This is a genomic window from Microbispora sp. GKU 823 (assembly GCF_002027145.1).
Lineage (GTDB): Bacteria > Actinomycetota > Actinomycetes > Streptosporangiales > Streptosporangiaceae > Microbispora > Microbispora siamensis.
The window spans coordinates 1-47,198 of sequence record NZ_MWJN01000070.1 but is presented as its reverse complement, the minus strand read 5'-3'; the positions used below and the strand labels follow the sequence as shown (position 1 = coordinate 47,198).

Sequence of the window (47,198 nt, the reverse complement as noted above, 5' to 3'; positions counted from 1 at the left end):
TCGCCCGCCGTCGCGGCGGTCCGGCCGGGCACGCGGGGCGGCGCGGCCGTGCGCCCGGCCGCCCTCCTGGTCTCCTGCTCTGTCCTCATCCCTCGCGGATCCTCTCTGCCGCCCGCAAGCGGGCCGAGGCCGCCCGCGGGTTGCGGGCCACCTCCTCGTCGTCCGGGAGCTCCGCTCCCCTCGTCAGAAGGCGGAACCGGGGCTGGTGAGCCTCCAGGGGGACCGGCAGCCCGGGAGGGCTGGTGTCCCTGGTTCGCGCCGCGAGGACCTGCTTGGTGAGCCGGTCCTCCAGGGAGTGGTAGGCGAGCACGACCACGCGCCCGCCCAGCGCCAGCGCGTCGAGCGCGGCCGGGAGCGCGCGCTCGAGCGCCGACAGCTCTCCGTTCACCTCGATACGCAGCGCCTGGAACGTCCTCTTCGCCGGGTTGCCCCCGGTCCGTCTCGTGGCGGCGGGTATCGCCGCGCGGACCAGGTCGGCAAGCCGTTTCGTGCTGGTGATGGGGTCCTTGGCGCGCTCCTTGACGATGAGGTTCGCGACGCGTGCCGCGAAGCGCTCCTCGCCGTAGTCGCGCAGGATGCGGGTGAGGTCCGCGGCGGAGTAGGTGTTCACCACGCGCTCGGCGGTGAGCTCCTGCTCGCGGTCCATCCGCATGTCGAGGGGGGCGTCGTAGGAATAGGCGAAACCGCGCTCGGCCTCGTCGAGCTGAGGGGAGGACACGCCGAGGTCGAACAGCGCGGCGTTCACGCGGGGCCGTCCGGCGTCACGGAGCACGTCGGCCAGTTCGTCGGAGACGGCGCGCACCAGAGTGATCCGGTCCGCGTACGGCGCGAGCCGGGCGGTGGAGCGCTCGATGGCGGTGGGGTCGCGGTCGATGCCGACGAGGTGGAGGGAGGGGTGGGCGGCGAGAAGCGCCTCGGCGTGCCCGCCGAGACCGAGGTTGGCGTCCACGGCCACCGGCTCCGGTCCGGACAGTGCCGGAGCGAGCAACTCCAGCACGCGATCGAGCATGACCGGAACGTGACCACCCGGCTGACCGGGCTCGTACGACAACGCTTCCAACCCCCATTTACGCCGCAGTACTCGCGGATTCGCGGCTGTGCCGCCGGTGACTACCCAACGGACCCCCACCCATGCCGGTTCCCGGAGAATCGGAGAACCGACCCGTCCGGCCAGGTCCCCATCCGCGTCGCCGGCCGTGGCGTCTGACACCGGGGAAGGTGCATCAGCTGCCACATGGGAGCGGGTGGAGACCTCGCCGAACGTCACCGACGGGTCAATTGATCAAAAAGGAAAAGGACCGATCTACAGAATCCCGGGCAGCACCTCCTCCGACAGGTCGGAGAATGCCTGCTCCTGGGCCTCCAGGTAGGTGTCCCATGCCTGGGCGTCCCAGATCTCCAGTCGCGTGTTGGCGCCGATCACGACGCAGTCACGTTCCAGCCCGGCGTAACGCCGCAGCGTCTGGGGAATCGTGATGCGTCCCTGCTTGTCCGGCACCTCGTCGGACGCACTGGCGAAGAAGACACGGCTGTAGTCGCGGACCGCCTTCGCCGTCACCGGAGCGGTACGCAGGGCCTCGGTGATGCGCTGGAACTCCTCTACGGGGAAGACGTAGAGGCAGCGCTCCTGGCCTTTGGTGATCACCAGACCCTCCGCCAGCTCCTCGCGATACTTCGCCGGCAGGAACAGCCGTCCTTTGTCGTCGAGGCGCGGGTGGTGGGTGCCGAGGAACACCGGACCCACCTCCTGTGCCTTGTGGAGCGCTCAGCGCTATAGCCCCTGCCCTCCACTGCGCACCACCATACTCCACTTCTCCCCACCGTCAACTGATTCTGAACGTGTCGGCATTCAAAATCGGCGGCGTTTCCGCAGGTGAAATGGGGTGGGTCGGAGTGGGGCGCCGCGCCGCCCCCCGGCCCGCGCACGGGCGTGTCGGCGCGCGGAAACCCCGGCCCGTACGGGGTTCCCGGGAGCCCGGTGGAGGGAAGTGGAGCGCGCCGGGGGCGCCGCGGCTTCACGTGTCACGGGATTCGGACGAACGCGCCACGCGACCGTGAAGAGACGCCACAACACTGTGGGCAGTTCACCCCGGATTTCTGGACAAAGTCGCCCTGGAACCACAGGGGACATAGGGTCGGTACACAGAATGGAAAAGGAACGTTTAATGCCCCATTCTCGGGGACGCACCCTCATGGAGGCCTGGTGGCAGTAACTCCCGACGTCACCGATGCTTCAGCCCGGCTCGAGGATCTGATCGACACCGCCCACCGGATCCGCAACTCGATCGAATCGGTGATCGAGGGCAAGAGCGACGTCGTCCGCCTTACTCTCACCGTGCTCCTGGCGGAGGGCCACCTGCTGATCGAGGACGTGCCCGGCGTGGGCAAGACGATGCTCGCCAAGGCCCTGGCGCGCTCGATCGACTGCCCCGTCAAGCGCGTCCAGTTCACCCCCGACCTGCTGCCCAGCGACATCACCGGCGTCAGCGCGTACAACCAGCAGACGCGGGAGTTCGAGTTCAAGCCGGGACCGGTCTTCGCCAACATCGTCGTCGGCGACGAGATCAACCGCGCCTCCCCCAAGACGCAGTCCGCCCTCCTGGAGTGCATGGAGGAGCACCAGGTCACGGTCGACGGCGTGACCTACGCGCTGGAGTCGCCGTTCATGGTCATCGCGACGCAGAACCCGATCGAGATGGAGGGCACCTATCCCCTCCCCGAGGCGCAGCGCGACCGCTTCACCGCCAAGATCGCGATGGGGTATCCGGAGCAGGCCGCCGAGCTGGAGATGCTCGACGTGCACGGCGCCTCACAGCCGCTGGACAAGATGGAGCCGGTCGCGACCACGGCCGAGGTCGTCGCGCTGATCCAGGCCGTCCGCGCGGTCTACGTCTCCCAGCCGGTCAAGCGCTACGCCGTCGACATGGTGGCGGCCACCAGGCACTCCCCCGACCTGCGGCTGGGCGCCTCCCCCCGGGCGACGCTGCATCTGGTGCGCAGCGCGCGGGCCCACGCCGCGCTGTCCGGCCGCGACTACGTGATCCCGGACGACCTGCAGGACCTGGCCGTCCCCGTGCTGGCGCACCGGCTGCTGCCGAGCCTGGAGGCGCAGGGGCAGCGCCGCCTCCCCGAACAGCTCGTCGGCGAGCTGGTGCGGCGCGTCCCCGTCCCCGACGCCAAGTAGCGGACGCGAGCGAGCCGGGCGCACGCCCGGCGATGTGACTGTTAGCAAGTGACGGAGGGCCCATGAGCGGGCTGAAGGCTCTGACCCCGCGGGGACGCTCGTTCCTCGCCTCCGGCGTGGCGGCCCTGCTGTGCGCCCTCGTCCTCGGGGAGCAGGACCTGCTGCGCGTCGCCGTGCTGATCACCGCGATGCCGTTGCTCGCGTCGCTGGTCGTGGCGCGCACGCGTTACCGGCTGGCCTGCGCCAGGCGGCTGAGCCCGGCGCGGGTGCAGGCCGGCGAGGACAGCACGGTCACCCTGCGGCTGGAGAACGTCACCCGGCTGCCCACCGGGCTGCTGCTGGTGGAGGACACCCTGCAGTACGCGCTGGGCACGCGGCCGAGGTTCGTCCTCGACCGGATGGAGTCGCGCGGCGTCCGGGAGATCGACTACAAGGTGAGCTCGGACCTGCGCGGGCGTTTCCCGATCGGGCCGCTCTCGGTGCGGATCGCCGATCCGTTCGGGCTGGTCGAGCTGACCCGCTCGTTCACCATCACCGACACGCTCGTGGTCACTCCCGAGGTGGTGCCGCTGCCGCCGGTGCGCCTGTCGGGCGAGTACAGCGGCGGCGGCGACAGCCGTACGCGGTCGGTCGCGGCGGCGGGCGACGATGACGTGGCGCCCCGCGAGTACCGCCAGGGCGACGACCTGCGCCGGGTCCACTGGCGCTCGACCGCGCGGCGCGGCGAGCTGATGGTCAGGCGCGAGGAGCAGGAGCGGCAGAGCCGGGGCGCGCTGCTGCTCGACACCCGCAGGCACGCGCACCGGGGCGAGGGGCCGCGCTCGTCGTTCGAGGTCGCGGTCTCCGCCGCCGCGTCCATCGGCGTGCACCTGTCCGCGGAGGGGCTCGCGCTGCGCCTGGTCACCGACCAGGGCGCGCGGCACGTGGTGGACACCGGCCAGTCGTGGTCGCTGCTCGACACGCTCGCCGTCATCCGGCAGAGCACGGCGCGCTCGCTGGAGCACGGCGTCGGCGCGCTGCGCCAGGGCGGCGGGGAGGGGCTGATCATCGCGGTCCTCGGGGCGCTCGACCCGGAGGAGGCCCGGGCCCTCGCCCAGCTCAGGCACTCGGGCGTGACCGCCGTCGCGGTCCTGCTCGACCTCGCCTCCTGGGACGGCGCCTCCTGGGACGCCGTCGCCGCGGAGAACGCGCGGGCCGCGCGGTCGGTGCTGACCGGCGGCGGGTGGCGGGTGCTCGACCTGCCCGCCGGCGCCTCGCTCGCCGGCGTGTGGCCGGAGGCCGGAAACAACAGGAGCGCGGCCTGAGCCGGCCGCTCCGGCGTGACGGAAGGTAGGAAGCGATGAAACTGCCGGTAGCGGCGGGGCTGGCCACGGCGGCCGTCACGATCACGCTCTACCCGCTCTTCGAGGGCGGCACCTGGTTCTGGTCCTGCATGGGCGCGATCCTCGTCACCACCGTGGCCGGGGCGGTGGCCTCCCGCATGGGCGCCCGTCCGTGGGTGGCGCCCGCCGTGACGCCCGTGACGGTCCTGCTCTACCTGACGCTCGTCTTCACGCCGGACGAGGCGTGGCTGCGCATCGTCCCGACCAAGGACTCGCTCGTCCGGCTCGCCGAGCTGGTCGGCGCCGGGTTCGACGACATCCAGCGGTACGCCGCCCCGGTGCCGGACAACCCCGGCATCACGCTGCTCGCCACGGCGGGCGTGGCGCTGATCGCCCTGCTCGTGGACGTCTTCGCGGTGCGGCTGCGCCGGGCGGCACTGGCCGGGCTGCCGCTGCTCGCCCTGTTCACCGTGCCCGCGGCGGTGATCACGGAGCCGATCGGGTGGATCGCGTTCGTCATCGCGGCGTTCGGCTACATCGGCCTGCTCGTCACCGACGGGCGGGAGCGGCTGAGCCGCTGGGGCCGGGCCGTGGTGGTGCGCCGCTCCTCCGGCTCCGGGCGCGGCGCCGCCCCCGACACCGAGCGGCTCGCCCTGTCCGGCAAGCGCATCGGCGTGACGGCGATCGCGCTGGCGGTCCTGGTGCCCGCGTTCCTGCCGGCGCTCTCCCCCGATCCGCTGTTCGGCTTCGGCGTGGGCAACGGCCTCGGCGGGGGCGGCGGCAACATCGGCATCCCCGACGCCATCGCCAAACTCGGCGGCCAGCTCAGGCAGCAGAGCAACGCGACCGTGCTCACCTACACCAGCAGCGACGACGTGCCGCGCTACCTGCGGATCTACTCGCTCGACATCTTCGACGGGACGAAGTGGACGCTGTCCCCGCTGCGGGGGCTCCAGGAGGACCGGGTGTCGGAGGGGCCGCTGCCGCCCACTCCGGGGCTCCGCCCCGAGGTGTCGGTGAAGCGGGCCGAGATGCGGGTCACGATGAGCGAGGACATCGACAAGCTCAACTTCCTGCCGCTGCCCTACCCGGCACGGCAGGTGGACGCGGACGGCGACTGGCGTGCCGACCGGGCCTCGCTCATGGTCTTCTCCGCGCACGACGAGGCGGCCGGGCTCGAATACCGGGTGGTGACCGAGGAGCCCGAGCCCACCACGACCGAGCTGCGCACGGCGGTGACCCTCCCGGAGAGCGAGCGCTACCTGCAGCTGCCCGACGGGCTCGACCCCCGGGTGGCCGCCCTCGCGCGCCGGGTGACCGCCGACGCCGCCACGCCGTACGAGGCCGCGGTCGCGCTTCAGGAGTGGTTCACCCGGGCAGGCCGGTTCACCTACGACGTGCGCGCGTCCGGATCGGGCGCGCAGGCGCTGTCCCGCTTCCTGCTGCGTGACCGCACCGGCTACTGCGAGCAGTTCGCGGGCGCGATGGCCGTGATGGCGCGGCTGCTCAACATCCCGGCGCGGGTGTCGATCGGCTACACGGGCGGCACCAAGATCGGTGACGTGTGGACGGTGCGCACCCACGACGCCCACGCGTGGCCGGAGCTGTTCTTCGACGGAATCGGCTGGCTGCGGTTCGAGCCCACCCCCGCCGGGGCCGGCGGGCAGGGCACGGCCCAGGTGCCGCTGTACTCGCTGCCCATCACACCGACGGCCGATCCCACGACGGGCCCGTCCGACGGGCCGTCGTCGAACGAGGAGGACGACAGCGGCCAGAGCGCCGGGCCGGCCCGGCCCAACCCGCGCCAGCTCGACCGCGACCTCGACGGCACGGCCATCGCGGCCGACCCGGGCACGCCCGTCGCCGTCAAGATCGGGATCGGCGCCGCCGCGGCGCTCGCGCTGCTGTTGCTGCCCGCCGCCGCGCGGCTCATGGTGCGCCGCCGGCGCCTTCGCCGGATGACGCGGTCGGCGTCGGGAGGCCACGCGGCCTGGGCCGAGCTGCGCGACGTGCTCACGACCTGGGAATGGCCGGGGAGCCGAGCGAGACGCCGCGCGCGCTCGGCCGCCGGATCGCCGAGCGGTACGCGCTCGGCCCGCAGGCCGCCGAGTCGCTCACCCGCGTCGTCACCTCGGAGGAGCGGCTCAGGTACGCTCCCACGCCTTCGGCGTCGGGGCCCGTTCCCGCGGACCTGCGCGGGATCAGGCGCGATCTGGCGCCGAGGGCCTCACGGTGGCGGCGCCTGGGGGCCGTGCTCGCCCCGATGTCCGTCCTGCTGCGGGTGCGGGCGGCCGGTGAGGGCGCGCTCGACGTGTTCGACCGGCTGGAGGGACTGCGGCCCCGGCTTTGGCGGGCACGGCCCGGCGGGACTCAGGGGACGGCCACGACTCCGGAGCGTCCCGGCGCCACAGGGGCCGGAGCCGGCGATGCCGCGAGGGAGCAGACCCTGACCGGCGCCCGTCGCTGATCCGCCGCTGATTCGCGGCCCGTCGCCGCAGACGACTCGGTGGGCCCGCTGAGCGGGCCCACCGGCGTTGCCTCGGATGGGGAGCGGTGACTCGGAGGGGATCAGTGCTCGTCGTGGCGGCGGCGCCAGCGCTCTTCCATGCGCTCCATGAAGCTCTGGCGCTGGGGGCGGCGGCCGCGGTTGCGGGACGGCGGGGAGTCACCGAACCCGTTCATGCGCTTCCAGCTCGACAGACCCCACAGGCAGGTGGCCAGCATGACCACGAAGCCAGCGGCACCGAGCCAGATCTGGGCCGCGACGACGCCGACCATCAGCAGGACCACGCCGAGTGCGAAGCCTATGGAGGCCTTCACCAGGCGGCGCTTGTAGTGGCTGCGCGGATCGCTGATCCGTACGGTGTTCGCCCACTTCGGGTCCTCGGCATAGAGGGCCTGCTCGATCTGGTCGAGCAAGCGCTGCTCGTGCTCAGACAGCGGCACGGCGCCTCCCAAGGACGGCCCCATTCAGGGGAAGACGGCAACGGACGACACGGGGTGTCCGAACCTCGCGGTCGGTTATCCCCAGAATACGAGGCCTCAGACGTAGGCGAAAGAAAACGTCCAACGCGGTCCAAACCGGAGGTGACGTCATGGACCTATTGGACCAAACGGACGCCGAACAAGCGATGCCGGCTTCACCGCGTCCGGACCGAAACGGCGGGCCGCCCGGTCCATGGCCTGTTCGGCCTCCCGCCAGCCCGTCTCCCGCTCCCCCAGGCCCAGCTGACGCGTCGCCGCGGCGGCCGGGAACAGGTTCTCCACCCGCACGCCGACGAGCCGCAACCGCACCCGCTCCAGCCCGGCGGCCTCGTAGAGCTCGCATGATGTGTCGAAAATCTCCTTCGCGACGTCGGTCGCCTCGCGCAGCGTACGCGACCGGGTGATGGTCGTGAAGTCGGATCGGCGGAGTTTGACGCTGACCGTGCGGCCGACGTGCCCGCCGGCCCGCAGGCGCGCGGCGACCCGCTCCGACAGTCGCAGCAGCTCACGCCTGATCGTCTCCGGGTCGTCGACGTCGTGCGGGAACGTCTCCTCGTTGCCGATGCTCTTGTCGGGAGCGTGCGGCACCACCCGGCGCTCGTCGCGCCCCCAGGCCAGGGCCGCCAGGTGCGCGCCGACGGCGCCGAACTCGCGCTGGAGCGTCGCCACCGGCACCTGGGCCAGATCCCCCACGGTGCGGATGCCGAGCCGTACGAGGGCCTGCTCGGTGCGCTCTCCCACCCCCCACAGGGCGGCGACGGGCAGCGGGTGCAGGAACTCCACAACCCGGTCGGCCGGGACCACGAGCAGGCCGTCCGGCTTGCACTGGCGCGAGGCGAGCTTGGCCACGAACTTCGTGCTCGCCACCCCCACCGAGCAGGTGATGCCGAAACGCTCGGAGACCTGGGCGCGGATCATCCGGGCGATGGCCGCGGGGCTGCCGAGCCTGCGGCGGGCGCCGCCGACGTCGAGGAACGCCTCGTCGGAGGCGATCGGCTCCACTTCGGGGGTGATCGCCTGGAAGATCTCCATGACGCCTCGGGACACCTCGGCGTACTTGCCGTGGCGCGGCGGGATGACCGTGGCCTGCGGGCAGATGCGCCGGGCCCGTGTCATCGGCATCGCCGAGTGGACCCCGAACCTGCGGGCCTCGTAGGTGGCGCTGAGCACGACGCCGCGCGCGCCGGTGGCGCCGACGATGACCGGGGTGCCCCGCAGCTCCGGGCGGTCGAGCAGCTCGACGCTGGCGTAGAAGGCGTCCATGTCCACGTGCAGGATGGGACAGCCGCTGTCGTCGACCGGGCCGTCCGGCGGTGGCGACGGATCCCGAGGCAGCAGCTGGTTCCGGGACATGAGGTCACCCTACCCGACCGCCGCGCTATCCGAACATTGTTTCTACTGGCGGTAGCCGATGACGTGGATCTGGGTGGCGACGTCGCGGAGCACGGGATGGGTCGCCGCCGCCCGCTCCAGCGCGACGAGTCCCTCGGGGTCGCTCTCGGCCAGCATGCCGGGGACGAGGTCGGCGAAGATCCGCACGCCGTGCGCCTCGCCGACGGTGAACCCGGCACCGGCCAGCAGCGCGCCCAGCGTCTCCCGGGAGAAGCGGCGCGGCGTGGGGTCGCGGTCGCCCCAGCGGCCCGCCGGGTCGGAAAGCACCCGGCGCGCCTCGTCGAAGTGGCCGGCCAGCGAGCGGTGGACGGCCGCGGCGACCGAGTTGGCGGCCAGCACGCTCACCACGCCGCCCGGCCGCAGGATGCCGCCGACCGCGCCCAGCGCGCCCGCCGGGTCCTCGACGTACTCCAGCACGCTGTGGCACAGCACCAGGTCGGCGCTGCCGGGCTCCAGCAGGTCGCCGAGGTCGGCGGCGTCGCCCTGCAGGCCCTTCACGCCGACGCCCGTCTCGGCGGCGCGCCGCTCGAGCGCGGCCAGCGAGTCGGGGGTCGGGTCGACCACGGTCACGGCGTGCCCGAGCGTGGCCAGCGGCACGGCGAAACCGCCCGTGCCGCCTCCGGCGTCCACGATGTCGAGCGTGTCGCGCCCTGTGGCGGCCGTCCGCTCGGCGAGGAGCGCGCGCAGCGCCTCCCAGACGACGGCGCGGCGTGTGGCGTCACGCACTTACGGCCTCCCTGTCGGGCCTCTCGGAGCTGTCGGCCATTCGGAGCTGTCGGCCTCTCGGAGAGCCGCCGGAGCCGCAGGAGCTGTCGGAGCTCCCGGGGCCGTCGGACCGAGGGGCCGTGGGGTCAGAGCGAAAGCGAGGGCTTGAGCTGCTTGAAACGGGCCAGCAGTCCGTTGACGAACTGCGGCGACTCGTCGGTGGACAGCTCCGCGGCCAGGTGCACCCACTCGCTGATGACCACGCCCTCCGGAACCTCCTCCGACCACAGCATCTCGTAGGTCCCGCCGCGCAGGACGTTGCGGTCCACGGCCGGCATGCGCTCCAGGGTCCAGCCCTCGGCGTACGTCGAGATCAGCTCGTCGATGCGGTCCAGGTGCCGGACCACGCCCTCGACGAGGAAGGAGGTGTACTCGTTGACCGGCGGGTCCGCCCGCTCCACCCGCTCGGCGAGCACGTTGAGCGGGCTCACCTGCCGGGCCTCGGCCTCGAAGAGAACGTCCAGCGCGCGGCGGCGGGCCTTCCCCCGAGCCGACACGTCAGGCCCGACCGAGGTACTCGCCGGTGCGAGTGTCGACCTTGACCTTCTCGCCGGTCGTGATGAAGAGCGGGACCTTGATCTCGGCGCCGGTCTCCAGGGTGGCGGGCTTGGTGCCGCCGGTGGAGCGGTCGCCCTGCAGGCCCGGGTCGGTGTGCGAGATCGTCAGCTCCACGGCCGCCGGGAGGTCGACGTACAGCGGGTTGCCCTCGTTGAAGGCGACGGTCGCGGTCGTGTTCTCCAGCATGTAGTTGGCGGCGGTGCCCACCACGTCGCGCGGGACGTTGACCATGTCGTAGGTCTCGGTGTCCATGAACACGAAGTCGTCACCGTCGAGGTAGGAGTACTGCATGTCGCGCTTGTCGACGTTCGCCACGTCGACCTTCACGCCGGCGTTGAAGGTCTTGTCGACGACCTTCCCGGACAGGATGTTCTTGAGCTTGGTGCGGACGAACGCGCCGCCCTTACCCGGCTTGACGTGCTGGAACTCGACAACGGTCCACAGCTCCCCACCGTCGAGCTTGAGCACGAGTCCGTTCTTCAGGTCGTTCGTCGTCGCCACGTAGCGTCTCCCGCGTGCGGCTGCCCTACAGGACGAGCAGCTCCTTGGTCGTCAGTGTGAGAAGCTCCGGCCCGTCACCACGCGTCACAAGCGTGTCCTCGATGCGCACACCGCCCCTGCCCGGGAGATAGACCCCCGGCTCGACGGTGATCGGAACTCGATCCTCTAGTCTACCGGTCCTGCCAGGGCCCAGGAACGGCAGCTCGTGGATCTCCAGGCCGACTCCGTGGCCCAGCCCGTGGCCGAACCGCTCGGCGTGACCCGCCTCCGCGATCACGTCACGCGCCGCGGCGTCCACCTCGTGCGCCGTCGCCCCCGGCCGTACGGCGTGGCGGCCCGCGCGCTGGGCCTGCCGTACGAGGTCGTAGAGGTCGCGCTGCCACGCGGCGAGCGGGCCCACCGCGACCGTGCGGGTCATGTCGGCGTGGTAGCCGTCGTAGCGGGCGCCGAAGTCCATGGTCACCAGGTCGCCCCGCTCGACCGGCCGGTCCGAGGGCGAGTGGTGCGGGATCGAGCCGTTGGGGCCGCTCGCCACGATGGAGTCGAAGGCCGGCTTGTCGGCCCCGAGCTCGACCATGGCGGCCTCCAGCCACCGGGCGATCTCCCGTTCGGTGACGCCGGGGGTGATGCGCTCCACGACCAGGGAGAACGCCTCGTCGGTGATCGCGCAGGCACGGCGCAGCGCCGCGATCTCCCCCTCGTCCTTCACGGCCCTGACGGCCTCCACGAGGCCGCCGACCGGGCGGAGGCCCGCGTGCTCGGCCGACAGCCGCTGGAACAGCCCCACCGGCATGTGGTCGGCCTCCACCGCGATCCGCGCCGCGCCCGGGCCCCGCTTGAGCAGGGCCCCCCGCGACGTCGCGGTCCTCGATCACCTCGACGCCCCGAGCACACCGCCTGGGCCGTCTCCAGGTAGCGCGAGTCGGTGGCGAGCGCGGCCTCGCCCGTCGCGGTGACGAGCACGGCGGCGTTGGAGCTGCCGAGACCGGTCAGGTAGCGGACGTTGACCGGCCAGGTGACGAGGGCCGCCGCGGCCTCGTGCTCGCGCAGCGCCCCGGCCAGCCGCGCGCGGCGCGCGGCATGGATCGCCGCGGCCCCGGCGCCGGTGGTCCCTGCGGCGTGAGTTTCTGCGGCGTGAGTCCCTGCGGCATCGGTCACGGACGGACTCTACCGCCGCCTCCCCGCGCGTCCCACCGCCCGGCGGGGGACGCGGGGCCTCGGACGGCGGCGGTCAGGAGGCCAGGTCGCGGATCTTCTCGATCAGCCGGACCCGCTCCTCGTGGGTGCGGGCCATGGGGGCGACGTTGAGCGTGGTGACCCCGGCCTCGCGCAGCGCGGCCAGCCGCTCCCTGATGTGCCCCTCGGGGCCGACCAAGGACATGCGCTCCAGCAGTTCCCTGGGCACCAGCGCCTCGGCCTCCTTCTTCTTGCCCTCCAGGTAGAGGTCCTGGATCTGCTCGGCCTCCTTCTCGTAGCCGTAGCGGCGGGCCAGGTCGTTGTAGAAGTTCCTGCCCTTGGCGCCCATGCCGCCGATGTAGAGGGCGGCCATGGAACGGCCCAGCTCCAGCATCTCGCCGACGTCGTCGCCGATCGCCAGCATGGCCTGGGCGATCACGTCCAGCTCGCCGAGGGTGGGGTCCCTGCGCTCCCGCCCGGCGGCGAGCGACGCGCCCCACACGTCGCCGGCCTTCTCCGGCACGAAGAAGATGGGCTCCCAGCCCTCCGCCAGCTCCGCGGCCAGCTGCACGTTCTTCGGCCCGATGGCCGCGATCACGATCGGGACGCGCTCGCGCACCGGGTGGTTGATCAGCTTGAGCGGCTTGCCGAGGCCGGTGCCGCCCTCCAGCGGCAGCGTGTAGTGCTTGCCCGCGTACTGCAGCCGCTCGCGCCGCCACACCTTGCGGCAGATCTCGATGACCTCGCGGGTGCGGCCCAGCGGCGCGGTGTACGGCACGCCGTGGAACCCCTCGATGACCTGCGGGCCCGACGTGCCGATGCCGAGCGTGAACCGCCCGTCGGAGACGTAGTCGAGGCCGGCGGCCGTCATGGCCAGCAGGGCCGGCGTACGGGAGTAGATCGGCAGGATGCCCGAGGCGATCTGCAGCCGCTCGGTCCTCGCCGCGATGTAACCGAGCTGGCTGACGGCGTCGAAGCTGTACGCCTCGGCCACGAACACGATGTCGAGCCCGGCCTTCTCGTAGTCGGCCAGCTCGGCGACGGTCTCCTTGAAGCCCCCCGAGTAGTTGAGGGCCATTCCGATCCGCATCCGCTTCGTCCTTCCGCGCGTGAACCCATCGGTAACCGAATGATGTTCCGTAGTCGGATCCCAAGGCTAGTGATGCGGACCGGCCGTGACCACCGTCAGGGTCGGCGGCCGACGCCTCCGAGCACCGGCAGGAAGCCGCCGCGCGGCGGCAGCGGGTCGTCTCCGGGCCGCCACTCGTTCAACGGGACCAGCCCCGGCTCGACCAGCTCGAAGCCGTCGAAGAACCGGGCGATCTGCGCACCGGGCCTGGCCTCACTCGCCGGGTGCCTGCTCCGACATGACGCGCTCCCGCTCGGCCGGACTCTCCTTCGCGATCATTGTGACGGAGCCCACCAAGGGCAGCGAATCGGGCGAATCACTCCTTACGGAGTCGCTGTAGGTCATCGGGGGTGTCGACGTCCACGGGGTCGCCCGCGTCGTCGCAGGGCACGGCCGTGACCAGGTCGGGGTGCGCGCGCAGGAAGGGCCGCGCGCCCACGTCGCCCTCGGCGAGCGCGGCCACCTCCGCCAGGTGCTCGCGCGCGATGAGCACCGGGTTGCGCGGCGCCCCGCCGTACGCCGCGACGGCGACGCGGGCGCCGGACTCGAACGCCGCGATCAGCCGGCGCACCACCTCGGGCCGCACCAGCGGCTGGTCGGCCAGCGCGATCACCACCGCGGGGACGGCCGGCGGGAGCGCGCGCAGCCCGGCCCGCAGCGACGACCCCATGCCGGCCGCCCAGCCGGGATTGCGCACGACGACCGCTCCGGCGACCGGCACGTCGGCGGCCCCGAGGACGATCAGCACCGGCCGGCACCCGCCCTCGGCGAGCAGCCGCACCCCGCGGTCGGCCAGCCGCTCCCCCTCGAACTCCACCAGCGCCTTCGGCCCGCCGAACCGGCTGCCGCCTCCGGCGGCCAGCAGCAGCCCGGCGACCGCCGCGCCGCTCACCGCGACTCGCCGTGGATGCGTCCCGACGTCTCGGTGAGCGGCCTGCCGCTGCCGCCCCAGCGCAGCTGGATCAGCTCGGCCGCGATCGACACGGCCGTCTCCTCCGGCGTGCGCGCCCCGAGGTCGAGCCCGATAGGCGACCTCAGCCGGGCGAGTTCGTCCTCGGTCAGGCCCGCCTCGCGCAGCCGCGCCAGCCGGTCAGCGTGCGTGCGCCGCGACCCCATGGCCCCGACGTACGCCGCGGGGGTGCGCAGGGCCACCTCCAGCAGCGGCACGTCGAACTTCGGGTCGTGGGTGAGCACGCAGATCGCGGTGCGCTCGTCGACCTCGGCGGCGGCCAGGTAGTCGTGCGGCCAGGCCACCACGACCTCGTCGGCCTCGGGGAACCGCTTGGCCGTGGCGAAGACCGGCCGCGCGTCGCACACCACCACGTGGTAGCCGAGGAAGCGGCCGATCCGCGCGACGGCCGCGGCGAAGTCGATCGCACCGAAGACCAGCATGCGCGGCGGCGGCGCGAACGACTGCACGAACACCCGCAGGTCGTCCAGCCGCCGCTCGCCCTCCGGGCCGTAGCGCCGCACGCCGGTCAGGCCCTGCGCGAGCATGCCGCGCACGTCGTCGTCCACCGCGTCGTCGAGCCGGGCAGAGCCGAGCGAGCCCGCCGCCCGGTCCGGCCAGACCACGCGGCGCGCCCCCACGCGGCCGGGGCCCGCGACGATCGTGGCCACGGCGACAGGACGCCGCGCGGCGACGTCCGCGGCGACCTCCCCCAGCTGCGGATAGTCCTGTTTGGAAACCGGCTCGACGAACACGTCGATGATCCCGCCGCAGGTCAGGCCGACCGCGAAGGCGTCGTCGTCGCTCACGCCGTACCGTTCGAGCACCGGCGTCCCGGTGGCGACGACCTGCGCGGCCAGCTCGTAGACCGCGCCCTCGACGCAGCCGCCCGACACGCTGCCGGCCGCCTCGCCGTCGAGGACGGCCATGGCCGCGCCGGGCGGGCGCGGCGCGCTGCGGAAGGTGCCCACGACGGTGGCGAGCCCGAACCGCCGCCCCTGCTCCCACCACCGCAGCACCTGGTCCAGCACGTCCACGCACCGGCCCTCCCCTCCCGACAGCCCCGGACGGGCCGCACGGGCCGCACGGGCCGGTCGCCGGCCAGCAGCGCGGCCAGTTCCTCGTACGCGGCCAGGCTGTGCCCGGCGACGAAATCCGTGACGTACGGCAGCGCCGCGCGGATGCCCGCCGTCAGCGGCCGGTACGCCGGGTCGCCCTTGTGCGGGTTGACCCACACCACGCGGCGGGCGAGCCGGGACAGCCGGGCCATCTGCGCGCCCAGCAGGTCGGCCCGGCCCCGCTCCCATCCGTCGGAGGCGATCACGACGATCGCGCCCCGGGGGTCGGGCAGGCGCAGCAGCGCCCGCACCTCCTCCCCCAGCCGGGTGCCGCCGCTCCAGTCGGGGATGGCCGCCGAGCACTCGTCCATGGCGAGGCCGGGGTCGCGGTGGCGGAGCGCGGCGGTGATCCTGGTGAGCCGGGTTCCCATGCTGAACACCTCGGTCGCCCCCGGCTCCGCGCGCACCAGCGCGTGGGCGAGGCGCAGCAGCGTGTCGGCGTAGGCGGCCATCGAGCCGCTGACGTCCACGAGCATGACGACCCGGCGCGGCCGGTCCCTGCGCACGCGGCGGCGCAGCCGGGCCGGTTCCCCGCCGTGCCGCAGGATCTCCCTGACCGTGCGCCGCGCGTCCGTCGCGCCGCCGTGGGGCGACGGCCGGTAGCGCCGCGACCTGCGCGGCTGCCGCGCGCCGCGCAGCAGCGCGAGCAGGCGGTGCACCTCCCGCCGCTCGGCCTCGCTCATCCGCGCCACGTCCCGGTGCCGCAGCACCTCGATCTCGCTCACCGTGGCCGGGGGCGCTCCGGGCTCGCCCGCCGGTTCCCGCTCCCCGCCGCCGTACGGCGCCGCCACCGGGGCGGGTCACGGACACGGTCGTCGCCCGGACGCGGCGCGGCGCGGGGAAGGCGGCGGAGAAGTAGGCCGCGAAGCAGCGGTCGTAGCGGGGCAGGTCGTCGGGCCCGGAGCACAGGGTGAGACGGCCCGCCCAGTAGACGTTCCGCCCGTCGGCCGCGTCGAGGTGGCCGAGCGCCGCGAGGAAGCTCTGGGTGCGATGGTGGTCGGCCGCGACCCCGGCCGCCCGGAGCGTCCGGGCGAACCCGGTCAGCACCGCGACCGGTCCGGGACCGGACGAAGCGAGCGGGTCCTGGCGGTGGCCGTCCCCGCCCCGGCCGGTCACGCCGGCGCCGTCAGCCACGGCCGCCGTCCCGCGTGAGCAGCCCCAGGGCCCGGACGGTCTCCTGGTCCTCCCGGTGCTTGAGCACCGCGCCCAGCGTGGCGGCCGCCAGGGCGGGATCGAGCTCCACCGCGCCGAGCGTGAGCAGCGCCTCGGTCCAGTCGAGGGTCTCGGCGATGCCGGGCGGCTTGACCAGTCCGGCCTCGCGCATCCGGCCCGCCGTCCGCGCCACGTCGGCCGCGAGCCGCTCGGCGCATCCGGGCAGGCGCCGCCGCAGGATCGCCACCTCCCGGTCGAACCCCGGGTGCTCCAGCCAGTGGTAGAGGCAGCGCCGTTTGAGCGCGTCGTGCACCTCGCGGGTCCTGTTGGAGGTCAGGACGACGACCGGCGGGGTCGCGGCGCTGATCGTCCCGATCTCCGGCACCGAGATCGTGAAGTCCGACAGCACCTCGAGCAGGAACGCCTCGAACTCGTCGTCGGCCCGGTCGATCTCGTCCACGAGCAGCACGCTGGGCTGCGTCTCCAGGGCCCGCAGCAGCGGCCTGGCGATGAGGAACCGCCGGTCGTAGATCTCGCCCTCCAGCGCGGCGACGTCGGCCACTCCGGCCGCTTCGGCCGCCTTTAGATGCAGGAGCTGGCGCGGGAAGTCCCAGTCGTACATGGCCTGCGCCGCGTCGAGCCCCTCGTGGCACTGCAGCCTGATCAGCGGCGCGTCCAGGATCGCCGCCAGCGTCTTGGCCAGCTCGGTCTTGCCGACGCCCGCCTCGCCTTCCAGGAACAGCGGCCGGCCCATCTTCAGGGCGAGGTAGGCCGCGGTCGTCACGCCCTCGTCGGCCAGGTAGTCGTGGTGGTCGAGCAGCTCCGCCAGCCTCGCCGGCGCGTCGATGTCCGAGATCGTGGTCGTCCGCCGCAGCACACGGACAGGCTACGTGGCGGCGTTCCGCGAGGCTCTGGCCGAATCCGCCAAAGCCGGGCGTGTCACACGGCCCCGTGTCGCCACGATCGCACAGATCCGCCCGGGTTCTACTCCGGCGTCGCGCCGAGCACGGCGTCCAGCAGGCCGGGGAAGCGGTCGTCCAGGTCCTGCCTGCGCAGGCTCACGTACCGCTGCCGTCCCTCCGGGACGTTGCGGATCACACCGGCCTCGCGGAGGGTCTTCAGGTGGTGCGACAGCGTCGACTTCGGCACCTCTCCCCCGGTGGGCTGGCAGGCCGCCACCTCCAGCGGGCCCTGCGCGAGCCGCCGTACGAGCGCCAGCCGCGAGGGGTCGCTGAGCGCGAACAGCACGTCGGTCAGCACCAGGCTCGCGGCGTCGGGGTGCGGCAGGTCCCGGGTTCCAGGCATGGTTCGATAATAGTTGAACTATCGGGCACTCCGTCGTACGGTATGACGGTTCGAAAATTCTGGAACCGTTGAACGATGGGAGTGCCGAGATGACGAACTCGGGGGGCTGCGCTCCGTCCGCGAACACCCTGGAGGCGGATCCGCGGGCGCCGGGCCGCACACCCGGACCGCGGGACGACGCGGCCGGAGCGGCGACAGCGACGGCGGGGACAGGGACGGCGGCGGCCGGAACGGTGACGGAGACGGCGGCGCGCGGCCGGATCTCCCGCAGGGCCGGGTTCTGGCTGCTCGCCGGGACCCTGGTGGCGTTCATGGCCGCCGCGAGCACCCCCTCCCCGCTGTACGTGCTCTACCAGCAGCGCTGGGGGTTCTCGGCCGCGACGCTGACCGCCGTGTTCGCGGTCTACGCCCTCGCGCTGCTGATCGCGCTGCTCACCGTCGGCGGGCTGTCCGACCACGTCGGCCGGCGGCCCGTGCTGATCGCGGCCCTGCTGGCCGAGGCGGGCGCCATGGTCGCGTTCCTGACGGCGGACGGCGTCGGCTCGCTGCTGCTGGCCAGGGCGGTGCAGGGCCTGGCCACCGGTGCGGCGACGGGCGCGATCAGCGCCGGCCTGGTGGACCTGCAGCCCGCGTCGCGCCGCGTCCGCCAACTGGGCGCGCTGGTCAACAGCGTCGCGCCGACCGGCGGCCTGGCCGCGGGAGCGCTCGGCGCCGGCCTGTTCGTGCGTTACACGGCCACCCCGACGACCTCGGTCTTCGTCCTGCTCACGGCCGTCTTCGTCCTGCTGGCGGCCGCGATGGCGCTGCTGCCCGAGCCGGTCGCGCTCCGTCCCGGCCGGGGGCGGGACGCGCTTGTCTCGCTGCGCCCACGGGTGGCCGTGCCACGACCCGTCCGCGGCGCGTTCGCGGCGGCCGTTCCCTGCCTGGTCGCCACGTGGGCCCTGGGCGGGCTCTACCTGTCGCTGGGCGGCTCGCTGACCGCGGGCGTGCTGCACGTTCCCGACCGCCTGGTCGGCGGGCTCGTCGTCACCGCGCTCACCGCCGCCGGAGCGATGGCGTCGCTGGTCGTGCGCGACCTGGCGGCGAGGCGGGTCATGGTGGGCGGGTCGCTGGTGCTCGCCGCCGGCGCCGGCCTGACCCTGGCCGCGCTCGCCGCCGCGTCCACGCCGATGTTCTTCGCCGGGACGGCCGTGGCGGGCTGCGGGTTCGGCAGCGCCTTCCTCGGCGCGTTCCGCTCGCTCGCGGCGCTGGCCGGCCCCGCCGAGCGGGCCGGGATGTTCGCCTCCGTCTACGTCGTCAGCTACCTCGCCTTCAGCGTGCCCGCGGTCGCGGCGGGGATCGCGGTGCCGTCGCTCGGCCTGCGGGCCACGGCCGGCGTGTACGGCTGCGCGGTCGTCGTCCTGGCGCTCCTCTCGGCGGTCCTGGGCCTCGCCCAGGAGCGCGCGGCCCGCACGGCCTGAAGAGACCTCGCGCAGCGCCCCTTAGGGTTCGGCGCATGACCGACGATCGGAGCCTGCCCCGGCCCGGCTGCCTCACCGGCTCGCCGGCCGGGCGGGCGCTCGCCGCCGAACTGGCCGCCCGCTGGGCGGAGCCGCACCGGCGCTACCACACCACGGCCCATCTGCGGGCGGTCCTGGCCGCGATCGAGCCGCTCGCCGCCCAGGCCCGGGACGCCGACGCCGTACGGCTGGCCGCGTGGTTCCACGACGCCGTCTACGAGGGGCGGCCGGGCTGGGACGAGGAGCGCAGCGCCCAGCTCGCCCAGGCCCGGCTGCCCGCCTGCGGCCTGCCCGGGGAGCGGGTGCTCGAAGTGGCCCGGCTCGTTCGGCTCACGGCGGGGCACGCCTACGAGCCCGGCGACATGAACGCGGCGGTCCTGTGCGACGCCGATCTCTCGATCCTCGCGGCGCCGCCCGGCACGTACGAGACGTACACGAGGGCCGTACGCGAGGAGTACCGGCACGTGCCGGACGAGGCGTTCAGGACCGGACGGGCCGCGGTGCTGCGGGAGTTGCTCGGCAAGCCCCGCCTGTTCGGCACTCCCGTGGGCCGGGATCTGTGGGAGCTGCGGGCGCGTGAGAACGTCACCGCCGAACTGACCGCACTCTGAACCACCCTCTGAGCGGTCCGAGCACACGGCGAGCCGCGGCGGGTCGCTGCCCGGCCGGCTGGTGAACCGGCACACGCCGGCCGCGCGCCTTTACGATGTAGATCAGGCGCGGGTCCTGGGCCGGCGCAGGCCCGACTCGCGCAGGCGGCGCACCAGCTCCTGGCTGCCGACGGGCTCGGCCCCGAGGAACACGGCCCGGTCGTAGACCGTCTCCGGCACGTCGTAGTGGTCCCGGTCGAAGGCCCGTTCGGGCACGCCGAGCAGCCGGGCGAAGTCGTGCAGTTCCTCCAGCGAGGAGTCGCTCACCAGGTGGGACCACAGCAGGCCCCGGGGTCCCGGCCAGTTCGGCCGGTCGATCAGCACCGCCATGCGCCCCTCCCCTGGGCCGTCGGGTAACCCGCAGCGGAAAGCGAGGACTACCCGACCGGTCCACTGCGGGGTCCGGGAGCCGTCCCCCGGTGTCGTCCCGGGCGAGCATAGCCCCGGGGCGCCGGCCGCCACCTCGTCGCCGCCCGTCCCCCGGCGATACGGCAGCCGACGCCGGCACGGCGGTGAGCGGATTCTGCGCGAATATCAGATGACCGGAGAACGCCTCGACGATCCCCCGAGGACCGCCTCAGCGGGAATCATCCTCTAGCATTTCCCCGGAACCCGCTGACACTTGGGACAGCATTTGAACTTACGGTGGTTTGTGCATCGATAGGTGCACTTGGGCGACGGCTTCGGCTTCGCGTGAATTCCGGGAGCCGCGTGCGTGACGGCCGTGCCGCCCTGGCCCCCCGATGCCGACGCCGGAGACGTCGCGGCCGGCCAGAGCGCGATCGTGCCGAGCACCGCCGAGCCGATGATCATGCTGAAACGCCCACCTCGCATGCCCTTTCCCCTTCCGATCAAGCCGCCATGCGGCGAATCGGGGTGTTCCTACCTCATTGTCCGAATCGCCTCCGGGAGGCGTCCACCCCACCGCCCGCCGCGCGAGATGATCCGGGGAAAATCCGAGGCGAATCGCGATCCGGCGATTGGCATGGATCGATGAATGACGTGCCGGATCAGATCCGGAATGGTGCCACCTCTGGTTTCCGCTGGCTCGGGATCTACGTCCGCACGAGGCGCCGGGCCGCGCCCGGCCGGATTTCCCCGGCGAATTCGCCCGCGCCTTCCGCGCTTTCGCCATACGAACCGTGCGGCGGCCCCAAAATGTCCGTCCGGCCACGGCATGGAAAGCGCCCCGACCCGGCAAAAGCCCGCATAGTCGCCATCTGGGCGGCAACCGTCGTCCAGAACGCGCCCTCGCGTTGGAGGCCGGGACGGCCCGCGACAGCCGTGAGCGTTCGCGGCGAAGGGCGCCGACAACACCCGCGACGGCCCGGATTCGGGACGCCAGACGGTGCGCGGGCCGGTGCGCCGCGGAACCACAGGGTCCAGACGACCCACAGGGTCCATAGGGGGACAACGATGGCTGCACGAACTGTTCGATCCCTTACCGCGCTCGCGGCGGCGGCCGTGCTGACGATGGCGCTGCTCGTCGGCTGCGGCGGCGGCACGACCACCGCCCCGGCGTCCGGAGGCGCCGTCGCGGCCGGCCCGGCGGCGCTCGTCACGCCGACCGCGACCGAGAGCGAGTACAACTCGCCGTGCCCGACCGGCGGCAACGCCAAGAAGTTCGCCAAGACCCGGTTCGCGCTGCACGCGGGTCTCGCGCTCGGCGCCTTCCACCGATACATCTACAAACCGCTGCGCAGCGGGGGTTTCCGGGCCGGAGCGGAGAAGCGCAAGCGCACGATCGCGAAGGCGCGATCGCCGGCGCCTTCGCCCTGCACCAGCTGAAGGTCGCCAAGAGCTTCGCCACGGCCAATCCGAGCCTGTGCAGGGCCGTCGAGGGCGTCAACTCCCAGTTCAGCGCGCTGACCGACAAGCTGCACCGCGGCACCGCCACGCCGGCCGACATCGACGCCGGCAAGAGCTCGATAGACGGCCTGCAGCGCGACGCCGCGAAGACCGGCTACAAGTTCAAGGAGCAGAACGTCACCATCCCGGGCACGAGCTGACCTCGGCCGGAGGACGCGGCCGGGCCGTGCCGGTCAGCCCACCTTGGCGAAGAACGCGCGGATGTCGGCGGCGAGGCGATCCGGCTGGTCCATCGCGATGAAGTGGTGGCCACCCGGGTTGTCCTCGGGCCAGTGGAGGATCGTGTTGTGGCGTTCGGCGAGCCGGCGGATGCCGGGCGGGCCGCTGTACACGCCGGTCGGCGCGACCGTCTGGCCCTCCGGCCAGCCGAAGCCGGTGCTCTCGTAGTACGGCCACGCCGACGTCCCGAACGTCCCAGTGAACCAGTACAGGCTCACGTTCGTCAGGAACAGGTCCCGGTCGATCACCTGCTCCAGCGGTCTGCCCGAGGCGTTGAACTCGTGGAACTTCTGGGTCATCCAGGCAAGTGCCGCGAGCGGGGAGTCGTGCCACCCGTACGTGAAGGTCTGCGGCGCCGCGCGCAACAGCGCGTGGTGGTCGACGCCGTTCATCCAGTCCTGTTCCATCAGCCGGGCATAGGCCGCCCGCTCGTCCTCGGTCATCTCCGGGAGATCCTTCTCGGTGGGGAAGCCGAGACCGCTGACGATGTAGACGCCGGCCACGTTGCCGGGCGCGGCCTTGGCCACCTCCGGGGCGACGTAGGCCCCGAAGTCCCCGCCCTGCGCGCCGTACCGCTCGTAGCCGAGGCGACGCATCAGCTCCGCCCAGAGCCGCGCCACGCGCGCCGCGGTCCAGCCGCTGCCGCGCGGCGGCGCGGAGAAGCCGAAGCCCGGCAGGGAGGGCACCACGACGTGGAACGCCCGGGCGGGGTCGCCGCCGTGCGTACGGGGGTCGGTGAGGCGGCCGACGAGCTCGGTGAACTCCAGGAACGAGTTCGGCCAGCCGTGCGTGAGGACGAGCGGCAGAGCGCCGGGCTCGGCCGAGCGTACGTGCAGGAAGTGGATGTCCTGGCCGTCGATCTCGGTCATGAACTGCGGGAGCTCGTTCAGCCGCGCCTCGTGCCCGCGCCAGTCGTACTCCTCGCGCCAGTAGCGGGCGAGCTCCCGGAGGAAGGCGCCGGGAACGCCGCGGCTCCATCCGCCGCCGGGCAGCTCACGGGGCCACCGGGCGCGGTCCAGCCGGTCGTTCAGGTCGGCCAGGTCGGCTGAAGCGATCTCGATACGGAATGGGCGGATCTCGGTGTTGCTCATGTCTCTCCCGTTGCGTCGCGATGACGGGAACGACGCTAGGGGCCATGTAGGTCATGACCTGTCCTAGATGGCCGGGCATGCTTGGTCCATGAGTGACATGTCCGCACGATTGCTCGCTCTGCTGTCGCTGCTGCAGACGCCCCGCGAGTGGCCGGGGAGCGAGCTGGCCGAGCGTCTTGGGGTCAGTCCCCGGACCATCCGCCGCGACATCGACCGCCTGCGCGAGCTGGGATATCCGGTCCAGGCGACGATGGGCGCGGTGGGCGGTTACCGGCTCGCCGCGGGCGCGGCCATGCCGCCGCTGCTGCTCGACGACGAGGAGGCGGTGGCCATCGCCGTCGGCCTGCGGACGGCCGCCGCGCACCCGGTGGACGGCATCGACGAGGCGTCCGTGCGCGCCCTGGCCAAGCTGGAGCAGGTGCTGCCGTCCCGGCTGCGGCACCGGGTGGGCGTGCTCGCCGCCGCGACCGTGCCGATGCTCGCCGGAGCCGGGCCGCCCGTGGACCCGCGGACCCTGGTGGTGCTCGCCGGGGCCGCCGCCAACCGCGAACGCCTGCGCTTCGCCTACCGGTCCGGCGACGGCGCCGAGACCAGGCGCCTGACCGAGCCGTACCGCCTGGTCACCGCCGGACGCCGGTGGTATCTGCTGGCATACGACATCGACCGCGACGACTGGCGGGTCTTCCGTGCCGACCGGATCGGCGACCCGCACCCGACCGGTGTACGGGTCCCGGCCCGCGTGCCGCCGGAACAGGACCCGGCCGCGTTCGTCGCCGCCAAGCTGCACTCGTCCGCGCCCGTCTACGAGGTGGTGGCGACCGTACGCCTTCCGGCCGGCCAGGTGGCAGGCCGGCTCGGCGCCGCCGCGGGGACCGTCGAACCGATCGACGACCACAGCTGCCGCCTGCGCGGACCGGCCGACACTCTGGAGTGGCTCGCGTCGCGCCTGCTCATGCTGGGCTGCGAGTTCGAGGTGCACGAGCCGCCGGAGCTGCGGGCGTACCTGCGTGCGCTGGGCGCCCGCGCCGCTCGCGCCGCCCAGACGGCGGATAACCTATTGACTTGGTAGGAAATGTGGGCAACTCTGGTGACGAATCCCCGTCGTCAACTTCGAGGTGTGTCCATGTCCGTCGTCGAACTACAGGGCGAGTTGGGGGGCGCGGTCCGGGCAGGTCCCCGGCCGCGCCCCCGCTCCGCCACGGCCCGCGGCCCGACGGAGGGGGTGGCACCAGGTGGGTCAGCCCCCTCGTCGTCGTGCTGCTGTGGCAGGTCGCCAGCGCGTCCGGGCTGCTGCCGGCCCGGCTGCTCGCCGCCCCGTCGCAGATCGCCGCGACCGCGCTCGACCTGGTGCGCTCGGGGACGCTGCCCACGGCGATCGCGGTGTCCCTCGAACGGGTGCTCCTCGGCTTCGCCGCCGGAGCGGTCGCCGGCGTCGGCCTCGCGCTGGTCGCCGGGCTGAGCCGGACCGGTGAGAACGCCGTCGACCCGATCATGCAGATGCTCCGGGCGCTGCCGTTCTTCGGGCTGATCCCGCTGTTCATCCTCTGGTTCGGGATCGGGGAGACGCCCAAGGTGCTGCTGGTGGCGCTCGCCGTCTCCTTCCCGCTCTACCTCAACACGTTCGCGGGCATCCGGGGCGTGGACGGCAAGCTCGCCGAGGTCGCCCGGACGCTCAGGCTCGGCCGCGCCGCGCTCGTACGGCACATCGTGCTGCCCGGCGCGCTCCCCCAGACGCTCGTCGGGCTGCGGCAGAGCCTCGGCGTGGCCTGGCTGGCGCTGATCGTGGCCGAGCAGGTCAACGCCGACGCCGGCCTCGGCTACATGATCAACGACGCGCGCGAGTTCCTGCGCACCGACGTGATCGTGGTCGGCCTGCTCGTCTACAGCGCACTCGGCCTGCTCACCGACGCCCTGGTCCGGCTCCTGGAAAGGAGGGCGCTGACATGGCGGCGCGAGTTCCTGTCCCGGTGAGTGGCACGGTGGATGTCCCGGCGAGCGCGCAGGCCCCGGACGCCGTACGGCCGGCGGCCACAGCACAGGCCACCGTACGCGGGCTCACCCGGCGCTTCGGAGACCGCACCGTGCTCGACGGCCTCGACCTGACGATCGGGCGCGGCGAGTTCGTCGCGCTCCTCGGCCGCAGCGGCTCGGGCAAGTCCACGCTGCTGCGCGCGCTCGCGGGCCTGGACGAGGAGGTCGAGGGCGGCCTGGAGGTGGACGGCTCGGTGGCCGTGGCCTTCCAGGAGCCCCGGCTGGTGCCGTGGAAGCGGGTGCGCGACAACCTCACGCTCGGCCTGACCGCGCCTGACCCGGTCAGCAGGGCGGAGGCGGCGCTTGCCGAGGTCGGCCTGGCCGACCGGGCGGGGGCGTGGCCGCTGACGCTGTCCGGCGGCGAGGCGCAGCGGGCGAGCCTGGCCCGCGCGCTCGTCCGCGAGCCGGGGCTGCTGCTGCTCGACGAGCCGTTCAGCGCGCTCGACGCGCTGACCCGGATCACCGTGCACCGCCTGGTGCTCGACCTGTGGGCGGCGCACGGCCCGGCCGTGCTGCTGGTGACCCACGACGTGGACGAGGCGCTGCTGCTGGCCGACCGGATCCTGGTGCTCGACGGCGGGCGCGTCGCGCACGAGTGGACCGTCGCCGCGCCGCGTCCCCGGCACCGCGACCACCCCGACCTGCTCACCCTGCGTGCGGCCCTGCTGTCCGCCCTGGGCGTCACCCCGGAAGGACCCGCATGACCAGGAGACTGCTCGCCGCGCTGCTGATCACTCTGGCGTCCGCCACGGCATGCGCCTCCACGGGACAGGGCGCGTCCGGCGGGAAGGACGGACAGGCCGCGGGCCGCGTCACCCTGCGGGTCGGCGACCAGAAGGCGGGATCGCAGGCGCTGCTCAAGGCCGCCGGGCTGCTCGACGGCACCTCCTACGCGATCACGTGGTCGCAGTTCACCTCCGGGCCGCCGCTGCTGGAGGCGGTCAACGCGGGCGCGGTCGACATCGGCGGCGTGGGCAACACCCCGCCCGTCTTCGCCGCCGCCTCCGGCTCCAAGATCAAGATCGTGGCCGCGTACCGGCAGAGCGCCAAGGGGTCGGCGATCCTCGTCCCCGACGGGTCCGCGATCACCTCGCCGGCCCAGCTCAAGGGCAAGAAGATCGCGGTGGCGAAGGGCAGCTCGGCCCACTACCACCTGCTGGCGGTCCTGAAGAAGGAGGGCCTGTCCTTCAAGGACATCCAGCCGCAGTATCTCCAGCCCGCCGACGCCCTGGCGGCGTTCTCGTCCGGCACCGTCGACGCCTGGGCCATCTGGGACCCCTTCAGCTCGCAGGCCGAGATCCAGCACAAGGCGCGGCTGCTGGCCGACGGCGCGGGCATCGTCAACGGCCTCGGCTTCCAGGTCGCCGCTCCCGCCGCGCTCGACGACGCGGGCAAGCGGGCCGCGATCGGCGACTTCCTCACCCGGCTGGCCAAGGCGCGGGTCTGGGCCGCGGCCCACCTGGACGAGTGGGCGAAGGTGTGGGCGCGGGAGACCGGCCTGCCGGTCGAGGTCGCGGACGCGGCCGTGGCCAACGCCGTGGCGACCCCGGTCGTGATCGACGGCTCGGTCGTCTCCTCCGAGCAGGAGATCGCCGACGCGTTCTCCGCCGAGGGCCTCGTGCCGGGCACCGTCACGTTCTCGCAGTTCGTGGACGACCGCTTCAACGACGTCGTCAGGAAGGCGCAGCAATGAAGTTCCACTGGTTCCTGCCCACCTCGGGCGACGGCAGGGCGATCACCGGCGGCGGGCACGGTCTGCGCCGCGTGCACGGGCAGTCGCAGGCCACCGCGTTCCGGCCGCCCACGATCGACTACCTCGCCCAGGTGGCCCGCGCGGCCGAGCAGGCCGGGTTCGAGGCCGTGCTCACCCCCACGGGCACCTACTGCGAGGACGCCTGGCTGGTCACCGCCGCGCTGACCCAGGTGACGACCCGGCTGAAGTTCCTGGTCGCGTTCCGGCCCGGGGCGCTGTCCCCCACGCTCGCGGCGCAGATGGCCGCCACCTACCAGCGGATCTCCGGCGGCCGGCTGCTGCTGAACGTGGTGACCGGCGGGGAGGCGGCCGAGCAGCGGCGCTTCGGCGACCACCTGGGCAAGGACGAGCGGTACGCGCGGACCGCCGAGTTCCTGTCCATCGTGCGCGGCGCCTGGGACGGCCCGTTCGACTTCACCGGCGACTACTACGACGTCGAGGGGGCGACGGTCGCCGAGCGGCCCGACCCCGTGCCCGAACTGTACTTCGGCGGCTCCTCGGCCGCCGCGGGCCCGGTGGCGGCCCGGCACGTGGACGTCTACCTCACCTGGGGCGAGCCGCCGTCCCAGGTCGCGGCCAAGCTCGACTGGATACGCGAACTGGCCGCCGCAGAGGGCCGCACGCTGCGCTTCGGCGTACGGCTGCACGTGATCACGAGGGACACCTCCAAGGAGGCGTGGGCGGAGGCCGGGCGGCTGCTCGACCGGATCTCCCCCGAGGACATCGCGTCGGCACGGGCCGTCCTGTCCCGCAGCGAGTCGGTCGGGCAGCAGCGGATGCTCGCGCTCCACGAAGGCTTCCACGGGGGCTCCCGCGGCGGATCCCGCGGGGGTTCCCGCAGGGGTTCCCGCGGCGGCAGGGTCAGGGACCTGGAGATCCACCCCGGCCTGTGGGCGGGGATCGGCCTGGTGCGCGGCGGCGCCGGCACCGCGCTCGTCGGCAGCCACGCGGAGGTCGCCGACCTCGTCGAGGAGTACGCCGCGCTCGGCGTGGAGGAGTTCGTCCTGTCGGGCTACCCGCACCTGGAGGAGGCCTTCTGGTTCGGCGAGGGCGTGCTGCCCGAACTGCGCCGGCGCGGCCTGCTCGGCGCGGCCGCGCCCGTACGGCTGAGCGCCTGACGGCCCGCCGGGGCCCCCGCCGCCGTCACAGGCGGTCGGGGGCCTCGCCGCGTTCGCGGATGAGGGCGGTGAGCTGGGCCACCGCCCGGCGCGAACGTTCCCGCTCGGTGCTCTGGATGCCCATCGCGCCCAGGCTGACCCCGTTGGCGAGGTCCAGCTTTGGCCAGGGGTCGCCCTCCACCATGGTGACGTCCAGCACCTCGGCCCATTCGAAATGGTGCACCCGCAGCGGGTTCACCACCGTGATCCCCTTCTCGTCCGCCCGCACCCGCAGGCGGCCGAGCAGGTGCAGCACGCACGCCACCGCCACGCCGAAGGCGACCATGCCCAGCCGGTCGGGGAGCTTGAACTGCTCCGGCAGGCCGACGGCCAGCAGGATCGAGCCGATCACCATCACCGCCCCCATGCCGTACGCGATGATCGTCGTGACCCGGGGCCGCCAGGTGACGGGCAGCGGCGGCGCGCTCTCAGGCATGACGCCCCCCACGAGCCGCGGCGCGGCGGCGTACGGCGTGCCCGGCCTGCGGGGCCGCGGGCGGATACTGCGTGATCACCAATCAAGTCTTCCCGGCTCGGCGCTGCGAATGCGAGGACTGCGGCTACGAGGTTCGGGCGAGGTCAGCCGGCGAGGCCGCGAAGGAGGAGCGCGGTCTCCAGGGCGGCGATCGTCGCCTCGTACCCCTTGTCCTCCTTGCTGCCCGGCACGCCGGACCGCTCGACCGCTTGATCAAGGGTGTCACAGGTCAGCACCCCGTTGCCCACCGGGGTCGACTCGTCGAGCGAGACCCTGGTCAGGCCCGCGGTCACCGAGTCGCAGACGTAGTCGAAGTGGGCCGTATCCCCCCGGATCACCACGCCGAGCGCGACGACGGCGTCGCAGCGCCGGGCCAGGGCCTGCGCGACCACCGGGATCTCCAGCGACCCGGCCACCCGGGCCGTGACCACGGCCGCGCCGCTGTCCCGCGCCGCCCGCTCCGCCCGCGCGAACAACTGGTCGGTGATCTTCTCGTGCCACCGGGCGGCGACGATGCCGACGGTCAGCCCGCCCGCGTCCACCGCCGCCGCGTCCGGCCGTCCCTCTCCGCTCATACGCCCTCCTCGCCTGACGGCTCGGAGCCGCATGAGCGGACCACGCCGTGTTCACTGATTCGCTCGCTCATGAAGCCTCCTTGCCGAAGTGTTCGCCGTGGATGTCGCGGGGGACGCCGCCCGAGATCTCGTGGCCGAGCCGGTCGCGCTTGGCGGTCAGATACCTCTCGTTGTACGGGTTCATCGCCACCGGCATGGCCTCACGGCCCAGGACCTTGATGCCGTACCCGTCCATGCCGCGCACCTTGGCCGGGTTGTTGGTCAGCAGCCGCACCGACTTCACGCCGAGGTCGGCGAGCATCTGCCCGGCGTTGGAGAACTCCCTGGCGTCCACCGGCAGCCCCAGCTCCAGGTTGGCGTCGACGGTGTCGCTGCCGTTGTCCTGCAGGCTGTAGGCCCGCAGCTTGGCCAGCAGGCCGATCCCCCGCCCCTCGTGGCCGCGCAGGTACACGATCACGCCGCGCCCGTTCTCGGCGATCATGCGCATGGCGGTGTCGAGCTGCACGCCGCAGTCGCAGCGCAGCGAGCCGAGCACGTCGCCGGTGAGGCATTCCGAGTGCGCCCGGACGAGCACGTTCTCGCCGTCCTCGATGTCGCCGTACACCAGCGCGAGGTGCTCGCCGCCGTCGAGCGCGCTGGCGTAGCCGTACGCGCGCCAGACGCCGTACCGGTTGGGGATGCGCGTCTCGGCGACCCGGGTGACCATCCGCTCGGACCTGCGGCGGTGCTCGATGAGCTGCTCGATCGACACCAGCGCCAGGTCGTGCTCGTCGGCGAACTCCCGCAGGCGGGGCAGGCGGGCCATCGTGCCGTCGTCGTTGACGATCTCGGCGAGCGCCCCGGCCGGGGTCAGCCCGGCGAGCCTGGCGAGGTCCACGGACGCCTCGGTGTGCCCCGGCCGCGCCAGCACGCCGCCCTCCCGATAGCGCAGCGGGAAGATGTGCCCCGGCCGGACCAGCTCGTACGGCTCGGTGGCCGAGTCGCACAGCGTCCTGATCGTCTTGGCCCGGTCGGCGGCGGAGATGCCCGTCGTCACCCCGTCCCTGGCGTCCACGCTGATCGTGTAGGCGGTGCGCAGGCGCTCGCGGTTGTCCTGCACCATCAGCGGCAGGCCCAGCCGGTCGAGCGTGGCGCCCTCCATGCCGACGCAGATGACGCCGCTGGTGTAGCGGATCATGAAGGCGACCAGCTCGGGCGTGGCCTTCGACGCCGCGAAGATGAGGTCACCCTCGTTCTCGCGGTTCTCGTTGTCCACCACCACGACGGGCCTGCCGTCCCTGATGTCGTTGACGGCCCGCTCGATCGGGTCCAGCCTGATCTCACTCATGCGATCACCGCCCGCAACTCGCGCGACTGCCGCAGCCAGCCGCGGAACCCGATCATCACCATCACGAAGAACAATCCGTAGACGAGGCCGGAGACCACCAGCCCGGAGCTGAACGCCAGCGGCACCCCGACGAGGTCCACGGCGACCCAGATGATCCAGAAGTCGACCAGCGCCTTGCCCTGCGCCCAGGTCGCCACCGCGCTGCCGACGAAGATGTAGGCGTCCGGCCACGGCGCCCAGGAGATGTTCCAGCCACGGGAGTTGAGGAAGGTGAACAGCAGCGCGACCGCGACCGTCCCGGCGACCATGACGCCCACGAGCGCCGTGCGCTCCCCGGCGCGCGCCGAGCGGATCGGCAGCTCCGCGCCGCCGCGCGTGCCGCGCGACCACTTCACCCAGCCGTAGACCGCCAGGATTCCGAACAGCGCCTGCTTGAGCGCGTTGCCGGTGATGTGCGCGCTGACCGACGCCACGAACAGCAGCACGGAACCGACGAGCTGCACCGGCCAGGTCCAGATCGTTCTCCTGATCGCGAGCCAGACCGTGCCGAGCGCGCACACGTTGCCCACCAGGTCGGTCCACAGCACGTGCTGCCCGAAGACGTCGAACCCGGCCTCCGTCCAGCTCATGCCGCCTCCTCGCCTTCGGCTCGGAGTTCGGTCGTGCCGGAGGCGCGCGATTCAGCACCTCGCCAGGCACTGTGCCTATTGATTCGCTCGCTACGCTCGCTCATGCCGAGACCCCCTTGGCGGTCGCGGCGGTGAGCCTCTCGACGTACTTGGCGATCACGTCGACCTCGAGGTTGACCGGCTCGCCCGGCTGCTTGCGGCCGAGCGTGGTGAGTTCGAGGGTGGTGGGGATCAGGCTGACGGAGAAGGAGTCGTCCGTCACCGCGGCCACGGTGAGGCTGACGCCGTCCACCGCGATCGAGCCCTTCTCCACGACGTACCTGGCGAGGTTCGCGGGCAGCGAGAGCCGCACGACCTCCCAGTGCTCCCCGGGCTCGCGCGACAGCACCTCCCCGGTCCCGTCCACGTGGCCCTGCACGATGTGCCCGCCGAGCCGCTGGTCGGCCCGTACGGCGCGCTCCAGGTTGACCCGCGAGCCGGGGCGCAGGGCCCCGAGCGAGGACCGGTCGAGGGTCTCCTTCATCACGTCGGCGGTGAAGGAGTCTCCCTCGGCGCCGGCCACGGTGAGGCAGACGCCGTTGACGGCGATCGAGTCGCCGTGCCGGGCGTCGCCGGTGACGACCGCGCCGCGCACCGTGAGGCGCGCGGAGTCGCCGCGCGGCTCGAGTGCCACGACCTCGCCGAGCTCCTCGACGATTCCGGTGAACATTCAGCTCTCCTTAGGGGACTGCGGGCCGGAGGACGTGGAATCCACGGAGGACTTCGGACGCAGGACCAGCTTGAGGTCCGGCCCGACGGGGGTGACTTCGGCGAACTCCAGCCGGTGGATCTCGCTGATCGTCGAGACGCCCGCGGGGCCGAGCGCGGCCGCCCCCGCGCCCAGCAGCGCCCGGGGCGAGGTAGCCGCGACCCGGTCGACCAGGCCCTCCCGGAGGAAGGCGCCGGCGAGGGTGGGCCCGCCTTCGATCAGCACGCTCACGATCTGCCTCCCGTGCAGCTCAGCCATGAGGGCGTGGAGGTCTATTCCGCCCGGGACGCGCGGGAGCCGTACGGCGTGGTGGGACAGGTGGGCCGGGACGGTCGCGTCCTCGGCCACGGCGACCAGCGTCGGGGCCTCGGCGTCGAGGACGCGGGCGGCGGCCGGGGTGCGGGCGCCGGATCCACGACCACGCGCAGCACGGGCGCCGCGCGCAGGGGTGCGGGGACGCGGGCGGTCAGCCGGGGGTCGTCGGCGAGCACGGTGCCGATGCCGGCGACGACGGCGTCGCTCTCGGCCCGCAGGCGGTGCACGTCGGCCCTGGCCTCGGGTGAGGTGATCCACTGGCTGGTGCCGTCCTCGGCCGCCGAGCGGCCGTCCACGGTGGCGGCGAACTTCCAGGTCACGTACGGCCTGCGGGCCCGCACGAAGGTCAGCCAGGCGGCGTTGACCTCCTCGGCCTCGGCGGTCAGCACGCCCTCGTCCACGAGGACGCCGTGCCGCCGCAGGACGGCTACGCCGCCCGCGGCCTTCGGGTTGGGGTCGGAGACGGCGACGACGACCCGGGCCACGCCCGCCTCCAGGAGGGCGGTGGAGCAGGGGCCGGTCCTGCCGGTGTGGTTGCAGGGCTCGAGCGTCACGTAGGCAGTGCCGCCCCTGGCCCGTTCGCCGGCCTCGCGCAGCGCCACGACCTCGGCGTGCGGGCCGCCGGCGTAGGCGTGGAAGCCCTCTCCCGCGACCTGTCCCGACGGGTCGAGGATCACGCAGCCGACGACGGGATTGGGGCTGGTGCCGCCCAGGCCCCGGGCGGCGAGCGCGATCGCGCGCCGCATGTGAAGGATGTCCCCTGAGGTCACCCCGGTCTTCCTCTCGCCGTTGTCTACGGCGGGCCCCGGGGTTAGTTCGGGATGCGGCCTCGCATCACCTGCACGGACGGCGCCGCTGCCGGCGCGGCCATACGGCCGTCCGGCGGCACCACGGCCGTCCGTTCGCGCGCTTCCTCCCATCCGGACTTTCACCGTCGGTCCTGGAATCTCACCAGGTCCACCGGCCGATGGCTTCGGCCGGGTCGCGGACTGTCACCCCTGGGGACAGGGATGTCACCGCCGGTTCGGAATTACACCGACCCCGGAGCACGCTGCTCTGCTACCCGTCAGTGTAGCCGTGCCCGGCTCGTTGCCCTAGCGCGGGATTGCGGTGATCTGCGGCACACGGTTACCAGATGCGGTTGGTCTCAGCCATGTGCGGGTTGTGTCACAAAGCTGTGACACAAAAGCATTTGTGTAATAAGTAGTGTTCCTCGCCGCGTATACCGAGGTCAATGCGGCCGCAGGACACAAGGTGATTTACTTTGCACAACGAAGCAGGCAAGTCGCGAACTACCCGCCTGAAGTGATTGACCCCCGCAAAATTAGTTGCCAGGGTTCCCTATAGTCGGATCTCTTCCGCTCGTTAATGGTCCATCCGGGAGCACCGCACCATGACGTTCCCCTCCTCGACCGCGACCGACGCCGCCGCGGAGTCCGCGGACACCGCGGGCACCGCGGGCACGGCCGGTTCCGGTTCCGCCGTCGTCGGCCGCTCGCCCGGCCAGCTCATGTGGCGCCGTTTCCGGCGCGACAAGACGGGCGTGGTCTCGGCGATCATCGTGCTCGCGTTCTTCCTGATCGCGCTTCTGGCTCCCGTGATCGGCGCGTTGTACGGCAAGGACCCGTACACGACGTACGGCCAGAACCAGCCCGGCCTGCTCAACGAGTTCGGCTACCCGATCGCGCCCAACGGCGGCATGAGCGGCGAGTTCTGGTTCGGGCTGGAGCCGGGCCTGGGCCGCGACGTGTTCATGCAGCTCGTGTACGGCATCCGCACCTCGCTGAGCATCGCGGTCATCGTGACCGTGGTGTCCACGATCATCGGCATCGTGATGGGCATCACCTCGGGCTACATCGGCGGCAAGACCGACTACGTGATCGGGCGGGTCATCGACACGCTGCTCGCCTTTCCCTCGCAGCTCTTCCTGATCGTCTTCCTGCCGGTCGTCGAGGCGGCGTTCGTGCTGCCCGAGGAGGAGACGCCGGTCTGGCTGCGGTACGTGTCCATCTGCGTCGTCCTCACCGTCCTCGGCTGGGCCACGATCGCCCGCCTGCTGCGTGCCCAGGTGCTGTCGCTGCGGGCGCGCGAGTTCGTGGAGGCCGCCCGCGTCACCGGCGCCTCGCCGGCGCGGGTGATCTTCAAGGAGCTGCTGCCCAACCTCTGGACGCCGATCATCATCCAGGCCACGCTCGCGCTCCCGCTCTACGTCGGCGCGGAGGCGGGCCTCGGCTTCCTCGGCGTCGGCATGACCGAGCCCACCCCCGACTGGGGCCGGATGTTCCAGGTGGGCGCGAACGTCTACCACTCCGACGTGACCTACCTCCTGTTCCCCGGCGTGTCGATGCTGATCTTCGTTGTCGCCTTCAACCTGCTCGGGGACTCCATCCGCGACGCCTTCGACCCACGCACCAAGCGCTGACTCCGTGAGCGCGCACCCCCATAGGAAGGACCACATGAGATCGCATAGCAGGCGGATCGCCTCGATGACGGCCGTGCTCGCGGCAGGCGCGCTGGCCCTGGCCGGCTGCGCCAAGGGCGGGGGCGGCGGGGCGCCCCAGGGCGCCGCGGGCACCTCGCAGAAGCCGCTGGAGAACAAGGCCGTCAGCGCGATCGCGGTCGGCACCGCCGACGACTCCAAGGGCCCCGCCCCGGAGGTGCCGGGCGCCAAGTCCGGCGGCACCGTCTACATGATCGACCGGGACGACTTCAGCCACCTGGACCCGGGCCGCGTCTACCTGAACTACAACTCCTCGGTGTCCCACCTGTTCACCCGCCAGCTCACCGCCTACAAGCACGACGACTCGGGCAACATCAAGCTGGTCGGCGACCTGGCCACCGACACCGGCACCACCACCGACGGCGGCAAGACGTGGAAGTTCACGCTCAAGGACGGCCTGAAGTGGCAGGACGGCACGCCGATCACCTCCGGTGACATCAAGTACAGCTTCGAGCGCCTGTTCGCCGACTTCATCACCGAGGGCCCGGACTACGCCGAGACGTGGCTGGTCCCGGACCCGAAGAAGCCGTTCCGCGACCAGTACAAGGGCCCGTACGACGGCAAGGAGCTCGACACGATCGAGACTCCGGACGACAAGACGGTGGTCTTCCACCTCAACGGCGCGCACCCGGACTTCAACTTCACCGTGGCCATGACCGGCTACGGCGCCGTGCCCAAGGCGCAGGACACGAAGCAGAAGTACGACAAGCAGCCGTTCTCCTCGGGTCCGTACAAGATCGTGAGCCACATCACGGACAAGTCGATGGACCTGGAGCGCAACGAGAACTGGGACCCGAAGACCGACCCGATCCGGCACGCATACCCGGACAAGTTCCACATGGAGTTCGGGATCCAGTCCCAGCAGTCGACCGAGCGCTTCCTGGCCGACGCCGGCAACGACAAGAACGCGTTCACCTTCCACAACGCGGTCGCCCCCGAGCGGGTCCAGGAGGTGCTGGGCAACGCCGAGGTGATGAAGCGGTCGGTGCAGGGCCTGACGCCGTTCACCACCTTCTACAACATCAACACCAAGCGGATCACCGACGTCAACGTCCGCAAGGCGATCATCACGGCGTGGCCGTCGAAGCAGATCCAGCAGATCGGCGGCGGTGAGATCAACACCGGCAAGATCGCCACGACCGTCATGAGCCCGACGGTCCTCGGCTACGAGGCCTTCGACCTGTACGGCAAGCTGGCCAAGCCCGAGGGCGACCCCGAGGCGGCCAAGGCGCTGCTCGCCAAGTCGAGCACCCCGAACCCGACGGTGGTCTACGCCTACAACCAGACGCCGACCCAGGAGAAGGTCACCGTCGCCATCAAGGAGGCGCTCACCAAGGCCGGCTTCAAGGTCGTGGCCAAGCCGCTGAACGCGGGCACCTACTACGACGCCATCGGCCCGGTGGACAACAAGTACGACATCTACTGGGGTGGCTGGGCGGCCGACTGGCCGACTGGATCGACCGCGATCCAGCCGCAGTACGACGGCCGCCTGATCTCGGACAACGCGCCGAACTACACGCACCTCAACGTGCCGGAGATCAACGACGCCATCGACAAGGCCAACGCGATCACCGACGCCGCCGAGGCGGGCAAGGCGTGGGCCGCGATCGACCGTCAGATCATGGACCAGGCCGCGATCGTGCCTGAGTACTACCAGACGTACTTCGGCCTGTACGGCTCGGGCCTCGGCGGGGTGAAGTTCGACCCGATCGAGGGCGAGCAGTCGGCGCTCGACATCTACGTCAAGTAGCAGCAACCCGGGTCCGCCGCCCCTCCGCGGGGCGGCGGACCCCCGGCCCGTCCCGCCCGCAGGAGCAAGTGCGAGACCATGACCAGCTATCTGGTACGCCGCGTCGCCGGCGCCCTCGTGATCCTGATCATCATCAGCGCGATCACGTTCTACCTCTTCTACGCCGTGCCGCGTGACCCCGCCAGGGCGTTCTGCGGCAAGATCTGCCAGCCCGAGACGCTGGCGCTGATCCGGCACAACCTGGGCATGGACGAACCGCTGTTCGTGCAGTACTGGCACTGGCTGGTCGGCATCTTCGCGGGCCGGGAGTTCGTCCAGTTCGGCTCGTGCCCGGCGCCCTGCCTCGGCTACTCCTTCGCCACCCAGGAGCCCGTCTTCAGCGCCATCGTCGACCGTTTCCCGGTGACGCTGTCGCTCACCCTCGGCGCCTCGTGTCATCCTGGCGTTCGGCATCCTCACCGGCATGATCGCTGCCTGGAAGGTCGGGCAGCCGCTCGACAAGATCGCCAGCTCGTCGTCGGTCATCGGGGCCTCGCTCCAGATCTACTTCGTCGGGCCGCTGCTGGCGTTCTACCTGGTGGACACCATGCAGCTGATCCCGAGACCGTCCTACGTGCCGATCACCGAGAACCCGCTGGACTGGTTCACCCACCTGATGCTGCCGTGGGTGGTTCTGTCGATCATCTTCACCGCCAACTACACGCGCATGACCCGCTCGCAGATGGTCGAGCAGCTCGCCGAGGACTACGTCCGCACGGCGCGCGCCAAGGGCATGTCGAGCCGGACGGTGTTCTTCCGCTTCGCCTGGCGGGGCGCGATGATCCCCATCATCACGATCTTCGGTGTGGACCTCGCCACGCTCCTGGGCGGCGCGATCATCACCGAGCAGACGTTCAGCCTCCACGGCATCGGCGAGCTGGCCGTGCGCGCCGTGCAGAACACCGACCTGCCGATGCTGCTCGGCGTGACCATCGTGGGCGCGGCGGCGATCGTCCTGCTGAACATCGTCGTGGACGTGCTCTACGCGTTCATCGACCCGCGGGTCCGCCTGAGCTGAGCGCGCCCGACCAAGCCGAACGCCCAACCAAGTCGAACCGGGAACTGGAGCAGCAAGTGACCACCGTGTCGTGGAGCGGCGAGCCGGGGACCTCGCGCGGCCCCGGGCCGTTCCTGTCCGTCCGCGACCTGAGCGTCGAGTTCAGCACCGAGGACGGCATCGTGCACGCCGTCGACGGCCTGTCCTTCGATCTGGAGAAGGGCACCACGCTCGGCATCGTCGGCGAGTCCGGATCGGGCAAGTCGGTGACCAACCTCGCCATCCTCGGCCTGCACGACCCCGCCCACACGAAGATCGGCGGGGAGATCTGGCTGGAGGACCAGGAGCTGATCTCGGCGGACCGCGGCACGATGGAGAAACTCCGCGGCAACCGCGTCGCGATGATCTTCCAGGACCCGCTGACCGCGCTGTCGCCGTTCCACACGATCGGCCGGCAGATCGGCGATGTCTACCGCAAGCACAAGGGCGCGAGCAAGAAGGAGGCGCGCGACCGGGCCGTCGAGATGCTCCGGCGCGTGGGCATCCCCCAGCCGGAGACGCGGGTGGACCACTACCCGCACGAGTTCTCCGGCGGCATGCGGCAGCGCGCGATGATCGCGATGGCGCTGGTGTGCGACCCCGACCTGCTCATCGCCGACGAGCCGACGACCGCGCTCGACGTGACCGTGCAGGCGCAGATCCTCGACCTGCTCAAGGAGCTTCAGCAGCAGTTCGGCACCGCGATCATCCTGATCACCCACGACCTCGGCGTCGTGGCGGGCACCGCCGACAACGTCCTGGTGATGTACGCCGGGCGGGCGGCCGAGCGCGGCACGGTCCGCGAGGTGCTGCGCGAGCCGCGCCATCCCTACACCTGGGGCCTGCTGTCGTCGATGCCGCGCCTGAACTCGTCCGTGGACGTCCCGTTGAAGCCGGTGCGCGGCACTCCCCCGAGCCTGCTGAACCCGCCGTCCGGCTGCCCGTTCCACCCGCGCTGCGACTACCCGAAGCTCGCCGGGCCGGAGCTGTGCTTCAACCAGCGGCCGTCGATCTCCCCCGAGAGCGGGCATGGCGACGCCTGCTACCTCACCCTCGAGCAGAAGAGGGAACTCCGCACCGCGAAGACCGAGGACCGCGCATGAACGAGACGCTGCTGGAGCTCAAGGGGCTGGTCAAGCACTTTCCCGTGCGGGGCGGCGCGCTGATCAAGCGTCAGGTCGGGGCCGTCCACGCGGTGGACGGCATCGACCTCACGGTCGGCGCGGGCGAGACCGTCGGCCTGGTGGGCGAGTCGGGCTGCGGCAAGTCCACCACCGGCCGCCTGGCGGCCCGCCTGCTCGAACCCACCTCGGGCCAGGTCCTCTATCGGGGCCAGGACATCAGCCACAGCTCGCGCAGGCAGCTCAAGCCGATCCGGCCCGAGATTCAGATGATCTTCCAGGACCCCTACAGCTCGCTCAACCCGCGCCAGACCGTGGGCACGATCATCCGCGGGCCGATGGAGGTCAACGACATCAACCCGTCCGGCGGCCGCAAGAAGCGGGTCCAGGAACTGCTGGAGATCGTCGGCCTCAACCCCGAGCACTACAACCGCTTCCCGCACGAGTTCTCCGGCGGCCAGCGGCAGCGCATCGGGGTCGCCCGGGCCCTGGCGCTCGACCCCAAGCTCATCATCGCCGACGAGCCGGTGTCGGCGCTGGACGTCTCCATCCAGGCCCAGGTGGTCAACCTGCTGCAGGAACTGCAGCGCGACCTCGGCATCGCGTTCCTGTTCATCGCGCACGACCTCGCCGTCGTACGGCATTTCTCCCAGCGCGTCGCCGTCATGTACCTCGGCAAGATCGTCGAGGTCGGCGACCGCCAGTCGATCTACGAGCGGCCCCGGCATCCGTACACGCACGCCCTGTTGTCGGCCGTGCCAGAGCCGGACGTGTCGAGCGAGCCGCGTGAGCGCATCCGGCTGGCGGGCGACGTGCCCTCGCCGATCAACCCGCCGTCCGGCTGCCGGTTCCGCACGCGGTGCTGGAAGGCCCAGGACAAGTGCGCCACGGAGGTGCCTCCGCTGGTGCGGCTCAGCGGCAACCGCGAGGGTCACCTGACCGCCTGCCACTTCCCCGAGGCGCCCACCACGCAGGGCGAGGACGTGGTCCTCGACCCCGCCCTCGCCTGACGCGAGCCGCCCGGGCGCGCAGCCCCCCGCGTTCGCAGCCCGGCTGTTCCGCTCAGGCGGGCGGGGTGGCCCGCTCGGCGAGGCTCCGCAGCTCCGCGACGGCGCGGGCGGGGTCGTCGGCGCCGTAGACGGCGTTGCCCGCCACGAAGACGTCGGCCCCGGCCTCGGCGCAGCGCTCGATCGTCTCCGCCGAGACGCCGCCGTCCACCTGCAGCCACACCTCGCCGCCGTGCTTGTCGATCAGCGCCCGGGCCCGCGCCAGCTTCGGCAGCACGATGTCGAGGAAGCGCTGCCCGCCGAAGCCCGGCTCGACGGTCATGACGAGCATCATGTCGATCTCGGGCAGCAGGTCCTCGTACCCCTCGACGGCGGTCGCCGGGTTCAGCGCCAGGCCGGCCCTCGCGCCCGCGGCGCGGATCGCCCGCAGCGTGCGGACGGCGGCCTTGGCCGCCTCGGCGTGGATCGTGACGCTGGCCGCTCCCGCCTCGGCGTAGTCCGGCGCCCACCGGTCCGGGTCCTGGATCATCAGGTGGCAGTCGATCGGCGTCGAGGTCGCCTTGAGCAGCGACTCGACGACCGGCAGTCCGAGCGTCAGGTTGGGCACGAACTGGTAGTCCATCACGTCGACGTGGAGCCAGTCGGCGACGTCCTCCACTCGGGCGGCCTCGTCGGCGAGGCGCGCGAAGTCCGCGGACAGGATGCTGGGCGAGATCTGAACGGCCATAGTCCCTGCAGTCTATTTCGCCCGGGCGTCGGTCCCGTCCCTCCCCGGCGGCGCGGACGCACGGTCTCCTGACCGCACCCACGGCGAAGGCGCCGACCGCAGGCCGCGCCGAGGCCCGGGCTCCGGGCCACCCGTCTAGGAGCGGCGCAGCAGCGCCAGGAACATCGCGTCGGTGCCGTGCCGGTGCGGCCAGAACTGCGCGTACGGGCCGTCGCCGAGACCGGGCACCTCGGGCAGGAACGCGCGGGCGTCCAGCACCTCGACCCGGTCGCGCACGTCCTCCACCACCGCCCGGGTCTCGGCCAGGTGCGGCGAGCAGGTCACGTACGCCACGACGCCGCCCGGACGGACGGCCTCAAGCGCCGAGTCGAGCAGCCGCCGCTGCAGCGCGGTGAGCTCGGGGATGCTGCGGGGGTCGCGCCGCCAGCGGGCCTCCGGCCGCCTGCGCAGGGCGCCGAGCCCGGTGCAGGGGGCGTCGAGCATCACCCGGTCGAACGCGCCGGGCCGCCAGGCGGGCCGCGTGCCGTCGGCCGTGATCACCTTCGCCTCGCGGGTGGTGCCCCAGACCAGCCGGGCGCGGTGATACTGCACGTCGGCGCCGAGCAGCCGGGCGCCCCGCTCGGTCGCCACGGCGTCGAGCAGCCCGGCCTTGCCGCCGGGGCCCGCGCACATGTCCAGCCAGGTGGCGTCCCGGTCGAGCGGCACGCGGGTCAGTGCGAGCGCGACGAGCTGGCTGGCCTCGTCCTGCACCGCGGCCCGCGCCTCCCCCACCGCGGGGATGGACCCCGGGTCGCCCTCCGGCAGATAGGCCGCGTACGGCGAGTAGGCGGCCGGCTCGGCCCCGGCCGCGACCAGTTCCTCCAGCGTGGCCCGGCCAGGCCGCGCCACCAGCGCCACGCGGGGCCGCTCGTTGTCGGCCTCCAGCAGCGCGGCCGTCTCGTCCACGTCCCCGCCCACGGCGTCGCGCAGGGCGGTGACGATCCAGCGCGGGTGGCTGTAGGTGACCGCCAGGTTGCCGACCGGGTCCTGCGCGCGCGGCGGGGCGACGATCTCCAGCCACTGCTCCAGGGTGCGGCCCGCGACCTTCCGCAGCACGGCGTTGGCGTAGCGGGACGGGCCCGGCCCGACGCGCAGCCGTACGAGGTCGATGGTGGCGCTGACCGCCGCGTGGGGCGGGATCCGCGTGCGCAGAAGCTGGTGGACGCCGAGACGCACGGCGTCGAGCAGCGGCGGGTCCACCTCCTCCGGCGGCCGGTCGCTGCACGCGGCGATGACCTCGTCGTAGGTCCCGAGGCCGCGCAGCGTGCCGTACGCCAGCTCGGTGGCGAGGGCCGCGTCGCGCCCGCTGATCCGCCGCTGCCGCAGCAGGGTCGGCATGAGCAGGTTGGCGTACGCGTCGCGCTCGTCGACGGCCCGCATCAGGTCGTAGGCGGCGTTGCGCGCCTCGTCTCGCGGTGGGCGCCCGCGGCCCTGCCTCGGCTGCCCGGCCTTCGCCGCGTGCGCGGCCTGCCCGCCGTGGCCCGCTCTGCCGCCGCGTCCCGGGCGGACCTGCCCTGAACTGCCACCGGGGCCGCCACCCGGGCCGCCGCCCTTGCCGCCGCCAGGGCCGCTCCCCTGGCCACGCCTCTCGCCGCCGCCCTGACCTCTGCCCTGCTTCACGGTGTCACCCTCGACCCTGCCGCCCTCGACCCTGCCACTCGCTGATCCGCCGCCTTCGGCTCCGCTCTCCGCTGCCCGCCACACCGTCCTCCCGGCACCGTGCCGGGAGCTGGGCGGACAGGGCCCTTCAGACCAGGGTCTCACCGTCCGCGAACCGGACGCCGCGGCCCCACTCGGCCGCCGTCATCTGCCGCTTGCCCTGCGGCTGCACCTCGCCCAGCTCGACGGGGTGGGTGCCGGTCCCGACGAGGACGGCCGTACGCGTGGCCGCGATCTCCCCGGGGGCGAGCTTGCCGGCGTCGGGCGCGAGCCGTACCGGGCCGATCTTGACCCGCTGGCCGCGGAACTCTGCCCACGCGCCGGGAGCCGGGGTGCAGGCCCGCACCAGCCGGTCCACCCGCATCGCGGGCGCGGTCCAGTCGATCCTGGCGTCCTCGACCGTGATCTTCGGGGCCAGGCTGACGCCGTCCGCGGGCTGCGGGCGCGCCTCGAGCGTGCCGTCCTCGACCCCGTCGAGGGTGGCCAGCAGCAGGCCCGCGCCGGCCTCCGCGAGCCGGGCCAGCAGCGCGCCGCTGGTGTCGTCCGGGCGGATCCGCTCGGTGAGCACGCCGAACACCGGCCCCGCGTCCAGCTCCTTCACGATGCGGAAGGTCGAGGCGCCGGTGACGTCGTCGCCGTGCAGCACCGCGTGCTGCACGGGCGCCGCGCCGCGCCAGGCGGGCAGCACCGAGAAGTGCAGGTTGATCCACCCCTGCGGGGGGATGTCGAGCGCCGGCTGCGGCAGCAGGGCGCCGTACGCGACCACCGGGCAGCAGTCGGGGCCGATCGCCCTCAGCCGGTCGAGGAACTCCGGGTCCCCGGCCTTCGCCGGCTTGAGCACCTCGATCCCCGACTCCTCCGCGAGCTGGGCCACCGGGCTGGGGTGGACCTTGCGCCCCCGGCCGGACTGCGCGTCCGGCCGCGTCACCACGGCCGCCACCTCGTGACGGGGCGAGTCGAGCAGGGCGCGCAGCGACGGAAGCGCGGTGTCGGGCGTGCCGGCGAAGACCAGGCGCACTACAGAGCCCTTCCCTGCGTGGCGTGCGGCGAGATCTTCACCACCGGCGCCGACAGGCCGCTCCACTCGGCCTCGCGGATCGCCTTCATCGCGAGCTTGCGCTGCTTGGGGTCCAGCCGGTCGATGAACAGCACGCCGTCCAGGTGGTCGGTCTCGTGCTGGAAGCAGCGCGCCATGAGGTCGGTGCCCTCGATCGTCACCGGCTCGCCGTGCATGTTGAATCCCTTGGCCACCGCCCTGATCGCGCGGGGCGTCGGGAAGGACAGGCCGGGGAAGGACAGGCAGCCCTCTTCGCCCTCCTCGTCCATCTCGCCGCCGAGGTCGAGATCGGGGTTGATGAGGTGCCCGAGCTGCTCGTCCACGTAGTAGGTGAACACGCGCAGGCCGACGCCGATCTGCGGCGCGGCCAGACCGGCGCCCGGCGCGTCCATCATCGTGTCGGTCAGGTCCTTGACGAGCTTGCGCAGTTCCTTGTCGAAGTCGACCACCGGCTCGGCCGGGGTGCGCAGCACCGGGTCGCCGAACAGGCGGATCGGCTGAATGGCCAAGGGTTGGCTCCGTTCACGTCACGTACACGAGGAGGATCACCCCAGTCTACGGGCGTGAACGCACCTTCATCGCCGTCTTCCTGGCGGTCTTCGCGATCAGCGGATCGGGATGGTGCCTGCCGAGCATCTCCAGCACCGCGAGGGCGTCGGGGTGGTCGGCCCGGCCCATCTCGGGCACCAGCGTGAGCAGGTCCTCCCCGAGGAGGTCGAAATGGGCGACCGAGTCGACCGGGGCGCCGATGTAGAGCAGGGCCGCGAGGGTGTCCACCGCCACCCAGGCCCCGTCGCCCTCGCCGAGGGCCGGCGCCTCCAGGTCCCGCACGCCCAGCCAGGCCGCGGCGTAGCGCCACATCATCGGCTCGTCCAGGGCCTCCCGTACGGCCTGCGCGGCCTCCGGGCCCAGCTCCTCCAGAACGGTCCCGGCGGTGCCGCGCTGGGCGGCGTTGCCGGACGCGGCGATCTTGATGAGCTCGCGCGCCGCGTCCTCCGGCACCCGGCGCTCCAGCCACAGCGTGGCGGCGCTGGCGGAGGCCCGGCCGGTCAGCATGGCGTCGATGAGGTCGGCGGCGCCCAGCTCGGCGAGCGCGGCCACCTCGCCGAGCGACGGCGCGTCGTGGCCCTCCCTGAGCAGGTCGCGGCGCACCGCCCACACGCCCGGCTGGGTGAGCCGGACGAGCTCGCCCGTCAGCTCGATCAGCCCGCAGTACTCCAGCAGCGCCATCGCCGCGGCGAGCTCCCCGGGCAGGGTCATCCGCAGCCGCCGCAGGTCCGCCGGCCGGGCCTCGCAGCCCACCTCGTGGGCCTGGAGGATGCCGCCGGCCAGGGCGGCGAGCGGCATGCCCTCACGCACCGAGTAGATCGTCGCGAGGATCTCGGTGAGGTGCTCGTCGATGACGGCCGACCCGGTCAGGCCCTCCTCGGTCCGGTCGAGCACGTCCATGACCACGCCGTCCCAGAACTCCATCGGGTCGGGCACACCGGGCCCGGGGCGGGCGCCCTGCCGGGTGACCTCCACGAGACGGCCGTTGACCGCGACCACCCACAGCAGGCGCAGCCTGCCGGCCTCCAGGCCCAGCTCGGCGACGACCGCCTCGGCCTCGGCGGGGTGCGGCAGCCCCTGCTCGGTGACCTCGCACACACCCCGGGGTGAGGCCGCACATCGGGCCCCGACCCACTCGGCGATGCGGCGGGCGTCCCGTACGAGCGGGACCTCCCGCACCGCGTGGACGAGCTGCTCGTCGGGGGCGATGTCGACCGGCGGGAAGGTGAGCACGTCGCTGTCGGCCATTCCAGCAACTTACTGCACAGCAGTCACCTGATGCCCCGCGAACGAGCCTTGAAAGCGGCTTTCCGGGCGGCTTTGGCGGCCGCCTGGTCCGGCAGCGTGCTGCCGAGCAGCTCGAGAACCTCGACCACGTCGGGGTGGTCCACCCGCCACATGTCCTCGATGAGATGGGCGGGCGGCCCCGAAGCCGCGATGTTCTCCGCGAAGCCCTCCGGGTCGGCCTCGGCGGCGGGCAGCGCGAGCGCGAGCATGTCGACGCTCACCCACAGGACCTCCTCGGGGGTCAGCGCGGGCGCGTCCAGGCCCCGCGAGGACAGCCAGTGGATGGCGTGCGGGCGCAGCTCGGCGTCGTCCAGGTAGGACCGCACGACCGGCGCCGCCTCGACACCCAGCCGGTCCACGATGGTCACGGCGACCCCGCGCACCTCCGCCGGGGCGCCGGCCACGGCGGCGAGCAGCTCCGACGCGGCCTGCTCGGGAGTGCGCCGCGACAGCCATTCGGCGATGTCCCGCTCGGCCGCCTCGTCCGCCGTGCCGTCGCCGATCAGGCCGGCGATCAGCCCGCTCGCGTCGCCCTCGGCCGGGGCGGGCGCGAGCGGCGCGTCCAGGCCCATGCCGGCGTACAGCTCCCGCAGGCCCCACAGGGCGTGCGGGGTCAGGGCCAGGCCGTCCTCGGTCCGCTGGACCGTTCCCGCGTACGCCAGAGCGGTCAGCGCCTCGTCCAGCCTGCCGACCGGCCGCCCGGCGGCCACCTCGCGCAGGTAGTCGGCGAGGGCGTCCACCGGGACGGGCGACTGCAGCCGGTAGAGCAGGTCGTGGATCTGGGACATCCCCTCGTCCACCACCGCCTCCCCGGTGAGCGGCACGGACCTCTCGACGAGGAACTCCAGCGCCGCCCGCCACAGGTCGAGCAGTTCCTCCTCACCGCGCGCGTCCAGCTCGCGGAAGTCCTCCGCGACCGCGACGGCCGTGCCGTCGAGCCGGGCCAGGCCCAGGTCGAGCGCGAGACGCCACGCCGGCTCGGGACACTCGACGCCGAGCTCCGCCCTGCACGCCCGCGCGTCCCTGACCCGCAGCGACCGGCGCGTCGTCACCGTGCGGCCGCCCTCCACCAGCCACGTCACCACTCGGTGGGCGTCGCGCAGCAGCGGCACCCCGCGTACGGCCCGCGCCACCTCCTCGCGCGGCGCGAGCCGTACGGGCGGCAGGGGCGCGCAGCCGGGGCAGTCGCAGTCGTCGCCGTCCGCCTCCCCCTCCGCCCGCACGGCCTGGGCCGCGTCGAGCTCCAGGGAGTCGGGCCCGATGGCGCTGAACAGGCTCTTGGCCATGCCGAACTTGGACGTGTCGGCGAGCGCGCGCGGCATCTCCGGCTCGATGCGGTCGATGGTCTCCCGCATGCGGGCGGCCGTCTTGCTGCCGATCTCGCCCGTGTCCAGCAGGAACTCGACCAGTGTCCGCGCCGCGGCGACCGTCTCCGGCGCGCTCTCCGGTGGCGCGATGACCTTGCGCGGGTAGATTTCCAGCAGGAGCTCCTCGAAGGTGCCCGGCCGGAAATCGCCCAGTTCGTTCACCTCCAGGTAGTCGCTGGCGTAGTCGCACAGCAGACGTACCTCGTCGACGTCGACCTCGACGTTCCGCTCGCGCCCCCAGGCACGCAGGCCGTCGATGGCCCGGTTCACCCATTCGATCGACACAGAGGCACGCTAACGGCTCGCTTTGTGCGAGGCGAATCGGTCAGATGAGATCGAGCGGATCAATGTTCACACGTACCACGTCCGGCGCCTTGCGTGCGGAGCGCACACCGGAGGCGCCCTTGAGCGCGCGGGCCAGCGCGGACCCGAGGTGGCGCGGCACCCGGACCATGGCCCGTTCCAGCCCGCCCTCCACCGGCACCGGCCCCAGCACCTGCGCCCCCATGGGCAGCACGGCGCTCGCCAGCGTCTCCCTGACCGCCGCCGCCGGGCCCGTCAGCGTCGCCATCCGCACGGCCGGGGGGAAGCCCAGCTCGGCCCGCTCGTCGAGCTCGCGTTCCGCGAAGGTGACGGGGTCCCAGCGCAGCAGGGCCTGCACGGCGGGCACCGCGGCGTCGGCCAGGACGACCAGCTCCCCCGCCGGTCGCAGCAGGGCGGCGGCGTTCGTCCAGCGCCGCAGCGCCTCCTCGGCCGCGCGCAGGTCGGGGCGGCCCAGCAGCGCCCATCCGTCGAGCAGCACGGCGGCCGCGTAGCCGCCGTCCGGCACCGGCTCGGCCCCGGGCGTCGCCACGACCAGCGCGGGGGCGCCGCTCACCGTCGCGAGCACGCCGTCGCGGCCGCTGGTGCGCACGGCCACCGAAGGAAAGGCCCGGCCCAGTTCCTCCGCGGTGCGCCGCGCGCCCACGATGACGGCCCGCACGCCGGTCCCGCCGCAGGACGGGCAGCGCCAGTCGCCCGCGATCCGGCCGCACCAGCGGCAGTAAGGCACGGCGTGCCCGCCGCGCAGCGCGAGCGGACCCGAGCACACCGGTCCCGTGGCCGCGGGCTCCGAGAGCACGGGTTCCGCGAGCATCCGTGCCCTGCCGCCGGGCGCCGCGCCCGCCGAGGCGGCCCCTGCCGCCGG

44 protein-coding genes, 5 pseudogenes and 1 riboswitch are annotated in these 47,198 nt (G+C 72.8%); of the genes and pseudogenes, 18 read left to right on the top strand and 31 right to left on the bottom strand.

Going from position 1 to position 47,198, the window contains the following annotated elements; all coding sequences use genetic code 11:
• Positions 1-85 precede the first annotated feature (85 nt).
• Entirely contained in the window at positions 86-1,009 is a 924-nt protein-coding gene (rsmH, locus tag B1L11_RS29985) for a 16S rRNA (cytosine(1402)-N(4))-methyltransferase RsmH (RefSeq protein ID WP_079318533.1), read from the bottom strand.
• Between the two features lie 294 nt (positions 1,010-1,303).
• Complete coding sequence (mraZ, locus tag B1L11_RS29980; protein WP_079318531.1) at positions 1,304-1,735, bottom strand: division/cell wall cluster transcriptional repressor MraZ; 432 nt, start codon at positions 1,733-1,735, stop codon at positions 1,304-1,306.
• A gap of 468 nt (positions 1,736-2,203) precedes the next feature.
• Between mraZ and B1L11_RS29975 the strand changes: the two genes are divergently transcribed.
• The 3 genes from B1L11_RS29975 to B1L11_RS29965 all read left to right on the top strand — a co-directional run bounded on the left by B1L11_RS29975 (position 2,204) and on the right by B1L11_RS29965 (position 6,956).
• Complete coding sequence (locus B1L11_RS29975; RefSeq protein WP_079318529.1) at positions 2,204-3,184, top strand: MoxR family ATPase; 981 nt, start codon at positions 2,204-2,206, stop codon at positions 3,182-3,184.
• A gap of 62 nt (positions 3,185-3,246) precedes the next feature.
• On the top strand, positions 3,247-4,488 hold the full coding sequence (locus B1L11_RS29970; RefSeq protein WP_079318527.1) for a DUF58 domain-containing protein: 1,242 nt from the start codon (positions 3,247-3,249) through the stop codon (positions 4,486-4,488).
• A gap of 35 nt (positions 4,489-4,523) precedes the next feature.
• Complete coding sequence (locus B1L11_RS29965) at positions 4,524-6,956, top strand: DUF3488 and transglutaminase-like domain-containing protein (protein ID WP_256863016.1); 2,433 nt, start codon at positions 4,524-4,526, stop codon at positions 6,954-6,956.
• Positions 6,957-7,074: 118 nt separating this feature from the next.
• On the opposite strand, the gene B1L11_RS29960 is transcribed toward B1L11_RS29965, so the two are convergent.
• The 14 genes and pseudogenes from B1L11_RS29960 to B1L11_RS29895 all read right to left on the bottom strand — a co-directional run bounded on the left by B1L11_RS29960 (position 7,075) and on the right by B1L11_RS29895 (position 17,536).
• Positions 7,075-7,452, bottom strand: a complete 378-nt coding sequence (locus B1L11_RS29960; protein WP_079318513.1) for a DUF3040 domain-containing protein — start codon at positions 7,450-7,452, stop codon at positions 7,075-7,077.
• Positions 7,453-7,599: 147 nt separating this feature from the next.
• Positions 7,600-8,844 carry a DNA polymerase IV gene (locus tag B1L11_RS29955; protein ID WP_079318511.1) on the bottom strand — a complete coding sequence of 415 codons (1,245 nt, stop codon included), beginning with the start codon at positions 8,842-8,844 and terminating at the stop codon, positions 7,600-7,602.
• 42 nt (positions 8,845-8,886) lie between these two features.
• Positions 8,887-9,609, bottom strand: a complete 723-nt coding sequence (locus tag B1L11_RS29950; protein WP_079318509.1) for a methyltransferase domain-containing protein — start codon at positions 9,607-9,609, stop codon at positions 8,887-8,889.
• A gap of 125 nt (positions 9,610-9,734) precedes the next feature.
• Positions 9,735-10,145, bottom strand: coding sequence for a transcription antitermination factor NusB (gene nusB, locus B1L11_RS29940; RefSeq protein WP_079318505.1), 411 nt, complete (start codon positions 10,143-10,145; stop codon positions 9,735-9,737).
• Between the two features lies 1 nt (position 10,146).
• Positions 10,147-10,707, bottom strand: a complete 561-nt coding sequence (efp, locus tag B1L11_RS29935) for an elongation factor P (RefSeq protein ID WP_079318503.1) — start codon at positions 10,705-10,707, stop codon at positions 10,147-10,149.
• 25 nt (positions 10,708-10,732) lie between these two features.
• Positions 10,733-11,500 (bottom strand): M24 family metallopeptidase, encoded by a 768-nt coding sequence (locus tag B1L11_RS29930; RefSeq protein WP_256863015.1) that lies wholly within the window; start codon positions 11,498-11,500, stop codon positions 10,733-10,735.
• Positions 11,413-11,865: an aminopeptidase P family N-terminal domain-containing protein gene (locus B1L11_RS52315; protein WP_256863014.1), complete on the bottom strand. Its 453-nt coding sequence runs from the start codon at positions 11,863-11,865 to the stop codon at positions 11,413-11,415. Before B1L11_RS52315 ends, B1L11_RS29930 begins: the two co-directional genes overlap by 88 nt.
• Before the next feature lie 73 nt (positions 11,866-11,938).
• Entirely contained in the window at positions 11,939-12,973 is a 1,035-nt protein-coding gene (locus B1L11_RS29925; RefSeq protein ID WP_079318501.1) for an LLM class F420-dependent oxidoreductase, read from the bottom strand.
• Positions 12,974-13,068: 95 nt separating this feature from the next.
• Positions 13,069-13,221: pseudogene (locus B1L11_RS29920) on the bottom strand (SAM-dependent methyltransferase); the annotation flags it as partial.
• Positions 13,222-13,328: 107 nt separating this feature from the next.
• Entirely contained in the window at positions 13,329-13,904 is a 576-nt protein-coding gene (locus B1L11_RS29915; protein WP_079318497.1) for an NTP transferase domain-containing protein, read from the bottom strand.
• Positions 13,901-14,998, bottom strand: a complete 1,098-nt coding sequence (locus B1L11_RS29910) for an XdhC/CoxI family protein (protein ID WP_079318495.1) — start codon at positions 14,996-14,998, stop codon at positions 13,901-13,903. Before B1L11_RS29910 ends, B1L11_RS29915 begins: the two co-directional genes overlap by 4 nt.
• Positions 14,999-15,150: 152 nt before the next feature.
• Positions 15,151-15,762, bottom strand: a pseudogene (locus B1L11_RS52310) (VWA domain-containing protein); the annotation flags it as partial.
• A gap of 443 nt (positions 15,763-16,205) precedes the next feature.
• Positions 16,206-17,108 (bottom strand): MoxR family ATPase, encoded by a 903-nt coding sequence (locus B1L11_RS29900; RefSeq protein ID WP_079318493.1) that lies wholly within the window; start codon positions 17,106-17,108, stop codon positions 16,206-16,208.
• A 107-nt stretch (positions 17,109-17,215) separates the two neighbouring features.
• Positions 17,216-17,536, bottom strand: coding sequence for a helix-turn-helix transcriptional regulator (locus B1L11_RS29895; protein WP_079318491.1), 321 nt, complete (start codon positions 17,534-17,536; stop codon positions 17,216-17,218).
• Positions 17,537-17,625: 89 nt separating this feature from the next.
• Between B1L11_RS29895 and B1L11_RS29890 the strand changes: the two genes are divergently transcribed.
• A complete protein-coding gene (locus B1L11_RS29890) occupies positions 17,626-18,996 on the top strand; it encodes an MFS transporter (RefSeq protein ID WP_079318489.1) in 1,371 nt (456 codons plus the stop codon).
• A 35-nt stretch (positions 18,997-19,031) separates the two neighbouring features.
• Positions 19,032-19,646 carry a metal-dependent phosphohydrolase gene (locus tag B1L11_RS29885; protein WP_079318487.1) on the top strand — a complete coding sequence of 205 codons (615 nt, stop codon included), beginning with the start codon at positions 19,032-19,034 and terminating at the stop codon, positions 19,644-19,646.
• 102 nt (positions 19,647-19,748) lie between these two features.
• On the opposite strand, the gene B1L11_RS29880 is transcribed toward B1L11_RS29885, so the two are convergent.
• On the bottom strand, positions 19,749-20,015 hold the full coding sequence (locus B1L11_RS29880) for a DUF4031 domain-containing protein (protein WP_079318485.1): 267 nt from the start codon (positions 20,013-20,015) through the stop codon (positions 19,749-19,751).
• A 385-nt stretch (positions 20,016-20,400) separates the two neighbouring features.
• On the opposite strand from B1L11_RS29880, the gene B1L11_RS45760 reads away from it, so the two are divergent.
• A complete protein-coding gene (locus B1L11_RS45760; RefSeq protein WP_143737644.1) occupies positions 20,401-20,682 on the top strand; it encodes a hypothetical protein in 282 nt (93 codons plus the stop codon).
• A 419-nt stretch (positions 20,683-21,101) separates the two neighbouring features.
• A complete protein-coding gene (locus B1L11_RS48780; RefSeq protein ID WP_218671404.1) occupies positions 21,102-21,473 on the top strand; it encodes a hypothetical protein in 372 nt (123 codons plus the stop codon).
• A gap of 254 nt (positions 21,474-21,727) precedes the next feature.
• Here the strand turns inward: B1L11_RS48780 and B1L11_RS29870 are convergent, their stop codons facing one another.
• Positions 21,728-22,864 carry an epoxide hydrolase family protein gene (locus B1L11_RS29870; protein WP_079318483.1) on the bottom strand — a complete coding sequence of 379 codons (1,137 nt, stop codon included), beginning with the start codon at positions 22,862-22,864 and terminating at the stop codon, positions 21,728-21,730.
• 88 nt (positions 22,865-22,952) lie between these two features.
• On the opposite strand from B1L11_RS29870, the gene B1L11_RS29865 reads away from it, so the two are divergent.
• The 5 genes from B1L11_RS29865 (at position 22,953) to B1L11_RS29845 (ending at position 27,766) form a co-directional block, all read left to right on the top strand.
• Positions 22,953-23,933, top strand: a complete 981-nt coding sequence (locus B1L11_RS29865) for a YafY family protein (protein WP_079318481.1) — start codon at positions 22,953-22,955, stop codon at positions 23,931-23,933.
• 185 nt (positions 23,934-24,118) lie between these two features.
• Entirely contained in the window at positions 24,119-24,835 is a 717-nt protein-coding gene (locus B1L11_RS29860) for an ABC transporter permease (protein WP_256863013.1), read from the top strand.
• A complete protein-coding gene (locus B1L11_RS29855; protein WP_079318477.1) occupies positions 24,808-25,599 on the top strand; it encodes an ABC transporter ATP-binding protein in 792 nt (263 codons plus the stop codon). The genes B1L11_RS29860 and B1L11_RS29855 overlap by 28 nt, the downstream gene beginning before the upstream one ends.
• Positions 25,596-26,588: an ABC transporter substrate-binding protein gene (locus B1L11_RS29850; protein WP_079318475.1), complete on the top strand. Its 993-nt coding sequence runs from the start codon at positions 25,596-25,598 to the stop codon at positions 26,586-26,588. Before B1L11_RS29855 ends, B1L11_RS29850 begins: the two co-directional genes overlap by 4 nt.
• The gene (locus B1L11_RS29845; RefSeq protein ID WP_079318473.1) at positions 26,585-27,766 is read left to right on the top strand and encodes an LLM class flavin-dependent oxidoreductase; all 1,182 of its coding nucleotides are present in this window, start codon (positions 26,585-26,587) and stop codon (positions 27,764-27,766) included. Before B1L11_RS29850 ends, B1L11_RS29845 begins: the two co-directional genes overlap by 4 nt.
• A 25-nt stretch (positions 27,767-27,791) precedes the next feature.
• Here B1L11_RS29845 and B1L11_RS29840 read toward each other — a convergent pair whose 3' ends face one another.
• The 6 genes and pseudogenes from B1L11_RS29840 to ribD all read right to left on the bottom strand — a co-directional run bounded on the left by B1L11_RS29840 (position 27,792) and on the right by ribD (position 32,620).
• A complete protein-coding gene (locus B1L11_RS29840; RefSeq protein WP_079318471.1) occupies positions 27,792-28,241 on the bottom strand; it encodes a PH domain-containing protein in 450 nt (149 codons plus the stop codon).
• 143 nt (positions 28,242-28,384) lie between these two features.
• Entirely contained in the window at positions 28,385-28,855 is a 471-nt protein-coding gene (gene ribH / locus B1L11_RS29835) for a 6,7-dimethyl-8-ribityllumazine synthase (protein WP_079318469.1), read from the bottom strand.
• 67 nt (positions 28,856-28,922) lie between these two features.
• A complete protein-coding gene (locus B1L11_RS29830; protein WP_079318467.1) occupies positions 28,923-30,182 on the bottom strand; it encodes a bifunctional 3,4-dihydroxy-2-butanone-4-phosphate synthase/GTP cyclohydrolase II in 1,260 nt (419 codons plus the stop codon).
• A complete protein-coding gene (locus tag B1L11_RS29825; protein ID WP_079318465.1) occupies positions 30,179-30,811 on the bottom strand; it encodes a nicotinamide mononucleotide transporter family protein in 633 nt (210 codons plus the stop codon). The genes B1L11_RS29830 and B1L11_RS29825 overlap by 4 nt, the downstream gene beginning before the upstream one ends.
• Before the next feature lie 100 nt (positions 30,812-30,911).
• Positions 30,912-31,520: a riboflavin synthase gene (locus B1L11_RS29820; protein ID WP_079318463.1), complete on the bottom strand. Its 609-nt coding sequence runs from the start codon at positions 31,518-31,520 to the stop codon at positions 30,912-30,914.
• Positions 31,521-32,620: pseudogene (ribD, locus tag B1L11_RS29815) on the bottom strand (bifunctional diaminohydroxyphosphoribosylaminopyrimidine deaminase/5-amino-6-(5-phosphoribosylamino)uracil reductase RibD).
• A 156-nt stretch (positions 32,621-32,776) separates the two neighbouring features.
• Positions 32,777-32,928: riboswitch (FMN riboswitch) on the bottom strand.
• Between the two features lie 339 nt (positions 32,929-33,267).
• Between ribD and B1L11_RS29810 the strand changes: the two are divergent.
• The 6 genes and pseudogenes from B1L11_RS29810 (at position 33,268) to B1L11_RS29790 (ending at position 39,330) form a co-directional block, all read left to right on the top strand.
• A complete protein-coding gene (locus B1L11_RS29810; RefSeq protein WP_079318461.1) occupies positions 33,268-34,296 on the top strand; it encodes an ABC transporter permease in 1,029 nt (342 codons plus the stop codon).
• Between the two features lie 34 nt (positions 34,297-34,330).
• Entirely contained in the window at positions 34,331-36,124 is a 1,794-nt protein-coding gene (locus B1L11_RS29805) for an ABC transporter substrate-binding protein (protein ID WP_079318459.1), read from the top strand.
• A gap of 78 nt (positions 36,125-36,202) precedes the next feature.
• A pseudogene (locus B1L11_RS55285) lies at positions 36,203-36,532 on the top strand (ABC transporter permease); the annotation flags it as partial.
• Positions 36,533-36,560: 28 nt separating this feature from the next.
• A complete protein-coding gene (locus tag B1L11_RS48775) occupies positions 36,561-37,181 on the top strand; it encodes an ABC transporter permease (protein WP_306291725.1) in 621 nt (206 codons plus the stop codon).
• Between the two features lie 56 nt (positions 37,182-37,237).
• Positions 37,238-38,302 carry an ABC transporter ATP-binding protein gene (locus tag B1L11_RS29795; protein WP_079318457.1) on the top strand — a complete coding sequence of 355 codons (1,065 nt, stop codon included), beginning with the start codon at positions 37,238-37,240 and terminating at the stop codon, positions 38,300-38,302.
• Positions 38,299-39,330, top strand: a complete 1,032-nt coding sequence (locus B1L11_RS29790) for an ABC transporter ATP-binding protein (RefSeq protein WP_079318455.1) — start codon at positions 38,299-38,301, stop codon at positions 39,328-39,330. The genes B1L11_RS29795 and B1L11_RS29790 overlap by 4 nt, the downstream gene beginning before the upstream one ends.
• 52 nt (positions 39,331-39,382) lie before the next feature.
• Here B1L11_RS29790 and rpe read toward each other — a convergent pair whose 3' ends face one another.
• From rpe to B1L11_RS29755, 7 genes and pseudogenes are all read right to left on the bottom strand, one after another.
• The gene (gene rpe, locus B1L11_RS29785; RefSeq protein ID WP_079318453.1) at positions 39,383-40,054 is read right to left on the bottom strand and encodes a ribulose-phosphate 3-epimerase; all 672 of its coding nucleotides are present in this window, start codon (positions 40,052-40,054) and stop codon (positions 39,383-39,385) included.
• A 135-nt stretch (positions 40,055-40,189) separates the two neighbouring features.
• Positions 40,190-41,473 carry an RsmB/NOP family class I SAM-dependent RNA methyltransferase gene (locus B1L11_RS29780; protein ID WP_239108026.1) on the bottom strand — a complete coding sequence of 428 codons (1,284 nt, stop codon included), beginning with the start codon at positions 41,471-41,473 and terminating at the stop codon, positions 40,190-40,192.
• Between the two features lie 367 nt (positions 41,474-41,840).
• Complete coding sequence (gene fmt, locus B1L11_RS29775; protein WP_079318449.1) at positions 41,841-42,770, bottom strand: methionyl-tRNA formyltransferase; 930 nt, start codon at positions 42,768-42,770, stop codon at positions 41,841-41,843.
• Positions 42,770-43,318, bottom strand: coding sequence for a peptide deformylase (def, locus tag B1L11_RS29770; protein ID WP_079318447.1), 549 nt, complete (start codon positions 43,316-43,318; stop codon positions 42,770-42,772). The genes fmt and def overlap by 1 nt, the downstream gene beginning before the upstream one ends.
• Positions 43,319-43,364: 46 nt before the next feature.
• Entirely contained in the window at positions 43,365-44,606 is a 1,242-nt protein-coding gene (locus B1L11_RS29765) for a hypothetical protein (RefSeq protein WP_079318445.1), read from the bottom strand.
• 23 nt (positions 44,607-44,629) lie between these two features.
• The gene (locus B1L11_RS29760; RefSeq protein ID WP_079318443.1) at positions 44,630-46,297 is read right to left on the bottom strand and encodes a hypothetical protein; all 1,668 of its coding nucleotides are present in this window, start codon (positions 46,295-46,297) and stop codon (positions 44,630-44,632) included.
• A 40-nt stretch (positions 46,298-46,337) separates the two neighbouring features.
• Positions 46,338-47,198, bottom strand: a pseudogene (locus tag B1L11_RS29755) (primosome assembly protein PriA); the annotation flags it as partial.

What these genes read in the sequence shown, in the direction of transcription:
- B1L11_RS29825 (WP_079318465.1), bottom strand. Translation starts at nt 30,811, where the DNA reads ATGAGCTGGACGGAGGCCGGGTTCGACGTCTTCGGGCAGCACGTGCTG.
- B1L11_RS29840 (WP_079318471.1), bottom strand. Translation starts at nt 28,241, where the DNA reads ATGCCTGAGAGCGCGCCGCCGCTGCCCGTCACCTGGCGGCCCCGGGTC.
- B1L11_RS29870 (WP_079318483.1), bottom strand. Translation starts at nt 22,864, where the DNA reads ATGAGCAACACCGAGATCCGCCCATTCCGTATCGAGATCGCTTCAGCC.
- B1L11_RS29865 (WP_079318481.1), top strand. Translation starts at nt 22,953, where the DNA reads ATGAGTGACATGTCCGCACGATTGCTCGCTCTGCTGTCGCTGCTGCAG.
- B1L11_RS29820 (WP_079318463.1), bottom strand. Translation starts at nt 31,520, where the DNA reads ATGTTCACCGGAATCGTCGAGGAGCTCGGCGAGGTCGTGGCACTCGAG.
- B1L11_RS29850 (WP_079318475.1), top strand. Translation starts at nt 25,596, where the DNA reads ATGACCAGGAGACTGCTCGCCGCGCTGCTGATCACTCTGGCGTCCGCC.
- B1L11_RS48780 (WP_218671404.1), top strand. Translation starts at nt 21,102, where the DNA reads ATGGCTGCACGAACTGTTCGATCCCTTACCGCGCTCGCGGCGGCGGCC.
- B1L11_RS29845 (WP_079318473.1), top strand. Translation starts at nt 26,585, where the DNA reads ATGAAGTTCCACTGGTTCCTGCCCACCTCGGGCGACGGCAGGGCGATC.
- B1L11_RS29805 (WP_079318459.1), top strand. Translation starts at nt 34,331, where the DNA reads ATGAGATCGCATAGCAGGCGGATCGCCTCGATGACGGCCGTGCTCGCG.
- B1L11_RS29790 (WP_079318455.1), top strand. Translation starts at nt 38,299, where the DNA reads ATGAACGAGACGCTGCTGGAGCTCAAGGGGCTGGTCAAGCACTTTCCC.
- B1L11_RS29925 (WP_079318501.1), bottom strand. Translation starts at nt 12,973, where the DNA reads ATGCGGATCGGAATGGCCCTCAACTACTCGGGGGGCTTCAAGGAGACC.
- B1L11_RS29830 (WP_079318467.1), bottom strand. Translation starts at nt 30,182, where the DNA reads ATGAGTGAGATCAGGCTGGACCCGATCGAGCGGGCCGTCAACGACATC.
- B1L11_RS29780 (WP_239108026.1), bottom strand. Translation starts at nt 41,473, where the DNA reads ATGCGGGCCGTCGACGAGCGCGACGCGTACGCCAACCTGCTCATGCCG.
- B1L11_RS29810 (WP_079318461.1), top strand. Translation starts at nt 33,268, where the DNA reads ATGACGTTCCCCTCCTCGACCGCGACCGACGCCGCCGCGGAGTCCGCG.
- B1L11_RS29955 (WP_079318511.1), bottom strand. Translation starts at nt 8,844, where the DNA reads ATGTCCCGGAACCAGCTGCTGCCTCGGGATCCGTCGCCACCGCCGGAC.
- rpe (WP_079318453.1), bottom strand. Translation starts at nt 40,054, where the DNA reads ATGGCCGTTCAGATCTCGCCCAGCATCCTGTCCGCGGACTTCGCGCGC.
- ribH (WP_079318469.1), bottom strand. Translation starts at nt 28,855, where the DNA reads ATGAGCGGAGAGGGACGGCCGGACGCGGCGGCGGTGGACGCGGGCGGG.
- B1L11_RS29885 (WP_079318487.1), top strand. Translation starts at nt 19,032, where the DNA reads ATGACCGACGATCGGAGCCTGCCCCGGCCCGGCTGCCTCACCGGCTCG.
- B1L11_RS29765 (WP_079318445.1), bottom strand. Translation starts at nt 44,606, where the DNA reads ATGGCCGACAGCGACGTGCTCACCTTCCCGCCGGTCGACATCGCCCCC.
- B1L11_RS29880 (WP_079318485.1), bottom strand. Translation starts at nt 20,015, where the DNA reads ATGGCGGTGCTGATCGACCGGCCGAACTGGCCGGGACCCCGGGGCCTG.
- B1L11_RS29930 (WP_256863015.1), bottom strand. Translation starts at nt 11,500, where the DNA reads ATGCCGGTGGGGCTGTTCCAGCGGCTGTCGGCCGAGCACGCGGGCCTC.
- B1L11_RS29965 (WP_256863016.1), top strand. Translation starts at nt 4,524, where the DNA reads ATGAAACTGCCGGTAGCGGCGGGGCTGGCCACGGCGGCCGTCACGATC.
- B1L11_RS29855 (WP_079318477.1), top strand. Translation starts at nt 24,808, where the DNA reads ATGGCGGCGCGAGTTCCTGTCCCGGTGAGTGGCACGGTGGATGTCCCG.
- B1L11_RS29970 (WP_079318527.1), top strand. Translation starts at nt 3,247, where the DNA reads ATGAGCGGGCTGAAGGCTCTGACCCCGCGGGGACGCTCGTTCCTCGCC.
- B1L11_RS29890 (WP_079318489.1), top strand. Translation starts at nt 17,626, where the DNA reads ATGACGAACTCGGGGGGCTGCGCTCCGTCCGCGAACACCCTGGAGGCG.
- rsmH (WP_079318533.1), bottom strand. Translation starts at nt 1,009, where the DNA reads ATGCTCGATCGCGTGCTGGAGTTGCTCGCTCCGGCACTGTCCGGACCG.
- B1L11_RS29895 (WP_079318491.1), bottom strand. Translation starts at nt 17,536, where the DNA reads ATGCCTGGAACCCGGGACCTGCCGCACCCCGACGCCGCGAGCCTGGTG.